Below are 53,682 nucleotides of genomic sequence, written 5' to 3'. Positions count from 1 at the left end.
GGGGCGCTGGTCGATGGTGAAGAGCAGCTGGCCCTTCTGCACGATCGCGCCGTCGGTGAAGTGGACGCCGGTGATCGCGCCCGAGACGCGCGGACGCACCTCGACTGCGCGGCTCGGCTCGAAGCGGCCGACATAATCGTCCCACTCGTTGACGTCGCGGACCAGCGGGCTGGCGACCGTCACCACCGGGGGCGGCGGCGCGGCCATCGCCGCGGGCGCGTCCTTGCTGGCGATGCTGAGCCCGGCGGCGACGAGCACCACCGGCAGCGCGACGAGGCTGCCGCGCTGCCACAACGGCATGCGGCGGAGGCGCTCCGAGACGCCCGGCTTGTTGTCGCCCGTCTCGGATTCGATGCGCGTGATCATGTTCATTGGAATCGCTTCCCCTGATTCAGGGCTGCCCGGCCGCGGCTGATGGAGGCGAGCAGCGTTTCATATTGCTCGGGCGTGAAGCCCGCTTCGTGGAAGGCGCGGATCTCGTGGCGCGGCACGGCATAGCCCTTGTGCCAGGCGAGCACGGAGACGCGGCGGAGCGCCTCGAGTTTCTGGTCCGCGAGTTTCGGATTGGACACCTCGCCCCCGAAGATCACGCCCAGCGCCACCGCGAGGCGGCCCGGCTTCTCCAGGCTCGAGAGCCGGTCGTGCTGCGCGATCGCGACGACCTGCCATTCGAGCGCGGAAAAGCCGCTGACCGGGAGAACATCGGCGGGCACCGCGATCGGGCTGCCCTGGAGCGCGGCGAAGTTGAGATATGCCATGATCGTCTCCTCCTGCTTGTTGCCCGGCGGAAGGCAAAAGCCTCCCCGTGCCGCGCGGAACCCGTTTCCGCCGGCATTTCCGGTCATCCCCAACCGGCACGAGACGAGGCTTTCGCGCAGACGCACGTGTCTGCGGCGCACCGTCCCGGTCCTGTCTAAATTCTGCGCTGCTGGAGTAATGGCTCGGGGTATCGGCCCCGTGTCGTCGCTTCGGCAGCTTCCCTCATTCTATACTGACTGGTATAGAAATCGTGCTGCGTTGCGTCAAGAGCATTTTTATACCGGCCGGTACTTTTTGTCGAGACGGGTGAGAAAAAACTTTCCGGGGCCCTCAAATCCCTCCCCGAGCTTGCCTCGGGGAGGGGGACCGCCGCCAAAGGCGGTGGTGGAGGGGCGGCGGTGAAACCGCCGTCTTCGACGGCGGCCCCTCCACCATTGCGGCGCAATGGTCCCCCTCCCCCAGCAAGCTGGGGGAGGAATTGAACAGCCTATTTGCTCGGCCAACAGGCCAGGCTGGTGTCGATCAGCGCCTTGAGATCGGCACAGGAAGTGCCGCCACCCGCCTGGAGCGCGATGCCCTGGAGCAGCGCGGTCAGATAGGCGGTGAGCCCGATCACATCGGTATCGGGGGGCAGATCGCCCTCGTCCTTGGCGCGCTCGAACCGATCGATCAGCCCCTGCTTCACGATCGCACCGCGCTTGAGCACCTCGGCGCGGATCGACTCCGCCTCGGCCCCGCAGGCCACCGAGTTGATCACGCCCATGCAACCCTTGGGATCGCACGAACTCATCTGCATCTCGAGCGCGCCGATCAGCAGCCGCTCGGCGACGCCGCGCGCGGTCGGCGCATCCAGCGCCTTGCCCATATAGTCGAGCTTCTCGCGCTGATAGAGGTCGAGCGTCTTCCTGAAGAGCGCTTCCTTGTTGCCGAACGCCGCGTAGAGGCTTGGCCGGGTGATGCCCATCGCCTCGGTGAGGTCACTCAGCGAAGCGCCTTCATAGCCCTTGCTCCAGAAGACGCGCAGCGCCGCGGTCAACGCCGAATCGGTGTCGAATTCGCGGGGTCGCCCCTTGGCGACGGCACAGGCGGTGATTTCCATAATGACCGGTACATAATGTTGATGGACCCAAAAGTCCAATGCCTTGCGGCGCCTCTGCGTTCCACCCCCGTTAACCACTGTATTTTCACGGGTGTGAACTTGCCGGTCAGTGGGATTACGCGCTGCATATGGTTAAATCCACTCGACTCACCAGTTGGCGAGGCCATGGGGCGACTCCAGCGCAAGTTGCCGGCACGTTACACTCGCATTTCCGCAGATCTGTCGAATTGACCGGCGAGATGATCGCGGGGCTCCCGCGCAGTTCTTGGACGGTCGTGGCATCGCGCCACCCGCGACAACGATACCCCCTACGCCGCCAGTGCCATTTATACGCTCGCCCAGTTTACACCAAAATGGAGTAATTTGAATGGATGGCCAGCGCCTGGTGCACATCATCGATGATGAGGACAGCGTCCGGAACTCGATCGGGTTCATGCTGCGGACGACGGGCTATGCCGTGCGCCTGTGGCCCTCGGGTGCGGCATTCCTTCGTGAGCTGCGCGGAATCGAGCCGGGCTGTATCCTGCTCGACATCCGCATGCCCGAGATCGACGGGCTGCAGGTGCAGCAGCAGATCAACGAACGCGGCGCCGCCATGCCCGTGATCGTCCTCACCGGGCATGGCGATGTGGCGATCGCCGTGAAGGCGATGCGCGGGGGCGCGATCGACTTTCTCGAAAAGCCGTTCGAGGCCGATCGGCTGCTCGGCGCGATCGACAAGGCCTTCGAGCGCATGCGCGAGTCGAACGGCACCTCGCGCACCGACGCGGCCCGCACCCAGCTCGCCAACCTCTCCGCCCGCGAGCGCGAGGTGCTGGAGGGGCTCGCGGCGGGCTTCCCCAACAAGACCATCGCCTATGATCTCGGCATCTCGCCACGGACGGTGGAAGTGCACCGCGCCAATCTGATGCAGAAGCTCGGTGCGCGCAGCCTCTCGGAAGCGCTGCGCGTCACCTTCATCGCCGAGATGGGCGAGATCCAGCGCCCATAGCCGTCAGAACCAGCCAGAGGTCTCGCCCAGCATCAGGATGCCCGCGGCGATGAACAGCACCGCGGCGATGCCGTGCACCAGCCGCAGCGGCACGCGCCTGAGCAGGGCGTTGCCGAGGAACACCGCCGGCACGTTGGCGAGCATCATGCCCAGGGTGGTGCCCGCGGTGACCGCCCACACATTGTGGAACTTCGCGCCCAGCGCCACCGTGGCGAGCTGGGTCTTGTCCCCCATCTCGACCAGGAAGAAGGCGATGGCGGTGGTGACGAAGGCACCGAAGCGGGCCGGCTTGTCCTCCAGATCGTCGATCTTGTCGGGGATCAGCGTCCACAGCCCCATGGCGATGAACGAGGCGGCGATCAGGTAGCGGAACCAGTTGCCCTGGAGCAGCGCGGCGGCTTCCGAGCCCACCAGGGCGGCGAGGAAATGATTGGCCAAGGTCGCGACCAGGATGCCGAGGATGATCGGCACCGGCTTCTTGAAGCGGGTGGCGAGCAGGATGGCGAGCAGCTGGGTCTTGTCGCCGATCTCGGCGAGCGCGACGAGCGCGGTGGAACTGAGCAGGGCTTCCAAGGGACATACTCCGGGCCGGACGGAGACGAAATCCAACGACATCGCATCTCCCCGCCCGGCAAGAGCGGAGATGCGACGCCATTGGTCTCGCCCGAACGGTGACCCGTCCCTCCCGCGCCATGGCCTCTCGGCCAAGTATGTTGACGCGGGAGCCCGCGCATCGGCGCGGCTGGCTACTCCCCAAATAGCGAGTTGCTGCCGAGGCAGCACATGCGGGGCCCTAGGGCAGGTACCCGCGGAAATCCAGCATTTTGTGGTTCAGCGCGCCAGGCTGAGCAGGGGATTCTCCGCCGCGGGCGCCGCGTCCGGCTCGCCGCGCAGCGAAGCGAGCAGCTCGCCGATCGAGCGTATCGGCGTCGAATCGAGGAAGCGGCTGCCCCAGTCGCGCGCCAGCGCCGCGGCATCGGCGCCCGTATCCGCCAGGATCGAGGGAAAGGCGATGCGCAGGCGCGGCCCGGCGAACAACTGCTCGGGCGAGGCCGTCACCGCCGATCCCAGCGGCCGCACGAACACAGCGCCGGCCACCTTCTCGACATAGGAAGCCGGCGAGAGCCGCGCCCACCAGGTCACCGCGAAGCAGCCGATGCCGTGCGCGACCAGGATCACCGGGCGCTCCGTCAGGCGCACTGCCTCGTCGAGCCGGGCAGCCCACAGATTGCGCCCGCCCCCGCCAAGCTCGATGATCTGCCCGGCATGCGCGAGCAGGTTGCGATCGGGACGGTCGGCGCGATCATAGATGGTCAGTGTCGGAAGCGACGGATCGAAGAGGCCATTCTCGGGCATTCGCTTATCTCCCTTTCCGGGCGGTAAGGCACGCTCAACGAGTCGCCAGCCTATTCCTACTCTGCCACTATGCAATCGCCCCTGCGCCAGGATGTTTTCCCGGCGCGCCGAAACAATCGCCCCCTCTGTGACTCTCCCGTGTCCGAATATTGCAGAAAGTTCATCTTACGGAGAACTGTCGGCCACCCGGGCGGGTGCAGTCTCGCCTCTCCACAAGCAGGAGAGTGCCAATGTTCAGGAAGTTGATGATCGCCGGAGCCTCGCTCGCGATGCTCGCCGCGGCGACGCCTTCGATTGCAGCGGCGCCGTGCCGCGATGCGCATGGCAAGTTCATGAAGTGCCCCACCAAGCCCGCGGCCATGCCCGCCAAGCCCGCGACCGCGGCCAAGCCTGCAGCCATGCCCGCCAAGCACACGGCCACGCCCGTCAAGGCGACTCACTGCAAGGATGCCAAGGGCAAGTTCGTGAAGTGCGGCACGGCGGGCGCCAAGCCGGCCTGACCCGTCCCCGGGCCTGGCCGCCTCCCTCTGGCCGGGCCCGGATCCTTTCCTACCAGCAACTCCGAAGCCGGCGGCAACCCGCCGGCTTCTCGTTCGTCAGCCCCACGCGCGCGCGATCCGGCTTCGTCGCAATAGGCACCATCTCGGTCGCTTAACGGAGGAAGCTGCCCCCCGCTCCCCGCAGCGTGCCCCCTGCGCCCGTGCTTCAATCGTGAAGACGGCGCAGCGAGCGGGCGGGCTGCCGGGCGACATCCTGGACGATCGGGTCGGCGAAATTTCCCAAGCGAAATGGCCAGAGCGCGATGCAGCCCCGCCGCGCGAGCGAAAGAGGGAGTGGTCCGCAACGCGAGAAGCCTGAGCGACAGGCTCTCGCCGCGGCCCACAAGCAAAAGGGCTGACAATGATAAATCGAACGAGGACCATGACTCGCCTGTTGCGAGGCTCGACGGCGCTTTGCGGCGCCCTGCTGATCGCCGTACCGGCCTTGGCGCAGGAAGCCGCCCCGGCCGCGGCACCCGCACAGGATATGGCCGCCGCCGCGCCGACCGCGGCCGCGCAGGAAGCGCCCGGCGACTCGATCGTCGTCACCGGCTCGCTGATCCGGCGCACCGACACCGAGACGCCGTCGCCGGTCACCGTGCTCTCGGCCGAGACGCTGGAGCAGCGCGGCCTGAACACTGTCACCGAAGCGGTGCAGCGCCTGTCGGCGGGCAATGCCGGCACGATCACCCAGGGCTGGAACGCGGGCGGCAATTTCGCCGCGGGCGCCAGCGCGATCTCGCTGCGCGGCCTCACCGTGCAGGCGACGCTGACGCTCTTCGACGGCCTGCGCATGGCGCCCTATCCGCTCGCGGACGACGGCCAGCGCAACTTCGTCGACATGAACACCATCCCGAACGCGATCATCGAGCGGATCGACGTGCTGAAGGACGGCGCCTCGTCGACCTATGGCGCCGATGCCGTCGCCGGCGTGATCAACGTGATCACCAAGAAGGAGATCAAGGGGCTCCACGCCAATGTCTCGGCCGGCATCTCGCAGCGCGGCGATGCGGGCGAGCGCCGTGCGGACCTGACCTGGGGCTATGGCGACCTGAACGAGCAGGGCTTCAACGTCTATGTCAGCGGCGAGTATATGAAGCAGGACCCGCTCTGGGCGCGCGACCGCGACTATCCGTTCAACACCAAGGACTGGAGCCGGATCTGCAACGCGGGCGGCGCCTGCATGCACAATCTGACCTGGAACGGCGTCAGCCCCGACGGGACCGTCAACGGCTTATCCTCCGTTCCCGGTGTCGCGCTGGTTCGTCCGGTTACGACTCCCGGCAGCGCCGTCGGCTCGGGACGCTATTCCTACGTCGCCACGTCGAACCCCTGCGGCCGCTGGACGCCGTACCAGCTCTCGGCCGCGCAGATCGCGCAGGCGACCACCGCGCCGGCAAGCGGCCTGGTCTGCCAGGGTGACCCGGCGGAATATCTGATGCTGCTACCGGACGTGGAGCGCTTCGGCGTGTCCACTCGCTTCACCGCCAATATCGGCGAATCGCACCAGCTCTACGCGCAGGCGAACTATTACAAGTCGAGCGTCGTCGGAACCGCGGTGCCGCACAGCCTGGCCGGCACGCCGCCGGATCCCAGCTCGGTGGGCACCTACAGCGTGATCCTGCCGATCTATGTCTGCGCTTCCGGCAGAGGCACGCCCAACGGGCTGAACACCGGCTGCAACGCCACCAACGGCGTGCTCAACCCGCAAAATCCCTATGCCGCGGCCGGCCAGACCGCGCAGCTCTTCTTCCGGACCGATCGCGCGCGCAGGGACGAGGCGATCTCGCGTGCGCTGCGCGGCACGATCGGCCTGTCCGGCCAGATCGCCGGCTTCGACTATTCGGCGAGCTTCGTCGCCGCCAACTCCAAGCTCACCCGCACCCAGTACAACTATGTGAAGGCGCAGCGGGTGATGGACGTGCTTGCGCGCGGCACGTTCAACTTCACCAACCCGTCGGCGAATCCGCAAAGCGTCTGGGATTATATCATGCCGGACAACACCACGGTGTCGAACTCGGACCTGTGGCAGGCGACCGCGAACCTGTCGCGGCATGTGCTCGACCTGCCGGGCGGCGGCGTCGATGCGGCGGGCGGCCTTGCCTATCGCTATGAATCGATCATCGCGCCGAGCGCCAATCCCGGCAACGAAACCAGCCCCTGGGACCGCTACTACAACATCAACGCGGTCGGCACCTCGGGCAGCCGCAAGGTCTTCTCGGCCTTTGGCGAAATCCAGGCGTCGGCGCTCGACAAGATCGAGCTCAACCTGTCGGGCCGCTACGATTCCTATTCCAGCGGGCAGAAGAATTTCTCGCCCAAGGTCGGTGCGAAGTTCACGCCGATCCGTGCTGTCGCGCTGCGCGGCACCTGGTCGAAGGGCTTCCGTATCCCGAGTTTCAACGAGGCCTATGGCACGCCGACCACCGGCTTCGTCTCGCGCGGCGGCGGCACGTTCTGCCAGACCTATGCGGCATTCTGCGCGGCGCATGGCAACAACGTCTATGCCACGCAGCAATTCTCGCTGGGCCTCACCAATGTGGGCAACCCCGCGCTACGGCCGGAGAAATCGGAAAATCTCACCGCCGGTCTGATCTTCGAGCCGATCCGCGGGCTGAGCTTCACGCTCGATTTCTGGCGGATCAAGGTCAAGGACCAGATCGTCGGCGTGAACAACACCGCGCCGGTGGTCGATGCCTATTATCGCAACAACGGCGTCGTGAACATTCCGGGCATTACCGTCCGCCCCGGCGTCATCGATCCGGCCAATCCGAACGCGCTGCCGCATATCGGCTCCATCCAGGCCCTCTATGCCAATGCCAACCGGCAGGTCGTCCAGGGCGTCGACGCCAGCCTCAATGCCAACCTGAAGCTGACCGAGGGCGTGCGCTGGATCAGTTCGTTCGAGGCATCCTACCTCGACAAGAACCATCTCACGCTGGTCGATCCGCTCACCGGCGAAACGCAGCCGCCGCAGCGCTATGAGGACACGCTCAGCCCGTGCAACAACACTTCATGCTCGGGCTCGCCGCGCTGGCGCGCCAGCTGGCAGAACACGCTGCAGTTCGGCGGCACCAGCGTGACGGCCACTGCCTATTACACGGCCGGCTATCACGTATCGCAGGTCGATCTGGGCGCCACGCCGTTCGACTGCCAGAGCGCGATCGAGAATGGCACACAGACCTATGACGATGATTCGCCGGTACAATGCCGTTCGAAGGACATCTGGAACGTCGATCTCACCATCCAGCACCGGATCAACGACAATTTCGCCCTGTCGCTGAACGTGCTCAACCTGCTCGACACCAAGCCGCCCTTCGATGCGGACGCTGCCTATGGCGGCTTCGGCTACAACCCGGCCTGGGCCGGCCCGAACATCATGGGCCGCTATTTCCGCGTCGGCGCGAAGATCAACTTCTAGAACTGCCGAAAGAGGCCAACTCCGGGGGAGCGGCATTGCCGTTCCCCCTTTTTCACCTTCAGCGCGAAGCCATGGCCGCGCTTTCCGCTAATGCGATTGACTCGCAATATACCATTCCCTAACGAGCCCGCCACACGGGTGTTTCAAAGGGGATCCGCGATGAAATCCTTCTTCCGCAGCGCGCTGCTCGCCGGCGCCATGCCCCTGTCCGTCCGGGCCGCGGAGCCGCGCGAGGAAGCGGATGGGGATGGGCGCCGCAACGAAGCCATCGGCACCCGCACGCTCCTTTTCGCATACTGATCCGGGACGCACGCATGGCGGGGGCAGCACGACAACGCGCCGGGTGGCGCTACCGCGCCAATGTCGCGGCGCGCGCTGCGGCGGGAACGGTCGGCGCCTATGCAGTCGCCGCCCTGTTCGCCGCGGCGCTGGCGCGCATGCTGCCGATGCCGAAGGTTGAGGCGATCATGCCGGCAACGCTGCTCGCTTTCCTCGTCGGGCCGGCAGTCACCCTCTGGGCGTTCCTCGCCCGTGGCCCCTGGCGCGCCTGGGCGGGAGTGATCCTGCTTGCCGCGCTCTTCGCCGCGATCGGCTGGCTCGCGGGCGCACCGGCATGAGCGCCGTCCGCGATGGCGCACGCCAGGTCATGGCGTGGCTGCACGGCTGGACCGGGCTGCTGCTCGGCTGGGTATTGTTCGTCATGTGCCTCGCCGGCACGCTCAGCGTGTTCAAGCCGGAGATCGGCCAGTGGATGCGCCCGGAGACTCGCGCCATCGCCGACCCTGCCGACGCCGTGCAGGCGGCGACCGACTGGCTGGCGCGGAACACCAACGGCTCGACCGGCTGGTACCTCACCGCCCCGAGCGCCCGGACCAACACGGTCGAGGCCGCCTATGACAGCGACGGCAACTTCGTCTATCGCGCGCTCGATCCGGCGAGCGGCGCCCCGGCCCCGCGCGAGACGCTGGGCGGCGAGTTCTTCTATCGCCTCCATTTCGAGCTGGAGCTGCCCTATCCCTGGGGGCGGCTGCTCGCCTCGATCGCGGCGATGGCCATGCTGGTCGCGCTGATCACCGGGATCATCGCGCATCGCCGCATCTTCAAGGACTATTTCACCTTCCGCCCGGCCAAGGGGCAGCGCTCCTGGCTCGACGGGCACAATGCGCTGGGCGTGCTGGCCACGCCCTTCCATCTGATGATCACCTTCACCGGGCTGGTCACGCTCGCCTCGCTCAACATGCCCTGGGCCATGTCCGCCACCTATGGCAAGGATCTGGCGGCGGTGTACCATGATCTTGCGCCCGGCGTGGCGGAACGGCCAAGGGCGAACGCGCCCGCGCCGCTGGCCCCGATCGCCCCGATGCTGCATGAGGCGCAGCGCCGGCTCGGCGGCACGATCGGCCGCGTCTATGTGATCAACCCGGGCGACAAGGCCGCAGTGGTCACCATATTCCGCTCGGATGCCGACCAGCTCGGCTTCACGCCGGCCGAGATCAGCTTCGACGGCGCCACTGGCAGGCCGCTCCGCGCCTGGCGGGAGAATCGCGGCGCGGTCCAGACCTATAATGTCGTCTACGGCCTCCACATGGCCCGCTTCGCCTCGATCGCGACTCGCTGGCTCTATTTCCTGGGTGGCGCGATGCTCACCCTGGCGATCGCGACGGGCCTGGTCCTGTGGATCGTCAAGCGCCGCGAGCGGGCGCCGCTCTCGCTCGGCAATCGCGTGCTCGAGCGATTGAACGCCGGCGTGCTGGCCGGGGTGCCGCTGGGCTGCGCCACCTATCTCCTCGCCAATCGCCTGTTGCCGCTCGGCCTTGCCGGCCGCGCCGAGCTGGAAATCTCGGCGGCGCTGTGGACCGCCGCCGCCGCGCTGGCGATCGGCGTCGCGCTGCCGCCGCGCTGGGCCTGGCCGCTGCTCATCGGCGCGACGGCGCTCGCCTGCGCGCTCGCGGCGCTCATCGGCCTTGCGATGAGCGTCATGTCGGCAGTGCTGCTCGCCGTCGCCGCCGCGCTTGCCCTGCTCGCCGCGAAACAGCTGGGCGGCCCGAAGCAGCGCCCGGAGCGCAGGCGGCGCACGGCATGACGATGGCGGTCGCCGGCCTGCTCTATCTCGGCATGTTCGCGCTCGCCGCCGGCATGTCGCGCCACGCCGATCCCCTGCTCGGGCCGCGGGCGAAGCACGCCGCGCTCCGACATCCGGCCCGCCATGGCTGGACGCTGGTCGCGCTCTCCTTCCTGGTCGCCTGCCTCGCGGGCGATGGCGGCCGCGCGCTGGTGCTGTGGTTAGGGCTGATCCCCTTTGTCAGCGCGATCATCCTGCTGGGGCTAACCTATCGCCCGGCCGTGCCGCGCGCCATGGTGCCCGTCGCGATGCTGATGGTGCTGCTCGCGCCCTTCACCTGGGCCGTGAACCCATGAACCGGAAATGGTCGAGATGGGTGGCAAGCGGTCCCCCGCTGGCTGCAGGAATCGTTCGTGAAATGCCAGATTTCAGGAAGCCGTTTTGCGATGGAGACGCTTCAGATCCGCCAAGGTTTGCGGCCATGTCGGAGATCCTAGCATCCTCGCGACAACCGATCGCGTAAAATTAGATATTGCTCATTAGATGTATCGGAAAATGCTTCATCCCGATCGGAAGGCAGATCAGCGTAAAATACCGCCTGAGGAAATTGACTCGCGGAGAAATCGTAGCGCTCGCCATCGATGATATTGTAAAAGTGCCACGCCCCATCGACTTCAGTTTTCACAATTTCGCCACCCAGCATGCCCTGAACTACAAGTGCCGTCACACTGCACTGTCCGCGCGCCGGGTTGTCGGATAGCCATTTACTCGACGTTTCGATGGACCATGCGCGTTCCAGCGCAGATTGAAGGGCAGCAAAATCAGACATCGGTACCGAGCTTAGCCATTCGGCCTGCCGCCGCCAACTTCCTCGCCATGTTCCAGCGCACCTCACTGCGCCCGTGGCTCCGCGCTAAGAGCACCACCTAGGCGAGCACGGCCTTGCCGCGCAGCAGCGCTCCGGCGATCTCGACGATCTCGACGGGATCGAACGGCTTGCCGATCGCCGGCACCTCGGCGAACCCTTCGGGCAGATGGTCGCGGCCATAGCCGCTGACAAAGGCGAAGGGCACGCCCCCAGCATCGAGCGCGGCCGCGATCGCCTCGACGCTGGCGCCCTGCAGATTCCCGTCGAGCAGCGCCCCGTCGATCCGCCCGTCGGCGATGATCGCCCGGGCATGCTCGGCGGTCGCCGCCGGGCCGATTACCTCGACTCCGGCATCGGCGAGGATCGCGCCGAGCTCGAGCGCGACCAGCGGCTCGTCCTCGATGATCGCGAAGCGCTTGCCGACGATCGATGCCGCCGCCGCGGCCGCGCCCCTGGCCCAGCCACCTTCCTCGCGAACCGGGCGATCCGCCGGCAGCTCGGCCGCACCGCCGGCATGCGGGAGAGTCAGGATCCAGCGCAGCCCTTCCGGCGCGAAGCTGGCCACCGCCGATCCGCCCTCCGCCTTGAGGCTGCGTTCGATCAGGGCCGTGCCGAAGCCGCGCCGGCTCGGCGCCGCCACCGCCGGGCCGCCGCTCTCGGCCCATTCGAGCTCAAGCATCGTTCCCCGCAGCCGCCATTCCAGCCGCACCCGCCCGGCCTCGTTCGAGAGCCCGCCATATTTGTTGGCATTGGTGCCGAGCTCGTGGAGCACCAGGGCGAGGTGCAGCGCCGGCTCGGGCGACAGCTCGATCTCGGGCCCGGCGAAGCTCAGGCGCTGGGGGTCGATCGTGCCCAGCTGGAGCTGCCCCTCGATCAGCTCGCGCAGCCTGGCGCCTTGCCAGGTGGTGGCGCTGAGCAGCGAATGGGCGCGGGCCAGCGCATGGATGCGGCCGATGAAGGTCGGCGCGAAATCGGAAGGGCCGGCCGAATGGCGCAATGTCTGCGTCGCGATCGCCTGGACCGAGGCGAGCGTGTTCTTCACCCGGTGGTTGAGCTCGCCGATCAGCAGCCGCTGCGTCGCCTCGGCGCGCTTGCGCTCGGTCACGTCGAGGATCTGGACGCTGACCGAGACCAGCCGGTCACCTTCGAACAGCGCCGAGCAATAGCATTCGCAGTCGAGCAGGGTCCCGCCCTTGTCGTTGGCGCGCAGCGTCTCGACGCGGCGCAGCTCGTGCCCCTCGACCATTTGCCCCAGTACCAGCTCGACCGCCGCGCCATTGGCGGGATCGAGCCAGTCGAGCTTCGCGGCGCGCCGGCCCAGCACTTCGCCCGCGCTCCAGCCGAACAGCCGCTCGGCACCGTTCGACCAGCCGATCACCCGGAGATCGGCATCGAACTCGACGATGGCGAGCGGGCTGTTGTCGCTATGCGCCTGGATCCGGCCGAGCGCCGCGGCCAGCTGGTCGCGCTGGCGGGCGATCTCGAGCCGCTGGCGCGCCAGCTCGACGAAGATGTCCACCTTGTTGCGCACGATCTGCGGGTCGACCGGCTTGAACAGATAGTCGACCGCGCCCGCCTCATATCCCCGGAACCGCCGCCGCTCGTCGGTCGCCACCGCCGTCACGAAGATGATCGGGATCCGGCGCGTCCGCTCCGTCCCGCGCATCAGCTCGGCGAGCTCATAGCCGTCCATCCCCGGCATCTGCACGTCGAGCAGGGCAAGCGCGACTTCGTGCCGGAGCAGCAGCTCGAGCGCCGCCGGGCCGGAGGGCGCCTTCAGGACTTCCACCCCGTCGCCGCGGAGCAGCGCGTCCATCGCGATCAGGTTCTTCTCGACATCGTCGACGACGAGGATCTTCACGGCTTCAGGCTGCGGCATGGTCGACCTCCACAGCTATCGGCAGGATGTTGCGCCGGTATATCTTCTCCTGCGACACGAAGTCGGCAAAGGCGTCGGCATGGGTGGAGAAGCGCAGATTCTCCTTCGCGCCCAGCCCCAGGAAGCCGCCGCGCACCAGGCTCTGCCCGAACAGGCCGAGCGCACGATCCTGCAGCGCCCGATCGAAATAGATCAGCACGTTGCGGCTCGACACGAGATGCGCCTCGGCAAAGACCTGATCGGTCGCGAGATTATGCTCGGCGAACACCGCCCGGGCGCGCAGGCTCTTGTCGAACACCGCCCGGCCATAGCCCGCGGTATAATGGTCGGAGAGCGATCCCCTGCCGCCCGATGCGCGGTGGTTCTCGGTGAACAGCGCGATGCGGTCGAGCGCATAGACGCCCGCCTCCGCCCGCTCCAGCGCGGCGGGGCTGATGTCGGTGCAATAGAAGATCGTCCGCTCCTCCAGCCCCTCCTCGCGGAACAGGATGGCGAGCGAGTAGAATTCCTCGCCATTGGCGCAGCCGGCGATCCACACCTTGAGCGACGGGAAAGTGCGCAGATGCGGCACCACCTGCTCGCGGAGCGCGCGGAAATAGGCGGGGTCGCGGAACATCTCGCTCACCTGGATGGTGAGATAGCCCATCAGCTCGGCGAACAGCGCCGGCTCGCGCAGCAGCCGGCCCTGCAGCTGCGACAGGGTGTCGCAGCCGAAGCGCGACTGCGCCCGCTCCAGCCGCCGCCGCAGCGAGCCGCGCGAATAGCCGCGAAAATCATGATGGTAGCGCCGCCAGATCGCCTCGAGCAGCAGCTCGAGCTCCAGCGCGTCCACCGGATCCGCGGCGTCGCTCATCGCGGCATCCACACCCGGACGAGGCTGAGCAGCTTGTCGACGTCGAGCGGCTTGGCGAGATAGTCGTTCGCACCCGCCGCGATGCAGTCCTGCTGGTCGCGCGCCATCGCCTTGGCGGTGAGCGCGATCACCGGCAGCCCGCGCCATTCCGGCCGCCCGCGAATCTCGCGGGTGGCGGCGATCCCGTCCATCTCGGGCATCATCACGTCCATCAGCACCAGCTCGACCGGGGCGCCCCCGCCTTGCGCCGCGTCGAGCGCCGCCAGCGCCTCGATCCCGTTGCGCGCGATCTGCACCTTCGCGCCATGCGGCTCGAAGATCGAAGTGAGCGCATAGACGTTGCGGATATCGTCCTCGACGACGAGGATGTGCCGCCCGTCCAGCGCGGCGTCGCGCTTCAGCGCCTGGCTGAGGATCGCCTGCTGCTGCTCGGGCAGGTCCGACACCACCTGGTGCAGGAACAGCGTCACTTCGTCGAGCAGCCGCTCGGGCGACTTCGCGCCCTTGACGATGATCGACTTGGAATAGCGCCGCAGCCGCAGCTCCTCGTCGGCCGAAAGGTCGCGCCCGGTATAGACGATCACCGGCGGGAAGCCGACGCTCTCGTCCAGGCTGAGCTGCTCGAGCAGGTCGAGCCCCGGCATGTCGGGCAGGTTGAGGTCGAGCACCATGCAGTCGAACGTCTCGTTGCCGAGCCGCTCCAGTGCCGCCGCGGCGCTATGCGCGTCGACGGTCTCGACATCGCGCGAGGCCAGCAGCAGCCGCACGCTCTCGGCCTGCTGCGCATCGTCCTCCACCACCAGCACCCGGCGCAGGCGGCGCGTCATATGCGCTTCCAGCCCCTCGAGCACGCCGACCAGCTGATCGCGCGGCACGGGCTTGAGCATATAGCCGATCGCGCCGCCGGCGAGCGCCACCTGGCTGTTGTCGTCGGCCGAGACGATGTGCACCGGGATGTGCCGCGTGCGCGGATCGCGCTTGATCCGGTCGAGCACCGACAGGCCGGTATGGTCGGGCAGCCCGATGTCGAGGATCACCGCATTGGGCAGATATTGCCGCGCCATCAGCGCGCCCTCGTCGGCGGTGCCCGCGATCAGGCAGTCGAACCCCAGCTCGTGCGCCAGCTCGTACAGGATGCGCGCGAAGGCGGGATCGTCCTCGACGACGAGCAGCACCCGGCTGTCCCCGCTGAGCTTCTCGCGATCATCGGCCAGTTCGGCGGCGCGCGGGGCACGCCTGGGCGCGGCCGCCGGGGCGGCTGCGGCGAGCAAAGGCGCCTCGGCCGGGCGCGCCGCCTCGACCAGTCCCGGATCATAGGCCTCGGGCAGCAGCAGCGTGAAGATGCTGCCCTTGCCGGCGCCGCTCTCCAGCCGGATCTCGCCGCCCAGCAGCCGCGCCAGCTCGCGCGAGATGGAGAGGCCCAGGCCCGTGCCGCCATATTTCCGGCTGATCGTGCCGTCCGCCTGGCGGAAGGCCTCGAAGATGATCTTCTGCTGGTCGGGCGCGATCCCCACGCCGGTGTCGCGCACCGCGAAGCTCAGCCGCCCGTCCGCCGCCCGGCCGACGCTCAGCGTCACTTCGCCCTTGCCGGTGAACTTCACTGCATTGGAGAGGAAGTTGCGGAGCACCTGCTCCAGCCGCTGCGGATCGGTCTCGATATCGCCGGGCGTGTCGGGCAGCGCCTCGCAGCGCAGCGCCAGCCCCTTGGCCTCCGCCGCCGGCGCGAAGCCCTGGCGGAGCTTCTCGAGCATCGGCGAGATCCGGATGCGGCGCGGCTGCAGCTCCAGCTTGCCCGCTTCGATCTTCGAGATGTCGAGCACGTCGTTGATCAGCGCGAGCAGATCGTTGCCCGACGTCTCGATCGTCTCCGCGTGCCGGATCTGCTCGCCGGTCATGTTGCCCGCGCGGTTCTCGGCGAGCAGCCGGGCCATGATCAGCAGCGAGTTGAGCGGCGTGCGCAGCTCGTGGCTCATATTGGCGAGGAATTCGGACTTGTAGCGGCTCGCCTGCTCCAGTTCGCGCGCCTGGCCGGCGAGCGAGGATTGCGCGCGCGCCAGGTCGTCGCGCTGCGCCTCCAGCGCCTGGGTCTGCTCCTCGAGCTGAGCGTTGCTTTCCTCCAGCTCGGCCTGCTGCACTTCCAGCCGCGCCTGTGATTCCTGGAGCGCGCGGGCCTGCGCCTCCAGTTCCTCGTTGCTCGATCGCAGTTCCTCGCCCTGCGCCTGCAGCTCCTCCGCCTGCGCCTGGGTCTCCTCGAGCAGTTCCTGGAGCTGCGCGCGATATTTGGCGGAGCGCACCGCGATGCCGAGCTGCTCCGCGATCCGCGCGAGCAGGTCCTGCGCCGCCGCCGGCATCGCGCCGCCGGCGAAGCCGAGCTCCACCACCGTATTGACCTGGCCGTCGATCCGGGCGGGCGCGATCAGCAGTTGCCCCGGCTTGGCCTGGCCGAGCGCCGAGCCGAAATAGAGATAGCCATCGGGCACGGGCGCCAGCGCGAAGCCTCGCCCGTCGGCGATCGCCTGGCCGAGCAGCCCGTCGCCCGGCGTCACGCGCTCGGGCACCGCGGCGCCGGCCGGCACGCCGTAGCTCGCCCGGCGCAGGAAGCCGTCGCCGTTGCGGATGAAGATCGCCCCCGCGGTCGCGCCCAGATATTCGGCGAGGAAGCGCAGCGCGTTCGCACCGAGCTGCTCGATCGCGAGGTCGCCGGCGATCGCCTGGCCCAGGCCGACCTGCCCGGCCTGAAGCCATTCCTCGCGGCGAACGGCCAGCCGGTTGCGGACGAACAGCACGCCGACGATGCCCAATGTCCAGGCGGTGAGCACGCCCAAGGTGCGATTGACTCGCGCGATGCTGGGGTCGACGCCGCTGCGGGCCAGCATGAAGCCGGTGATCGTCAGCACCGTCGCGACCAGCGCGACCGCGGCCGGCACCATCGGGCGCGGCGCCAGATAGGCGAAGACGATCGGCAGCAGGTAGATCACCCATACCGAGGTGCCGAGCGGCAGCTGGAGATCGGCGAGGAACGGCACCACGAGGAGAGCCGCGAGCACGCCATAGAGCAGCATTTCGTATTTCGCGCCGAACCGGTGGATCATCAAACCCCGTTCTCTAAGGCAAGCCCGAGAAATTACCGCCTTATTCCAACGGTATCCGGGGATCGCAACCAAGATCGGCGCCGAACGACACCGCCCGGCGCAACGTTCTGCACGCGGATTCGGTTCCGCGAAATGCGCAATTTACGGACAACGATCCGAATCGGGACGGCGATGGGTGGGACGCACGAGGCCCGACTTGGCGGGACGCCAAGCCGGCTGCGCTCTATCATGCTGGAACCAGGGGCGGCTGGTGGAGCTGAGGGGAATCGAACCCCTGACCTCTGCAGTGCGATTGCAGCGCTCTCCCATCTGAGCTACAGCCCCGCCGCCTGTCCCCGGGTGGCCCCGGGAGGCGCTCCATTAGCGGCGCTTTTTCCCCAATGCAACCGGCTTGAAACAAGCGCGGCAAAACGCTTCGCCGGCGCGGCGAACTGCACTGAAAAGCGGGGCTTTTTCCGGAACCATTGCCGGCGCTCGCCCGCTGAATCCACGCCGGCCAAGCCCCCGAAGACCGGCAGTGGAGAAGATTCCCATGAGCGACCGTTACTCCGATCCCCGCTATTTCGGCCCCGAAGACCAATATCAGGTGAGCGGCGCCCGCCGCGCCGGCGGCGAACATTATTCGAGCGCCCGCGAATATGCCGCGGCCGGCGAGCTCGGCCGAACGCGCGGTCATCGCGGCTATGGCCCCGGCGGCCCCGGCGGATATGGCAACGAATATCGCGGCGGCTGGGATCGCGGCGCCCGCGACCAGCGCGGCTGGGACGAGCCCCGTGCCTATCGCGGCCAGGATCCGGACCGCGGCTTCTTCGATCGCGCTGGCGACGAGGTCCGCTCCTGGTTCGGCGACCAGGAGGCCGAGCGCCGCCGCGAGGCGGACCTGCGCTACGATGCCCGCCAGGCGCGCTGGTCCTACGGCCCCGACGATCACTATGGCGGCTGGCGCCGCCAGCGCATCGCCGAACTCGACAGCGACTATGACGAATATCGCCGCGAGAACGCCCAGCGCTTCGAGAACGAGTTCAACAACTGGCGCACCGATCGCCAGGGCCAGCGCGACGGCCTGCGCCGGGTCGCCGAGCATATGGAAGTGGTCGGCTCGGACGGCAGCCATGTCGGCAAGGTCGACAAGGTGCGCGGCGATCGCATCGTCCTCACCCGGAACGACAGCGAGGCCGGCGGCCATCATCATTCGATCCCGTCGCGCTGGATCCACTCGGTCGACGACAAGGTGACGCTGCGCAAGACCGCCGACGAAGCGCATGCGGCCTGGCGGGACGAGGAACGCGCGGGCGCGCTGTTCGGCGAACGCGACGACCAGGACTGGCATCGCGACCGGAACCTCAACCGGAGCTTCTCCGGCACCTATTGATCCCCAGATTGGGAAAGTGAGCAGAACTGGGCCCGGGAAAACCTCCCGGGCCCTTCTTTCTCCGGCGCCGGCTCAGCCGGCCAGGCCGCCCCCCCCCCCCGGCTCAGCCGGCCAGGCCGATCCCCGGCTCAGCCGGCCAGGAACGCCGCCAGTGCCGTGCGGAATGCCTCGGGCTGGTCGAGCATGATGAAATGCCCGCTATCGGCCACGCCCTTCACGCTCACCTTGGGCGCGCCGGCATATTCACGCTTGTAGAGATCGAGCATCGGCGCCTCGCCGCCGCGCGCCGCCAGCCAGGGCACCAGCACGGTGATCGGCGTGGCGATGTCCTTCAAGCCGGGGCGCAGATCGGTCTGGAGATCCTCGAACATGGTCTGGGCGGAAACCCGCATGTCCGCCTTGGCCACCCAGGCCGCGACCTGCGCCTGCGATTCGGGCTTGGCCGCGTTCTGCCGCGCGATCGCCTGGCCCACCGCGTCGGGCAGCGGCTTGCCATGGAGGCCGGCCATCTGGGCACGCATCGCCTCGGCCTGGGGCTTGACCGATTCGACCGTCGAGCCCGGGAAGAAGGCCGAGCCGACGAACGGCATCGCGTCGACGATCAGCGCCTTGCCGACATCGCCGGGATGCGCCTTGGCCAGCATCAGCGTCAGCAGCCCGCCCATCGAATGGCCCACCACCGCGGCCCCCGCGATCCTGCGCTCCGCGACCAACTTGTGCAGCTCGGCGACCATGGCGGGGAGCAGTCCCTCGCCCAGATTGGCGCCCGGCGCGTCGCCGCCGAAGCCGTTGACCTGGACGAGATACACGGTGTGCGTCTTCGCCAGCTCGGGCGCCACGCCGTCCCACACCGCGCGCGGGCTCGACAGGCCGGGGATCAGGATCACCGGGCTGCCCTTGCCGATCACCTGCACCGAGAGATGGTCCATCTGGATCAGCTCGGCCGCTGCCGGCGCAGTCGCGGCATGCGCCGCGGGGACATGGAGAATGGCGGGGATGCTGGCAGTGGCAAGCAGGGCGAAGGCGATGCGCTTGATCATGACGGTCAATCCTTGCGGTTGGGGTTGGTGAAGATCTCTTCGATGGTCAAGCCGAACACGTCGGCGATCTTGAAGGCGAGCGGGAGCGAGGGGTCGTAGCGGCCGGTCTCGATCGCATTGACGCTCTGGCGCGAGACCTCGAGCCGCTCGGCCAGGTCCTGCTGGCTCCAGGCGCGCTCGGCCCGCAGCACGCGGAGGCGATTGATCATTCGCCGCCTCCGCGCATCGCCGCGAGCTTGTTGAAGCAACGGCCCACGCCCAGCCCGGCGAACCACAGGATCGCCGCATAATAGGCATAGACGTGCGGCACGAGTCCGAAATTCTCGAGAAAGCCCCAGGCCGTCGCGATGCTCAACGCGAAACCGGTGGCGACCAGCGCCTGGCGCGTCACCTGCACGCGCAGATATTCGTCCTGCTCCTCGACGAGATAGCGCCCGAGGACGAAGAACACGCCGATCACCGGCAGCGCGGGCAGCACGCCGGCGACATAGCCCAGCGGCCCGTGCAGCGGGCTGTTCCGCGCATGCATGACCACGCCGATCAGGATCAGCACATAGCTCATCATCAGCAGGATCACCGATTTCGTGTAGCGCCGCTGCGCCCGATTGCCGGCCATGATTGGCTTCCTTTGCAGTTTGTAAAGGTAGCTTTACCCAGCGAGTCGCGTAATGTCAACCATGCTTTCCATATGGGAAAGCCTGCAGGACTAGATGCTAATCGTGCTTTCCAGTCGACGTTTCGACATCGAGGTGCCAGCCCTCGAACTCGCGGATCATCGGCCTGCCGCACCCCTCGCACCAGGAACGGAAGGCGGTGCCGTCATTCCATGCACGGCTACGGCTGCGGTGATGTTTGCCGACAAGGCAATAGATTGGCTGCAGCAAGCGCATGTGCCGCCTCCCCGGAATCTCACGGGAATGGTGGCATTTCTACGCAAAAAGTCCATGTTTTTGCGCAAGTCTGCGAAAATATTACCGGTTTTTAATCCCCGAGCCGCGCCAGCATCTCCGCGGCGAGATGGCTGAGCGTGTCGTCGCGCGCGCCCATCACCACGATGCGATCGCCGGCGCGCGCCGCGGCGACGAGATGCGCCGCCGCGGCCGCGCGATCGGGAATGTGGAGCGCGTGGCGCCCGGTCGCCGCGACATCGGCGACGATGTCGGCGCTGGTCACCTCGCGGCTGGTGGTGCCGCCCTGGTAGACCGGGTCGGGCAGCACCAGCAGGTCCTCGCCGCCCAGCTTCTCGGCGAACATCGCGACGAGTTCGGCGCGCATCACCTTGAGCGGGCCATAGCCGTGCGGCTGGAACAGCAGGAGCAGCCTGCCCTCAAAGGCGTGCAGCGTGTCCAGTGTCGCGGCGATCTTGTCGGGATTGTGCCCGAAATCGTCGATCACGGCGATCCCGCCCGCCTCGCCGACCAGCTCGAAGCGCCGCTTGAGGCCCTGAAAGCCCTGGATCGCCTGGGCCGCCTCCGCCACGGCGATCCCCGCCGCCGACGCCGCGCCGATCGCCGCCAGCGCGTTGGAGACATTGTGCCGGCCGGGCACCTGCAGCGTCACCGGGATCGACGCCTCGCCCTCGCGCGCCAGCTCGAAGGTGATGCCGTAGCGCTGCTCGCGCAGGTTGATCGCGACCAGATCCGCCGGCGCGCCGATCGCGAAGGTGAGCAGCCGCGCGCGCGGCATCGTCGCCGCCAGCAGCGCGCCCTCGCCATTGTCGAGGTTGATCACCGCCTTGCCCGCCCGCGCGATGAACGCGCCGAACAGCTCGATCAGCTTGTCCATCGGCAAGTGATCCAGGCTGACATTGTTGAGCACCGCCACGCCCGGCCGATAGAGCGCGATCGAACCGTCGCTCTCGTCGACCTCGCTCACATAGGCCCCGCCCCCGCCGACCAGCGCGCTGGCGAAGGGCGCGTCGGGCGTGACGAAGTTCTTCATCACCGCGCCGTTCATCACCGTGGGATCACGGCCCAGCGCATGGAGGATCCAGCCGATCATGCCGGTGACGGTGGACTTGCCGCTGGTGCCCGCCACGCCGATCGAGAGCGGCGCGGCGTTGAACAGCCGGGCGTTGAGCTCCGCCCGCGTCATCCGCGCATTGCCCAGTTCGGCGGCGCGGCGCGCATCGGGCACGGTCTCCTCGATCGCGGCGGAGGCGACGACGATCTGCTCGGCCGAGCCGATCCCGCTGCCGTCCTGCGGGAACAGGGCGATGCCGCTGCGCGCCAGGAAATCGAACTTCGCGGGCAGCCGTGCCTGGTCGAGGCTGCGGTCCGACCCCGCCACCCTGGCGCCCTGTCCGGCCAGGATCATCGCCAGGGGCATCATGCCCGACCCGCCAATGCCCACGAAGAAGTAAGGTTTGCGATGCTCCATGGCCTCGCGCTATCGGCAATTCGAAGCGAAGGGGCAAGGCATGCGCATCGGAGTCGTCGCACCAGCAAGACCGGTCAGCCGCGAGGGATCGCTGCGCATGGCCGCGTTCATGGCGCTGACCTATCCGGGGCACGAGATCGTGTTCCATCCGCAATGCTATCTGCAGGCCGGCCATTTCGCCGGCACCGACGCGCAGCGCGCCGCCGCCTTTCTCGAATTCGCCAATGATCCGGCGTTCGACGCGATCTGGTTCGCGCGCGGCGGTTATGGCTCCAACCGCATTCTCGAAGCGGTGATGCCGAAGCTCGGACCAGCGGCGCACCACAAGACCTATGTCGGCTTCTCGGACATGGGGTTCCTGCTCGGCGCGCTCTATGCCCGGCGGATCGGCCGGGTGGCGCATGGCGCAATGGCCTCCAGCCTGGGCATGAACGATACCGGCGAGGGCGCCGGCTGGGTGCTCGGCTGGCTGATCGACGGCGACCGGCGCGGCTTCGAGCCGGGCCTTGCCGACGGGCGCCCCGCCGCCGCGTTCAATCTCGCCATCCTGGCCGCGCTGATCGGCACCAAATATCTGCCCGACCTTACCGATCACGTGCTCTATATCGAGGAAGTCGACGAGCCGCTCTACCGGATCGACCGGATGCTGTTCCAGATGGCGCACGCCACCCAGCTCAAGGGCATCGCCGGCGTGCGGCTGGGCGCGGTCACCGCAGTCAAGGACAATGGCGAGGCCGACGGCAATTACAGCTTCGGCGAGACGATCGACGAGATGATCCTGCGCTGGTGCGGGGAAATGGGCGTCCCCTATCTCGGCCGCGCCGAGATCGGCCATGTCGAGCTGAACCGGGTCGTGCCGTTCGGACTGGTGTAGGGGGCTGCGGCGCAATCGGCGAGCACGGTCATCCCCCCGCTACTCACTCTGCCCTCCCCGCTTTCCCGCTCTTCCCCGCCTTCCCGTCATCCCCGCCTTGCGCCGGGATCCCGCTGCTTCTTGCGCCGTCGAGATAGCGCGCGCCCGGCTCAAGACCGGGTGACGAAGCAAGAATATGAGTCCCCCAACCTAGCCCCGCTTGCGCGCCCATAGATGGAACATGCCCGCGAAGAGATGCGGGAAATCCGCCTCCAGCCGGTCCCACAGCATCAGGTCATGCCGGTCCGCCGCCGTTCCGAAACGCGCGGCGAAGCGCGTCTGCGCCTCGGGCGGAGCGTCGAGCAGCAGCAGCTCGAAGCCCGCCGCCGCGAGCATCGCCCCGATCGCGGGCAGGCGATAGCGATGCTCGCGGACATGGAAACACAAGTCGCGGCAACCGCTCAGCGTGTAGAAATCGTCGCTCTCGCGCAGGCGCGCCAGCGGCCGCTCGTGCGGCAGGGAAAGCACATGCGCGCGAAAGGCCCGGATTCCCGCCGCGCTCGCGTCCCAGCCATGCTCGGCGATCGCGCGGCGCGCCTCGGCCACCCGGGCCCGCGCCCGCTCGCTGTAGAGCGCGACGCGCAACACGCCGCCCGGCACGAGCGCATCCGCAAGCGCGGCCAGCCCCTGCTCGGGCCGCTCCATGTGGTGGAGCACTCCGGTGCAGCTCACCATGGCGAAACGCTCGCCGAGCCCGGCCATGTCGAGGATGTCGCCCCGGACGAAGCGCACATTCTCCACGCCCAGCACGCCGGCCATGCGCTGGCCATGGGCCAGGCTCGCGGCACTCAGGTCGAGCGCGGTGATCGACAGCGACGGGTCCATCCGCGCCAGGTCGATCGGCTCGAACCCGGTGCCGCAACCCGCGACCAGCACGGCGAGCGGCTCGGCCTGCGGGGCACCCAGCGCGGCGAGATGCCCGGCCACCGCGGCATGCGGCCGCGCCGGCGGCACGCGCCAGCGGGGATAGGGATTGGCTTCATACTGGGCGCGCACCGCCCGCGAGATCGCGTCTCCGGGAACGCCGAGCGACGGCATCGCTTCGGCCAGTGTCCGCTCCTCGGCGATCTCGGCGACGGCGGCGGGAGGAACGCCCAGCGCTTCCCCGCCCCAGGCATATTCGCTCGCAAAGGCCTGTATCGCCAAGGCCGCGCGCAACCCGTCCGGCAGCACCTGCCCGGCGAGCCAGGCCAGCCGCGCCTCCATCGCCGGATCGACATTGATGCAGCGGGTCAGGAACGCGGCCCACAACGGGTCCTCCGCCACCACCGGCTCGGGATATTTGACCAGCAGCATGCGTGCCGCCGTCCGCGCCAGCATTTGCGGATCGACCGAGCCGGCGCACAGGCAGGTTGCCAGGTCCGCTTCGAGCTGCGGCGGCCAGCCGGTGAGCGACAGCCGGGCGAGGAGATCGGCATAGGCCGGCGCCACGCCTTCGATGTCCAGCGCGAGCGCACGGCTCAGCATCGGCAAGGCCTGGCCATATTGGCCCTGCCGCGCCGCCTCCGCCGCCATGCCCAGCAGTTGCGCGGCTTCAGGATGCAATGCGGCCCACCCGCACCAGCGTCCCGTCCGGGTCGCTCACTGCGAACTCATAGCAGCCCCAGGGCTTGAGGCTCGGCCCTTCCTTCTCGATGATCAGCTCGCGCACGCGCTCCGCCACCCCGTCGACATCGTCGGTGTAGAGATAGATGCCGAACGGATTGTGCCCGGGCACCAGCCAGCCGAGCACTGCCTTGTTGAGATGCAGATGCCAGCCCCTGCCGTCCTCGAGGATCTTGTAGTCACCATAGTCGCTCACGAGCCGGAAGCCGAGCCGTTCGTAAAAGGCCAGGCTCGCGCCAAGGTCGTTGCAGGGCAGAATGGTGGCGACGCGGTGGTCTTCGGACATCTGACTATTTCCCGGCAAGGGCGCGGAGCCCCATCTAGCGCGAACGCCGTCCTTGCCCTATAGCCATCCATATGCAGCGTAAGCGTGCCTTTGCCACGACTACTACCGTCCCGGTTTACCGGGAAGGGTTCGGCGCGCGCATCTTCCGCTAACGCTTGTCGAGCACCTCACCCGGACGGGTGAGGTCGCGCCTTCCTCCCTCGTTCGGCCAGTCACGGGGCGCCCGAGGGACGACGATGCGATATTATCTGGACAGCGAATTCAACGGCAATGGCGGGCAATTGCTCAGCATTGCCCTGGTGCGCGCCGACGGCGCGGAATTCTACGAAGTGCTGCACGCGCACGAATTGATCGTGCCTTGGGTGAAGGCAAATGTGATGCCCGTCCTGGAGCGGCAGCCGATCGACCGTGCCACGGTGGTGAAGAAGCTGCAGAAATTCCTGCGCAAGGATCCCGGCCCGCACAGCTTCATCGCGGACTGGCCCGAGGATATCGCGCATTTCTGCAGGCTGCTGGTGCGCAATCATGGCAAGCGCAACGATCCGCTACGCTTCCGCTGCCTGTTGCTCGACCTGCCGGGGTTCGACACCGCGCATGCCAGCGCCGCACCCCATAACGCCCTGTCGGATGCCCGGAGCCTGCGCGATCATGTAGAGGCCGGCCTTGCGCCTGGCGGCGAGGGCCTGTCGCCCGAGGACCTCGCCTTGTTGCACGGCAGCTGAGCAGCTCGATCCGACCTTGCCTATATCATGCCCGGGCGGGCATAAGCCGCCCGCCTCGATTTCAACCCTGCAAGTGAAAGCCCATCATGTCCGAGATGTTCCGCATAACGCTGCCCGACGGTTCCGTCCGCGAGGTAGCCCCGGGGACTACCCCGGCGGACATCGCCGCCGCGATCGGCCCGGGCCTGGCCAAGGCGGCGCTCGCCGCGCGCGTCGATGGCGAGCTGCGCGACATCGGCCGCCCGTTCGAGGGCGACGCCCAGCTGGCGCTCGTCACGGCGAAGGACGAGAAGGACGCGCTCGAGCTCGCCCGCCACGATTATGCGCATATCCTTGCCGAGGCGGTGCAGAACCTGTTCCCCGGCACGCAGATCACCTTCGGCCCGGCGACCGACGACGGCTTCTATTACGACTTCGCGCCCAAGGATCGCCCCTTCACCGAGGAGGACCTGCCCGCGATCGAGGCCGAGATGCGCAGGATCATCGCCGCCGACGCGCCGCTGATCCGCGAGGTCTGGTCACGCCAGCAGCTCATCGACCGCTGGACGAAGCAGGGCGAGACTTTCAAGGCCGAATGGGCACAGGAGCTGCCCGAAGGCGAGGAACTGACGGTGTACCGGGCCGGCAAGGACGAGGACGCCTGGCTCGACATGTGCCGCGGCCCGCACCTCGCCTCCACCGGCAAGGTCGATCCCAATGCGTTCAAGCTGACGCGCGTCTCGGGTGCCTATTGGCGCGGCGACCAGAAGAACGCGATGCTCTCGCGCATCTACGGCACGGGCTGGCTCAACAAGAAGCAGCTCGACGAGCACATGATGCGCCTGGAGGAAGCCGCCAAGCGCGACCATCGCAAGCTCGGCCAGGAGATGGACCTGTTCCACCTCCAGCAGGAAGCGCATGGCTCGGTATTCTGGCACCCGCACGGCTTCACCATCTGGCGGGCGCTCGAAGCCTATATGCGCCGGGCGATCGACGGTGCCGGCTATAACGAAGTGAAGACGCCGCAGGTGATGGACGCGCGCCAATGGGAGCAGTCCGGCCATTGGGGCAAGTATCGCGAGAACATGTTCGTCATCCCGGACGAGGTGCCGAACGTCGACGACGAGGGCCCGATCGTCTCCGATGCCGCCGACTGGATGGCGCTCAAGCCGATGAACTGCCCGGCGCACGTGCTGATCTTCCGCCAGGGCATCAAATCGTATCGCGAGCTGCCGATCCGGCTCTACGAAAACGGCTGCTGCCACCGCAACGAGCCGCATGGCGCGCTGCACGGGCTGATGCGCGTCCGCCAGTTCACCCAGGACGACGCGCACATCTTCTGCCGCGAGGACCAGATCGTCGAGGAGGTGCAGGCATTCTGCCGCCTCGCCGACCGCATCTATCGCGACTTCGGCTTCAAATACTCGATCAAGCTCGCGCTGCGCCCGGACAAGCGCTTCGGCACCGAGGAGATGTGGGACAAGGCCGAGGCGGAGCTGCGCGACGCCGTGGTGCGCGCTGGCCTGGCGACCGAGGAATATGGCTGGGAAGAGCTGCCCGGCGAAGGCGCCTTCTATGCGCCGAAGCTCGAATGGCACCTGACCGACGCGATCGGCCGCACCTGGCAGGTCGGCACGATCCAGTCGGACCGGGTCCTGCCCGAGCGCCTCGACGCGTCCTATGTCGGCGAGGATGGCGAGCGCCACCGCCCGGTGATGCTCCACCGCGCGATCTTCGGTTCGTACGAGCGTTTCATCGGCATCCTGATCGAGCATTTCGCCGGCAAGCTGCCGCCCTGGCTGGCCCCCACCCAGGCAGTGGTGGCGACGATCGTCTCGGACGCCGACGACTATGCACACGACGTGACCCGGAAGCTCCAGGCGGCCGGCATCCGCGTCGTGAGCGACCTGCGCAACGAGAAGATCAACTACAAGGTGCGCGAGCATTCGGTCGCCAAGGTCCCGAACCTGCTGGTGGTCGGCAAGCGCGAGGCCGAGGAAGGCACGGTGGCGCTGCGCGTGCTGGGCAGCCAGGGCCAGCAGATGCTGAGCCTGGACGAAGTGGTGGCGAAGCTGGTGGCCGAGGCGACTCCGCCCGACCTCGGATGAACCCGGCCGGCACCCGGCGAGCCAATTGGGTCCTGTTCGCCGCGGCCGTCACCGGTGCACTGGCGGCTGCGTTCATCCTGTTCGGCTTCCTGGCGCTCGGCGAATGCCTGCCGCGCGACGGCGGTGCCGCGATGCAGGCATGCGACGCCGCGAAGCAGCGCGAGTTCTGGCTCTATCCCGCGCTCGTGATCGTGTCGCTCGCGGCCACGGCGAGGCTTCATGCGGCCCGGCCGGTCCAGGGGCTGGCATTGGCAGCCGTCAGCCCGCTTCTCGGCATGATCCTGCTCGTGTCGATCGAAAGGCTGGTCGCCGGATGAACCCGGCCACGCTCGCGATCTACGCGGCCGCCGCACTGGCGGAGATAGCGGGCTGCTTCGCCTTCTGGGGCGTGCTGCGGCTGGACAAGCCGGCCTGGTGGCTCATCCCCGGCGGCGCCTCGCTCGCCCTGTTCGCCTGGCTGCTCACCCTGAGCAGCGCGGACGCGGCCGGGCGCGCCTATGCCGCCTATGGCGGGATCTACATCCTGGCCTCGCTCGGCTGGCTGGTGCTGGTCGAGCGGGTGCCGCCCACCCGCTGGGACCTGGCCGGCGCGGCGCTGGCGGTGCTCGGCTGCATGGTCATCCTGTGGGGGCGCCGCTGATGGCCCATATCCGCCTCGGCACCGCAGCGGACGTGCCGCGCGCGCTGGCGATCTGGCGCGCCGCGGTGGACGCGACGCACGGCTTCCTCTCGCCCGAGCATCGCGCCGAGATCGACACGATCGTCGCCGAGCAGTTCCTGCCCGTCGCCCCGCTCTGGCTGGTCGAGGACGATACCGGCAGGGTGCAGGGCTTCCTCGCCATGGACGGCGCGATGATCGACGCGCTGTTCGTCGATCCCGCCGCCCATGGCCGCGGTTTCGGCACCGCGCTGGTCGATCATGCGCTCGCGCTCTCGCCGGACGCGCTGGTCGATGCCAACGAGCAGGCGGACAATGCCCTGCCCTTCTATCTCGCCCGGGGTTTCGAAGTGATCGGCCGTTCGGAGAGCGATCCGCATGGCCGGCCCTATCCGATCATCCATCTGCGCCATGCCGGGGCGCCGGCCTGACCAGGCACAGGCGCACGGGGACCTGCGCCCCGAGCAGCAGGCCCCGCGCGCGCAGCCAGGCGAGCGGCGCCGGTTCGTGCCACTCGAAGTTCGCCTCACGCAGCACCTGCCCGCCCGTGCACGGCACCTTGCCGAGCGTGAGCCGATCGCGGCGCGGCGCCTCCTCCGCCAGCGGCAGGGCGCCGGCGCCGGGGACCAGCGCGAAGGTCCGCCGCGTCCATTCGTCGGTGGCGAGGCTTCCCGGCGGTGCCGCCGCGATCCAGGCCGAGGCGGCAACCCGCGCCGATGCGAGGTCGGGTTGGTCATAGGCCATCAGCAGCGCGCGGCCGGCGAGCAGGGCGAAGAGCGCCGCGACGATCAGCCGGCCGCCGTCGCGCCAGGCCCGCGCCCCGAGCACGCCCAGCGTCGCCGCCGCCGCCGCATAGGCGAAGGGAAACATGCGCGGCTTGGGATCGACCGCCAGCCCATAGGTGAGCAGCACGAAATGGAGCAGCGCCGCGGCCGCGATCAGGCGCAGCCACCGGTCGTGCCGCCAGACCCCGGCCCGCGCCACCGCGAGCGCCAGCGCGCCGCACAGCGTCAGCCCGCATAGCGGATCGGCGAGCAGGTTGAGCAGCGGGTCCACCGTCCAATGGACATGGATGCCCATGCTGCGCCGCCAGTTGCGGATGAAGTCGAGGTTGAGCAGCGGGCTGCGGCTGGTGTCCACGCCCGCCGCCAGTTCGGTGGTGGGGATGCGGCCATGGTGGAGCGACAGTTTCCAGCCATATAGCGGGTCGCCGGTCGCCATCGCATAGCCAAGTGCCTCGCTGCCGAGCAGCGCCGCGGCCGCAGCAGCGAAGGGCAACGCGAGCCGCCGCCGGTCCGGCGCCAGCATCAGCCAGCCCAGGCCGAGCAGCGGCAGCAGCGCCAGGCTGCTCATCCGCGTCATCACGGCCAGCGCCAGCATCGCGCCCGCCACCGCCGCCCAGCGCGCTTCGTTCCGCTCGAGCGCGATCTGGATCGCGAGCAGGCAGGCCATGGTCCAGGCGAACTCCGGCTGGTCGACCAGCGGCTGGAGCGCGTTGAGCGGGAACAGCGGCGTCAGTGCCAGCGCCGAGCCCGCCAGTGTCGCCGCCGCGGCGCCGAAGCGGCGCTCGACATTGCCGACGAACAACAGCAGCCCCGCCATGGTGTAGAGCAGCGGCACCAGCCCCACCGTCCAGGGCCGCTCGCCGAACAAGGCCAGCACGGCGCCCATCGGCGCCACCAGCGGAAATCGCGCCGCCCAATGCGTGTCGGGAAGACAGACGCCGTGTCGGGCCGCGCACTGCGCCGCTTCGAGATAATACCAGTCGTCGCCGCCCCCGCCGACATAGAAGCGTGGAAACAACAGCACGACCCCGAGCAGCAGCACGAGCGGCGGCGCCCAGGCGGGCATGCGCCACCCGGTTCCGCTCGAATCGATCGCGGCGATGCGCGCCATGTTCTGCCCTTTCGGCCGTCTTCATGGCCCGGCCGGTCCTAAGTCATCGCTAAAACCGGGCTTGCGGGCGGCGGCTTTACACCCGATATCTGCGGTTACCGGGCCACAGTGCGCGGAATTTCGGCGGAAATGCAGGCATCGGGCTACCGGAGCGCCGCATCCTGCGTTATTGAGCCGCCCAAACCCTGAGTCCGCAACAACAGGAGCAAGTCGTATACGTCCGCCCATGAATCGCCGCTCGATGGTGGCACCGCCGATGAACGGTCCGCGGTTTAACGAATTCATTCAATCGCCCAAGGTCCGCGTGATCGACCATGAGGGCGAGAATCTCGGCGTGATGTACACGCGCGAGGCGATGGAACAGGCCCAGGAACTCGGGCTCGACCTGGTCGAGGTGTCCCCCAATGCGGACCCGCCCGTCGCCAAGTTCCTCGATGTCGGCAAGTTCAAGTACGAGGCGCAGAAAAAGGCGAACCTCGCCCGGAAGAGCCAGAAGACGCAGGAGATCAAGGAGATCAAGATGCGTCCGAACATCGACGATCATGATTATGATACGAAGATGAAGGCGGTCCACAAGTTCATCGGCGAAGGCGACAAGGTGAAGATCACTCTGCGCTTCCGCGGCCGCGAGCTTTCGCACGGCCAGCTCGGCATGAACCTGCTCAAGCGGGTCCAGGAGGATTGCGCCGAGGATGCCAAGGTCGAATCCTATCCGCGCATGGAAGGCCGCCAGATGCTGATGGTGCTGGCGCCCAAGTGACGCGATACGGCGCTCTGGCGGCGGCACTGCTGCTGCCGGGCGCCGCTTCCGCCCAGACGATCCAGGCCCCGCTCGCCACTGCCCATGCCGACGAGCCGATGGCGGTGCCGGCGGGCTATGCGCGGGTCTGGTCCGACGAGTTCGATGGCAAGCGCCTCGACCCCCGCAAATGGGCCTATGACACCAGCCGCAACAAGGCAGGCTGGTGGAACAACGAGCTGCAATATTACGCCGCGAACCGCCGGGAGAATGTCCGCCTCGAGCACGGCAAGCTCGTCATCGAAGCGCGCAGGGAACGGCTGAGCGGCCGCACCGATTATGGCGGCCAGGACTATAGCTCGGGCAAGATCCAGACCCGCGGCCTCGCCGACTGGACCAATGGCTTCATCGAGGTCCGGGCGAAGCTCGCCTGCGGCAAGGGGCTGTGGCCGGCGATCTGGATGCTCGGCAGCGACGAGAAGGCCGGCTGGCCGGGCCTGGGCGAGATCGACATCATGGAGCATGTCGGCTGGGATCCCGGCCGCGTCCATGGCTCGATCCACACCAAGGCATACAACCACGTCGCCAAGACGCAGAAGACCGCCCAGGCGATGGTGCCGGACGCCTGCACCGCCTTCCACGATTACCAGCTCGACTGGAACCAGGACCGCATGCTGATCGGCGTCGACGGCCGCGCGTTTCTGCGCTTCGACAACGACCGCAAGGGCAATCCCGACACCTGGCCCTTTGCCGGCCCGCAATATCTGATCCTCAACGTCGCGGTCGGCGGCTGGGGCGGCGACAAGGGGATCGACGCGGATGCGTTCCCGTCGCGCATGGAAGTGGATCATGTGCGGGTGTGGCAGAAGCGGCGGGACTAGGTTGAGAACCCAAACCAGTATCTGATTTTCTACCGTCATCCCGGCCTTGCGCCGGGATCCTTCTTCTTCTTCCGTCAGCAAGGCAGCGGGACCCCGGCGCAAGGCCGGGGTGACGAAGGAGGAACATGAGTCCTCAACCTAGCGGCTGCCCGGGAGAAGGCGCTGGCGGAAGCTCCAGTCGCCGCCGCCATCGCCTGAGATCCCGCCCCCGGAATCAGGTCCGGGTCGCCGGGATGACGAATCTGGAAATCGCCAACCCGGCCGAAGCTCAGGCCACGGGCGGTTCCCACAGCTCGATCGGATTGCCCTCGGGGTCGTGGATGCGGGCGAAGCGGCCGGTTTCCGGCGTGTCCCATTCGTCCTTGGTGATGATCTCGATCCCGCGCGCGTTGAGCTGCTCGAGCAGGCTGTCGAGATCGCGCACGCGGAAGTTGAGCATGCAGCTCTTGTCCGACGCGAAATAGTCGGTCGTCGCCTTGAACGGCTCGAACACCACCGGGCCGGGCTCCGGATGCCAGAACCACGGGCTGGTCTGGCCGCTCTGGTCGCCCCCGAAGCCGCCGCCCACGTTCAGCACCTCGCCATACCAGGCCTTGAGCCCCTCGGGATCCCGCGCCCGGAAGAAGAAGCCCCCCAGTCCGATCACCGGCATCGTCGATCTCCTTCCCTCAGGCGGCCTCGGCCACCGTTCCATCGCCCGCGGCAGCCTCGAGCAGGCGGCGCTCGATCGTCTTCAACCGGCCGCCACTCTCGATCTTATCGCCGATCAGGTCGGTCAGATAGAAGGTATCGACCGCGCGCTCGCCATAAGTGGCGACATGCGCCGAATGGATCGTCACCTTCGACTGGAACAGCGCATAGGCAAGGTGAAACAACAGGGCCGGCCGGTCGCGCGCATTGATCTCGACCACGGTGAAGCGGTTCGAGGCATTGTTGTCGATCAGCACGTTCGGCTCGATCGCGAAGGCCTCCGCGCGCGGCCGGACCAGCGGCTTGGCCTTGAGCCGATCCTGGAGCTTGGCGCGGTTGGCCAGCGCGTCGGCGATCGTCGCCTTGATCCGGTTGAGCCGCGCCTCTTCGTCGAAGGGGCGCCCCAGCGGGTCCTGGATCAGGAAATTGTCGAGCGCCATGCCGTCCCGCGTGGTGTGGATGCGCGCGTCGATGATGTTGCCGCCCGCGACATGGATCGCGCCGGCGATGCGATAGAACAGGCCGGGATGGTCGGCGGCATAGACCGTCACCAGCGTCGCGCCGCGCTCGGGATAGACCTGCGCCTCGACCGAGAGCTGGGCGTCGCCCGCCGCGTCGATCTGGCGGGCGTTGCGCTCGAGCACGTCCGCCGGCTCGGCGATCCAGTAGCTCTCGGTCATCCGCTTCCGGAATGCGGCCATTCGCGGCTCGTCCCAGCGGAGCAGCTGAGCCAGCTCCTCCTGCTTGGCGGCGATCCGCTCGGTCCGCCCGCGTTGCTTGTGACCGAGACGGAGCACCTCCTCGGTGGCGTCGTAGAGATCGGCGAGCAGCTGGCGCTTCCAGCCGTTCCACACGCCGGGGCCCACCGCGCGAATGTCGACGATGGTGAGCAGCAGCAGCATGCGCAGCCGCTCGGGGCTCTGCACATGGCCGGCAAAGTCGAGGATCGTCTTGAAGTCGCTCAGGTCACGCTTGAAGGCGGTGGCGGACATGATCAGGTGCCAGCGCACCAGCCATGCCACCGTCTCGGTCTCGGCCGGGCTCATCCCCAGGCGCGGGCAGAACCGCCCGGCGACTTCGGCGCCCAGGATCGAATGGTCGCCGCCGCGCCCCTTGGCGATGTCGTGCAGCAGCACCGCGACATAGAGCGCGCGGCGCTGGGCGATCTGCTTGAAGATGCTGGTCCCGAGCGGATGGTCGTCCTTGAGCTCGCCCTTCTCGATCTGGTTGAGCAGCCCGATCGCCCGGATCGAATGCTCGTCCACCGTGTAGTGATGGTACATGTCGAACTGCATCTGCGCGACGACCCGGCCGAAATCGGGCACGAAACGGCCGAACACGCCCGCCTCGTTCATCCAGCGCAGCACCGTCTCCGGGTTGCGCGGCGAAGTCAGCACGTCGAGGAACAGGGCGTTGGCGCGGGGATCGTCGCGAACATCGTCGACCAGCTTGGCGTCGCGCGCGGCGGCGCGCATCGCCAGCGGGTGGACCTCCAGATTGTGCAGGTCGGCGAGCTGGAACAGCTCGATCAGCCGAACCGGGTCTTCGCGGAAGAAATCGTCGCGCGGCAGGGCGAGCCGGCCACGGTCGAGCGTGAAGCCCTTGAGCTTGCGGGGGCGGCGCCACAATGTCGGGAAGCCGAAACGGCTGCCGCGCGCCGCGAACTTCTCGTCCAGATGGGCCAGGAACACGCCGGTCAGGTCACCCACCACCTTCGCCTGGAGGAAGTAGAAGCGCATGAACCGCTCGACCTTCGACATGCCGGGCCGGTCCGCATAGCGCATCCGCTCGGCGATCTCGCGCTGGACGTCGAAAGTCAGCCGGTCCTCGGCGCGGCCGGTGATCAGGTGGAGGTGGCAGCGCACCGCCCATAGGAAATTCTCGGCCCGGCGGAACTGGCGGAACTCCAGCTTGGTGAGCAGCCCCTTCTCGACCAGCTCGGCCGGCTCGCGGACATTATAGGCGTATTTCCCGATCCAGAAGAGCGTGTGCAGGTCGCGCAGGCCGCCCTTGCCCTCCTTGACATTGGGCTCGACGACATAGCGGCTGTCGCCCATCCGCTTGTGCCGCGCCTCGCGCTCGGCGAGCTTCTCGGCGATGAAGGTGCGCGCGGTATCGGCCTGGACCTCCGCCTTGAAGCGCGCCGCGGCCTCGTCGTAGAGCGCGGTGTCGCCCCATATATAGCGCGCCTCGAGCAGGGCGGTGCGCACCGTCACATCGGCCTTGGACTGGCGCACCATCTCGTCGAGCGATCGCGACGAATGCCCCACCTTCAGCTGCATGTCCCACAGCGAATAGAGCATCGATTCGATCACCTGCTCGCACCAGCCGGTGACTTTCCAGGGCGCGAGGAAGCCGATGTCGATGTCCGAATGCGGCGCCATCTCGCCGCGGCCGTAGCCGCCCACCGCGATCAGCACCATGCGCTCGGCGGCGCTGGGATTGGGGTTGGGGTGCAGCCGCTCCGTGGTGAAATCCCAGAGCAGGCGCAGGAGCTGGTCGATCAGGAAGGCGCCCGCCGCCGCGATCTCGTGCCCCCGCGAGGGATGCTCGGCAAGGCGGGCGGCGATCTCGGCCCGCCCGGCATCGAGCGCCGCCTTGAGCTCCTTCGTCCCCGCCGCGCGCAGCTTCGCCCCGTCCCTGGCCTGCAGCGCGTGGAGCCGCTCGGCAACGCCGCGCCGGTCGATCAGCGCACGGCGATTGGGGACATTGTCGAAGCGGCTGGACATGTGGGGGAGATAGAGGCTCGCGGCGCGCGCGTCATCCACTCAGTTCCTCCCCGAGCTTGTCTCGGGGAGGGGGACCATGCGCAGCATGGTGGAGGGGCGGTGGACGAAGTCCGCCGGCTGCGCCGGCGCCCCCACCACCACCGCCTTCGGCGGCGGTCCCCCTCCCCCAGGCAAGCTGGGGGAGGAATTGCAGAATCAGCCGACAAAGGCGCGTTCCAGCACGAAGCTGCCGGGGTTCGCGTTCGAGCCCTCCGTGAAGCCATGGCCCTCGAGCATGTGCGCGAAATCCTTGATCATCGCGTTCGAGCCGCAGAGCATGATGCGATCAGTCTCGGGATTGAGCGCACGATCGCCCAGCACCGGTGGCTGGAACAGCCAGCCATTCTCGATCAGCTGGCCGATCCGCCCCGTGGTGCGGAACGGCTCGCGGGTGACGGTGGCGATATAGTGGAACTGGAGCAGCGCCTGGTCCGCCACCAGCGGATCGCCCGCCAGCTGCGCGGTCAGCTCGTCATGATAGGCAAGGTCGCTCACCCGGCGCGTCGAGTGGACGATCACCACCTGGCTGAACCGGTCATAGATGTCGGGATCGCGCGCCAGGCTCAGGAACGGCGCCAGGCCGGTGCCGGTGGCGAGCATGAAGAGCCGCTTGCCGGGCAGCAGCGCGTCGGCGACGAGCGTGCCGGTCGGCTTCTTGCCGAGATATACTTGGTCGCCCGGGCGGACGAGCTGCAGGCGCGACGTGAGCGGACCGTCCTCCACCTTGATCGAGAGGAACTCGATCTCGTCCGACCAGGTCGGGCTGGCGATCGAATAGGCGCGCATCAGCGGCTTGCCGTCCACTTCGAGCCCGATCATCACGAACTCGCCCGCGCGGAAGCGGAAGCTTGCCGGGCGCTCGATCGCGAAGCTGAACAAATGCTCATTCCAATGCTTCACCCAGCGGACGGCGCACGTCTGGAACGCGGCATGCTCTGGAAGGACGATCGGCGGACGGGCATGCATGTTCACGGGATAGGTCTCTCTAACTTCACTTCAGCGCCCGACTGCGACGGCAATCCGCGCCACCGCTACGGATAGCGGGAGGCGCGCCTCGGGCTTCACGATCTGCTCGATGATGGCATCGACGCGCGGCTGCGCGCCGGCGCGTGCTAGCGCATGCAGCGAAAGGAGCAAGGCCTCGTCGTCGCCTATTTCCGCCGCGAAGGGCGGTTTGAAGCGAAGTTGGGACAATGATTCGCGCTCGAGCAGCAGCATCGACATATTGAGGTCGGGGAGCATCTCCGCAAGCCCCTGCCCCAGCAGCGCCGGCCCCAGCGCCGAGCAGGGGCAACGCCCGGCACGCACGCTCGCCACCCATTGCCGCATCGAGGAGAGCAGCAATCGGTCGATCGGCGAGACCTCGGCGATGGAGCGATCCAGGAACTGGTACAAAGGCGATCCCCATGCCCCGGGGGGAATCCGGGCACGCGAATCGCCTTAGCGTTTATTGCGAATGATTAGCAATAGCGTAGTTTTTATTCGACCCGCGAAAGCCTGGCTATCTCCGCGGTCAGCGCATCGATCTTCGCGTGCAGGCTGTCGATCTGCACTTCCGTGCGCAGATTGGTCTCATAGTCGAGCCGTGCCTCGAGCCGGTCCTTCGCCGCCTGGCGGTTTTGGCTCATCATGATGATCGGGGCCTGCAGCGCGGCGAGCATCGACAGCATCAGGTTGAGGAAGATGAAGGGAAAGGGATCAAAGGCATGCGCGCCGAGCAGCGCCGTGTTCAGCAGCGCCCAGGCGCCGAGGAACAGGCCGAAGCCGATGATGAAGCTCCACGAGCCGCCCACCGCGGCGACCCGGTCGGCCAGCTTCTCGCCAAAGGTCAGCCGCGCGTCGAACAACGCGTTCGGATCGCGCCCGACGCCCAGGCGGCGGAGATCCGACAGGAAACGGATGGCTGCGTTCATATTACACCTCACTGCCGACCGGCCGCCCTTCCCGATTTCTCGGGGGCCGGTGCGCGAGGTGAGCGGATCAGCTCAGCGCGGCGGCCCTGGGCGGCACGGTCGATCGACTATGATCGTTGCTGGACATGACCCCATTCTCGGAGTTGTGGCGGTTGCGGGCGCACGACTGTGCGTCCAACGCCGAGATGGCGGTGCCATCCCGCGATTTCAAATGAAAAAAGCCGTCATGTTCGCATCGGCGAATCCGCGACCCGTTCCTTCCGGATGCTTAAGCAGTTGCTGGGCACCCCATCCGGGTGCGATGACGGATATGTCTGAGCAACACGGATTGGAAAGTCACGATGCTTCGGGGATGGGCCGATCTCTTGCCGCCGGATGGAAGGTTCCGGGCCTTCGGGCCGGGACCCCGGCGCGCGATCGCCGCCATCGCGATCGCGGCATGAACGAACTGCCGGCCGGTCTGACCGCCGAGCAGGTCGAGGTGCTGCGCCTCGTCCAGCAGAACCTGTCCTCCAAGGAAATTGCCCGCCTGCTCGGGATCTCCAAATCGGCCATCGACCAGCGGCTCGACCGCGCGCGCCAGGTGCTCGGCGCCTCCTCGCGGCGCGAGGCCGCGCGCATCTTCGCCGGGCTCGAGCCGGGATATGACCGAATCACACGTGACCCGGCGGCGCTTGTCTATCCGGCCCCGGCCACTGCATTTCCGTCGGCGGCGGACAGGAACGACATGCCCGTCCAGCGGGTCCAGGCGACGCGGAGCGCGTTCGACATGGAGCCCGGGGCCGGACATGTCAGCCTGCGCCAGCTGTTGAAGGGGGTACGGCCAAATGATCTCAGTACCGCACAGCGGTTCATCCTCACGCTGCTGGTCGCCATCGGCGTGCCGATGCTGCTCGGCGGGTTGAGCATGCTGCTCTACGGCGTCGTCGCCATAGGCCGCCTCTTCCTCCGCTAGCTCTCGCCAAAACCCAATGTCGCAACAACCTGCGCCGGCCCTGCCGCGCGGGGAAAGGAAAACGCATGTCCAATCTCCCGCATCTCGACGCCATCACCATCGTGGCCAAGGCCACCATCGCCGGCGAGCAGGCCTCGGACGCCGCATTGCGCAACCTGGCGGACCTGGTGAGCGCGACCACGACGCAGGCCGAGGCGATCCGGCTTCCGCCCCATGCCACCCAGCCCACGCTCGACCATCTCCGCACCGCGATGATCGCCGCCTTCGACAGCCGCCGCGCGGTGGTCATGGCCCATCAGGAGCTCGGCGCGCTCGCGCAGCGGCTCGGCGCGTCGCCGGAATCCTTCGGCGACCTCTGGCCGTGCCCGCGTTTCCCGACCGGCACCACCGAGCAGGCGCCCCGCCTGCGCGCGGCCGCCTAACGGCTTGACCGCGCCCCATGGGACGGGCAGCCGTCCGTCCCATGTGGCACGTCGCAGTCTTTCTGATCCTGCTCGTCGCGAGCGTCGGCTATGCTTTCTGGCGTGGCGGCTCGCCCGAGAGGATCGGGGCGGCGGTCCTGCTGGGCGGCACGCTGGCATCGTTCTTCGCCGTGTCCGGCGCGCACGCGCGCTGGCTCAATCTGGAAACGGGCCTGCTGATCGTCGATGCGGCGATGCTGGCCGCGATTCTGATCCTACTCGTCCGGGCTAACCGATTATGGCCGATTCCCATGGCCGCGTTGCTGATCGTTCAGGTCGCGGGACACTTCCTGAAGACCCTCGACCCGCACATCTATCCGTTCCTCTATTGGCTCACGAGCAGCCTGTGGAGCTATCTGGTCACGGCCATCCTGATCGTGGCGACGCACAATCATCGCCGGCGCCTGAAGAAATTCGGGCAGGACATCTCGTGGAACGCCTCATCGCGCCGTTCCTCGGCGAGCGATCGGGCAATCTCGCGCGAACCCTGATCGCCGCGCACGGCTCGCTCGCCGCGGTGCTGAGCGCGGACGAAGCGCTGCTCGGCGAGGAACTGGACGGGGACGATCGCGCCGCCGCACTGCTCGCGACCGCGCGCGAGATCCATCTGTTCCTGCTGCGCGAACGCATCCGGGACCGCGAGATCGTCGGCAACTATGCCGACCTCGTCGCCTATCTGCGCGCGGACCTGACCTACAAGCGCACCGAACAGGTTCGCGTGCTCTATCTCAGCTCGGCGAACCGCCTGCTCCGCGACGAGATGGTCAGCGAAGGCTGCCTCGACGAAGCGCCCCTCTATGTGCGGGACATCCTCCGCCGCGCCCTTCAGGTGGGCGCGGGCGCGATCATCGTGGTCCACAATCACCCGTCAGGGGACGCAACGCCCAGCAAGGCCGATATCGACATCACCCGGCAATTGATCGAGGCAGGCAAGACGCTCGGCGTCGTCGTCCACGATCACCTAGTCGTTGCTGGCAGCGGGGTCGTCAGCATGCGGAATCTGGGACTCATCTAAGCCCCAGATCCAGCGATCCTGCCGCACCCGGCGCGGCGCCTGGGCGATCAGGTCGTGCCCGTGCTGGAGGTAGGTCGCAGCGATGTCGAGCCCCGCTTCGTCGCAGATCTCGATGGCCTCGGCGGCCAGGCGCAGGGCGCGGGCGCGCGCATCTTCGTTCGGCATGCGAGGAAAGTATAGTCGTGCGGACGCAGGGTAAAGGACGCGCCCCCACAATCGCTACCGTTACGGATGCATCCCCGCGCTCAGTCCGCCTTCTTCGCGACGCCGACCAGCGCCGGGCGGAGCAGCCGGTCGCGGATCATATAGCCCGACTGGATCTCCTGCACGATCGTGCCCGGCTCCGCCTCGGCGCTCGGCACTTCCATCATCGCCTGGTGACGATTGGGATCGAGCGCCTCGCCCAGCGCGACGATCTTCGAGATGCCATGGCGCGCGAAGACCGAATCGAGCTCGCGGCCGGTCGCCTCCAGGCCGGTCACCAGCCCCTTGAACTTCTCGTCGTCCTTGAGCTCGGCGGGAATCGCGGCAAGCGCGCGCGAAAGATTGTCGGCCACCGACAGCACGTCGCGCGCGAAGCCGGTCGCGGCATAGATCTTGGCGTCCTGCGCCTCCTTCTCGGCACGGCGGCGGACATTCTGCGTCTCGGCCTGGGCATACATCACCGCCGACTTCGCCTCGGCGAGCTGCGCCTCGAGCTCCGCCACGCGGTCCTGCTCGGCCACGGGCGCAGCCTCCGCGGTTTCCGCGCGCAGCGTCGTGTCGTCCGTGTCCGTCACCTTCGATTCTTCGGTCATATTTCCCTGTTCAGGTCAGCAATCGGGCCAATGTGGCCGCCGTGAAATCCACCATGGGGACGACTCGCGCATAGTTCAACCGCGTCGGGCCGATCACCCCCACCACGCCCACCACCCGCCCGTCCAGCGCGCGCACCGGCTTGGCGATCACCGACGAGCCGGACAAGGCGAACAGCTTGTTCTCCGATCCGATGAAGATGCGCGTCGCTTCGCCCTCCCGGGCCGAATCGAGCAGGCGGGCGATTTCCTCCTGCCCTTCGAGCTCATCGAGCAGGCGGCTGACCTTGTCGAGGTCCTCCGTCGCGGCGGTATCGATCAGCCGGGCCTGGCCGCGCACGATCAGCACCGGACGGCGGCCGCCATCCTCGCTCCACACCGCCAGCCCGCGCGCCACCAGCGCCGCCGCCGCACTGTCGAGCGCCGCGCGCTGCTGGCCGAGCTCATGCTCCACCCTGGCCCGCGCCTGGCTGAGCGTGAGCCCGCCAAAGGTGCCGGTGAGATAATTCGCCGCGCGCTGCAGCGCCGCCGGGTCCATGCCGGGCAGCTCGACCACTCGATTCTCGACCGAGCCGTCCTCGCCCACCAGCACCGCCAGCGCGCGGTCATGGCTCAGGGGCACGAAGCCGAACTGGCGGAGCACCGGCTCGGCCTTGGGCACCAGCACGAGCCCCGCACAGGCCGACAGGCCGGAGAGCGCGGCGGTGGTGTTGGCCAGCGCCTCCTCCACCGGCCCGCGCTCGGCGGCGTTGCGCTCGATCGCGGCGCGCTCCTCGACCGAGGGCTCGTTCGCCTGCATCATGCCGTCGACGAACAGGCGCAGACCCGTCTCGGTGGGCATGCGGCCGGCGCTGGTATGCGGCGCCGCGAGCAGGCCCAGTTCCTCCAGGTCCTGCATCACGTTGCGAATCGAGGCGGGCGAAAGGTTGAGCCCCGAGATTTGCGCGATCGTGCGCGAGCCGACCGGCGCGCCGGTGTCGATATAGGACTCGACCACCATGCGGAACACGTCGCGGGCGCGGTCGGTCAGCTCATGGATCGGCGGGGTGATCATGTTCCCGATCTAGGGGCAGCCGCCCCCCGGCTTCAAGGCCGTTCGCCGATCAGCGCCTGGATCGGCAATGCCTCCACCGCCTCGCCCAGCGCCTGGCCGAGCGCACGGTTCCTCTCCGTCCGGCAGCCATAATAGAAATAGAGCCCCTGGCTGTCGCCGATCGCTCGGGTCCAGGTGACGTCGACGCTGGGCATGTCGGTCGCCGCCGGCTCGCAATTCTTCTCGCCCGGCGCGTAGCGCACCTGCCCGCTCTCCGGCCGATACGGCGCCAGCCTGGCGGCAAAGGCATCATATTGCGCGCGGCTGAGCCTGAACGCCCGCTCGCCGGTCACCGCGGTGAAGCGCCGGCCCTCGAACACGCCCGTGCCGTCGGGGCGCACGGTGACGACGTAGATCGGGCAGCGGCCGAAACAGGCGCCGGTCTCGTAGCGGATCGAATCGCCTTCGATCGCCACCGGCCGGCCCGGCCCGCCGCTGGGCGCTACGCAGCCCGCCAGCCCCAGCGTGCCCAGTCCCATGATCAACAGCCTGCGCATTCCCGGTTCCTCCACGGATCACCCGCCGAGACTGGCGCGTTCCCACCGTTACGTCTACGTGCCGCTGCGAACCTTGCAGGAGACTGAAGCAGATGCGCCCTTCCGGCCGCGCCCCCGACGAGATGCGTGCGATCACGATCGAGCCCCATTTCACCCGCCATGCCGAGGGTTCGGTGCTGATCAGCTTCGGCGACACGCGCGTGCTCGTCACCGCCAGCGTCGAGGAGCGGCTGCCACCCTGGCTGAAGGGCAAGGGCGAAGGCTGGGTCACCGCCGAATATGGCATGCTTCCCCGCGCCACCCATACGCGCGGCCAGCGCGAGGCGGCCAAGGGCAAGCAGTCCGGCCGCACGCAGGAGATCCAGCGCCTGATCGGCCGCAGCCTTCGCGCCGTGACGGATCTCAAGCTGCTCGGCGAGCGCCAGATCACGCTCGATTGCGACGTGATCCAGGCCGATGGCGGCACCCGCACCGCCGCGATCTCGGGCGCCTTCGTCGCGCTGCGCATCGCAGTGAACAAGCTGATGGCCCAGGGCCTGATCAAGGAAGACCCGATCACTGCCCAGGTCGCAGCGGTCTCCTGCGGCATCTACAAGGGCACCCCGGTGCTCGACCTCGATTATGACGAGGACAGCGCGGCCGATGCCGACGCCAATTTCGTCCTGCTCTCCAACGGCAACATCGCCGAGGCGCAGGCGACCGCCGAAGGCGCGACCTATGACGAGGAAGGGCTGCTCCGCCTGCTCCGCCTCGCGCGAATCGGCTGCAACCAGATCTTCGACGCGCAGCGGAAGGCAATCGGATGACCGGCGAAGGCGAGACTTCCAGGGACGTCGGCCCCCAGGCCATCCGCACGCTGAAGCCGGGCAGGCTGGTGATCGCCAGCCACAATGCCGGCAAGGTGCGCGAGATCCGCGAGCTGCTGGGCCCCTATGGGATCGAGCCGGTCTCGGCGGCCGAGCTGGACCTGCCCGAACCCGAGGAGACCGGCACCACTTTCGTCGCCAATGCCGAGCTCAAGGCGCTGCAGGCGGCAGACCTGTCGGGCCTGCCCGCGCTCGCCGATGATTCGGGGCTGTGCGTCGAGGCGTTGAACAACGAGCCCGGCATCTTCTCCGCGCGCTGGGCGGGGGAGAGCAAGGACTTCGGCTTCGCGATGCGGCGAGTGGAGGAACGGCTCGCGGCGCTGCCGCCCGAGACCAGCCGCGATGCGCATTTCGTCTGCGCCCTCGCCCTTGCCTGGCCCGACGGGCATGTCGAATGGTTCGAGGGCCGAGTCGACGGCACGCTCGTCTGGCCGCCGCGCGGCGATCAGGGCTTCGGCTATGATCCGATGTTCGTACCCGTCGGCCATGCGCAGAGCTTTGGCGAGATGGAGCCTGCGGCCAAGCACGCGATGAGCCATCGCGCCGATGCCTTCCGCCAGCTCGTTGCCGCGGTGCTCGGCCAGGAAAGGTGATTCGCGCCGCGTTAAGGATTTATTTCCCGCAACCTCGAACCCAAAGTTAAGTTATGACCCTTGCAATTAGAGCCAAGCGAGGGGTCGCAGAAATGGGTTCGTTCCGCCAGCTGGCGACGATGATACGACACGTCCACGAGACGCATGTCCACGGCATCACCGAAGAGGATGGGGAAGAAGTCGCGCTCGCGCAGGCCGAGGCCGATACCGGCCAGCCCGGATTCGTCGATGCCGGGCAGGTCACCGAAACCGAGGATCTGCAAGCCTGACCGCCCGGGGGAGCCTGCTCTCCCGGGCCATTTTCCTATTCTGCGAAAGGCCCCCGGGGCCAGGTCCCTTGGGGGCGGTGGTGGACAGGGCTGGATTCGAACCAGCGTACGCTTGCACGGGCAGATTTACAGTCTGCTGCCTTTAACCACTCGGCCACCTGTCCATGGCGCCGTTCGGCGAGAGGGGGCCCATTGCCGAAGCCCCGCGTCCCTGTCAACGCCTTGCGCGCAACCTTTGTGCGGCATAGCGTCCGCCGTTTCCATGCAGGGGCCCCCAATGCGCCGACTTTCCTTCGCCATCGCCACGCTGCTCGCCGCGACCGCCACGGCACCGCTCGCCACCGCCAAGGGCCCGGACGGCCCGAGCGCGCCGGTCGACCAGATCGTCGACCAGGGCACCCGCCATAGCGAAGTGATGCGCATCGCCCAGTATCTCACCGACGTGATCGGCGGCCGCCTCACCAATTCGCCCGGCATGCGCCAGGCCGAGGACTGGACCCAGGCCAAGTTCCGCGAATGGGGCCTGGTCAATGTCCACAAGGAAGGTTTCGAGTTCGGCCGCGGCTGGTCCGCCAGGAATGCCAGCGTGAAGATGGTCGCCCCGCGCCCGCTCTCCCTGATCGCCGCGCCGCTCGCCTGGACGCCCGGCACCGGCGGCCCGATCACCGGCCAGGTGGTGCTCGCCCCGATGGCCGACGAAGCCGCGCTCGACCAGTACAAGGGCAAGCTCAAGGGCAAGATCGTGCTGATAACGGAGCCGACGGACATCGCCGACGCGACCGTTCCGGACTTCCGCCGCTATGGAGACGCCGATCTCGACAAGGCCGACACGTTCGAGCTGCCGAGCGGCCCTTCCGCTGCCACGCGCCGGCCGCGCGGCCCCTCGCGCCAGATTTTCCTCGCCAAGCGCGACGCCTTCCTGAAGGCCGAGGGCGCGATTGCATACGCGACGATGTCGTCGCGCAACGGCAAGCTGATCCATGGCCAGAACAGCCAGTTCCGGGTCGGCGCCACGCCGCCGCTCCCCGGCTTCGAGATCGCCGCCGAGGATTATCGCCGCCTCGTCCGCCTGGCCAAGATGGGCGCGACACCCAGCCTCGAGCTGAACAGCGACGTCACTTATGACGACAGCGACACCAAGGCCTACAACATCATGGCGGACATTCCCGGCACCGATGCCAAGGCGGGCTATGTGATGGCCGGCGCACACATGGACAGCTGGGCGATGGGCGATGGCGCGGCGGACAATGCCGCGGGCGTATCGATGGTGATGGAGGCCGCGCGCATCATCAAGACCCTGGGCGTCAGGACGAAGCGCGCGATCCGCTTCGTGCTATGGTCGGGCGAGGAGCAGGGCCTGCTCGGCTCGATGGCCTATATCGAGGGCCATGTCGCCACCCGCACGATCGACCCGACGCTGACCGGCCCCGCGCGCTACGCAGCCTGGGGCAAGTCCTATCCGATCAAGCCGGGCCCGGACCATGCGAAGCTCGCCGCCTATTTCAACCTCGACAACGGCTCGGGCAAGATCCGCGGCATCTATACCCAGGGCAACACCGCGGTGGTGCCGATCTTCCGCGACTGGCTGGCGCCGTTCAGCTCGTTCGGGGCCACCAAGGTGGCGACCGCCCTCACCGACAGCACGGATCACGTGTTCTTCGACGTGGTGGGCATCCCGGCGTTCCAGTTCATCCAGGATCCGCTCGACTATGCCTCGACGGTCCACCACACCGATGTCGACACCTTCGATCACCTGAAGCCCGAGGACATGCGCCAGGGCGCGATCATCCTCGCCGCCTTCCTGATCAATGCGGCCAACACGCCCGATCCGCTGCCGCGCGTGCCGCTGGCGACCCAGCCCAAGACATTGGACGAATTCTACCCGGCACCGGGAGCGAAGTAATGGCCAAGCGTGGACACCGGCCGAGCCAGGCATCGTCGAACCGCCCCCGATTCTACGGGCGGCACGCGGTGCTGGCGGCACTCGACAATCCCGAGCGCGTGGTACGCAAGATCTGGGGCACGCACGAAGCGCTGGCCGGGCTCGACATCCCGTCGACGATTCCGATCACTTTCGCCAATGCCGCCGATCTCGGCCGGCTGGTGCCGAACGACGCGCCGCATCAGGGCCTGGTCGCCGAAGTCGATCCGTTGGAGGAGATGTGGCTGGGCGACCTGCTCGCCCAGGGCGCCGGCGACAATCGCCCGCTGCTCGTGCTCGACCAGGTGACCGATCCGCACAATGTCGGCGCGATCCTGCGCTCGGCGGCAGCGTTCGACGCGCTCGGCATCGTCACGCAGGACCGGCATGCCCCGTCGGAGACGGGCACGCTCGCCCGCGCGGCCGCCGGCACGCTGGAAGCGGTGCCCTGGTGCCGCGTGGTGAACCTGGCCCGCGCGCTCGAGGAGATCGCCGAGGCGGGCTATTGGCGGATCGGACTGACCGGCCATGCCAAGGGCACGCTGGCCGAGGTGATGGGCGATCAGCGCAAGATCGCCCTGGTGCTCGGCGCCGAGGGCGAGGGCATGCGCCAGAACACCGAGGCGCATTGCGACGAACTCGCGAAGCTGCCGATCTCGGACAAGGTCGAGAGCCTGAACGTGTCGAACGCGGCGGCGATCGCGCTCTACGCGGTGACGGTGCGCGAATAGCCGGCAAGCAACTTTCTTTCCGTCATCCCCGCGCAGCCGGGGATGACGAAGAAAGAGATGCGGGAAAGCCCCGGCCCGATCAGTCCTCTTCGGCGATCCGCACGCGCAGCCCGTCGAGCTCGGGTCCGAACGGGATCTGGCACGACAGCCGCGAAGTCGCGTCGCGGTCGCCCGCGCTGTCGAGCAGATCATCCTCGTCCATGCTCATCTTCGGCAGTTTGGCCGCAAATTCCGGATCGACATGCACATGGCAGGTCGCGCAGGAACAGCAACCGCCGCACAAAGCGAGCAGCTCGTCAAAGCCGTTCTCGCGGATCACTTCCATCACGCTCAGGCCCGCTTCCCCCATGACCTCGCGCTCTTCACCACTCCTGGTCACGACGATAAGCTTGGGCATGAGATTCTCCTGTTCCGGCCCCGTCCATGCCGCCGAAAACGGCGCTTCGCAAGGCGGGCGCGCATGGGCCTGACCGCCGACCAGCTCAAGGCATCGCTCGATGCGCTGGCGGCGCGCGAGCCGCTGATCGCCGCCGCGATCGGGCGGGTGGGCTATCCCCCGCCCCGCATCCGCGACCGCGGCTACGAGACGCTGCTGCGCACGATCGTGGGCCAGCAGGTGAGCGTTGCCGCCGCGCAATCGATCTGGAACAAGATGGCGGCGCAGCTGGGGGCGCTCACCGATCCCGGCAACATCGCGCGCGCCAGCGACGAGGACCTGCGCGCCGCCGGCCTCTCGCGCCAGAAAATCGCCTATGCGCGCAGCCTGGCCGAGGAAGTGACCAGCGGCCGGCTCGACTTCGCGCACCTGGCCGAGGACGACGAGGAAGCCATCGCCCAGCTCGTCCGGATCAAGGGTATCGGCCGCTGGTCCGCCGAGATCTACCTGCTGTTCGCCGAGGGGCGCCCCGATATCTGGCCCGCCGGAGACCTGGCGGTGCAGATCGAGGTCGGCCGGATCATGGGCCACCCCGAACGGCCGAGCGAGAAGCTGACCCGGGAAATCGCCGAAGCCTGGCGCCCCCATCGCGGTGCGGCGGCAGTGCTGGCCTGGCACCACTATAATTCGGATATGGAAGTGATCTGAGGGCTTCCCAAGCCTGGTTGGAGGAAGACTCCTAGTCGGCCCCCAGCCCCACCGCGATCGCGCCCAGCGGCCCCGCCATCGTGCCCAGCCCCGGCGTCCCCAACCGCGCCTCGATCTCCTCCGCCCATTCGGCCAGCGCGCCATAGCCGCCCAGGCTCTCGACCAGCCGCGCGCGCAGCTTCGGGAACAGATAGGGCCGTGCGGCCGTCACGCCGCCGCCGATCGCGATCCGCTCGGGCGCGGCGGTGACGACGAGATTGTGGAGCATGCCGGCCAGGTCGTGGACGAACAGATCCCATGCGGGCGCGTCGTCGGGCAACTGGTCGCCCGGCATGCCAAAGCGCTCGGCAAGCGCCGGGCCGGCGATCAGCCCTTCCAGGCAATCGCCATGGAAGCGGCACCAGCCCGGATAGGCATCGCCCGGCGCACGCGGCAACCGCATATGCCCCGCCTCGCCATGCGCCCAGCCCATCACCGGCCTGCCGCCGGTCACCAGGCCCACCCCCACGCCAGTGCCGATGGTGATATAGGCATGCGCCGCCATGCCCTGCGCCGCCCCCCAGCGCCCCTCGGCAAGCGCGGCGCCGTTGACGTCGGTCTGGAAGCCGATCGGCTTGCCATAGCGCGCCGTCAGGCGGCCGATCAGGTCGGTACCGCTCCATCCGGGCTTGGTCGTCGCAGTGATCGCGCCGTAATCGGCACGCGCCGGATCGAGCCCCACCGGCCCGAAGCTCGCCACGCCGATCGCGTCGAAGGTCCAGCGATCGAGCACTCCCTCGATCGCCGCCAGCGTCGCCTGCGGATCGGTGGTGGGCACGGTCACCCGGTCGCGCACATCGTCCGGCCCGGTCGCCAGCAACGCCACGCATTTGGTGCCGCCCAGTTCGATGCCCGCGATCAGTCTCAGCTCAGTCATGGCGCCCGTTAACCCGGTTCGGCGTGACAAAAAAGAGGCCACCCGCAGGCGGCCCGCCATCCCCTGAAGGACGGCTCGGCAGTGGCGGCCGGTGAAAGGCCGGCCGCCACTCCCCCTTTGCCGTGAGGCCCTAGAACCGGCCCCGCAGCCCGACCATGACCTGACGGCCCGGATCGTAGAGCGTGAAGGCGGCATTGCTGAACTGGAAGTAGCTGCGCTGTTTCGATTTGGTGAGGTTGATCACGTCGAGCGTCAGTTCCGGCCCCCATTTCAGGTCGAGCACCTTGGCGAAGTCGATGCTCGCCGACATGTCGTATTGCTGATAGTCGTTCGAATAGAGCCGGGCGAGCGCGATGCCGTTCTGGTTCGCGTCCGACGAGACCGAGCCGCGCTGGAAGGTGGTCGACAGGCGGATGTTGATGCCGCCCTGCTCATAATAGCCGGTGATGTTGTAGGTCACCGGCGACACACCCACCGCGACCGCCGGGGCGGCGCCCGAGCCGGTCTGGTCGATCAGCGTCAGGTTCGCGTTGAACCCGAACCCGTTCAGCCCGATCTTGCCGAGCAGGAAGTCGAGCGGCTGCACCCAGTTCACTTCGAGGCCGTTGACCTTAAGCGTGCCGGTCGCATTCACCTGCTGGTTCAGCACCACGGTCGCGCTGGTCGGGCCGCCGCGCGAATTGATCGCGGCCTGCTGGGTGGGGGTCAGCGTGTCGAAGGTGACGCCGTACGCGCCCAGCGCCGAGAAGGGCACCGTCACCGTGCCGGTGGTGGTGAAGCCGGTCACCGCCTTGCGGAAGGCAGTGAAGCCGACATAGCCTTCCTTGCCGGTATAATATTCGAAGCCCAGATCGATATTGGTCGAGAGATAGGGCTGGAGCGACGGATTGCCGACCGAGCCGACATCGGCCGAGGGGCTCGAGAAGTTGAGGCCCGGCAGCATCGTGTTCGGGTTGGGCCGGGTCATCGTCCGCGATGCCGCGGCGCGGACCACCGCCGCATCGCCGATATGGAAGGCCCCGCTGACCGAAGGCAGCCAGTTCGTGTAGCTCGTATCGGTGTAGACGAAATTGGTGATGTTCGGATAACAGCTGCCGTCGCGCGGATTGCCGGTGCCGGGGCAGGCAGCGGGCAGCGGGCCGGGGCCGTCCGGGTCCTGCGAGTTGCGCGGATCCGAGATCGAGACGCGGCCGCCGATCGTCTGATCGGTATGCACATAGCGGACGCCGGCATTGTAGTTGAGGTGATTGTCGCCCAGCTGCAGATCGCCATTCACTTCGGCATAGGCGCCGATCACCTTCTCGCGGACATAGCCGCCGCTGGCCCCGGTGTTCGACGAGCCCGCTTCGGGCGCGGCATTGTGGAAGGCGTCATAGTTGGATGCCGCCTTGAACGCGTTCCAGTCCACCGTGACGAAACCCGCCGATGTCGGGCGCAGCAGACCGGCAAGCTGCGAATTCGAGATCAGCGAGCCGCCATAGGTCACCCCGCCGCTCGCGCCGGAGGAATAGCCGGTGCCATAGGCGGGATAGGTGGGATAGCCCGCCGGTGCCGCGCCGGGCTGGACCAGCCCGTTGCACGGCGGCTGCGTGTTGGGCGAGGGCAGGAACACGCTGGGGCGATTGCCGCACACCGCGTTCTGCCAGGCCTGGCTGTTGTCATAGGCGTTGATGCGCCGCGACGTGTCGTCATAGGCGGCGCCTACCTTGAGGTTGAACGCACTGTCGCCCCAGGTCAGGTTGCCGCGAATGCCCTTGGTCTCGGTCTGGCGCTTCTCGTCCTGGATGTTCACGCGCCCGCCCGGCCAGGCGAAGTTGGCGGGATTGTTCAGGTCGATGTTCGTCGAGATCGTAGGCACGTCGCCGCTGCTATTGTCATAGTTCACGACCACGCCCGAATTGGGGGCGCTGAGCACCACCACGCTCGGCGATTCGCGGTGGAAGCTGGACCAGGTGTAGTTCGCCGCGACGTCGAACTTCAGCTTGTCGGCGATCTCCCAGTCGAAGCCGGGGTTGACGCCCCAGAACTTGGTCTTCTCGATGAAGGGGCGATATTCGAGGAACCATTGGGCGTTGGCATAGGTGCCCTTGGTGACCACGCAGCCCTGGGTGCAGTCCGAACGGTCATATTGCGTGTTGAGCGGGATCGCGGCGCCGTTGCGACCGACCCAGTTCATGTCGACGCGCTCGAGCTGGTTGTCCTTCCAGCCAAACATGCCGTCGACATAGGCATGGAAGCGCTCGCCCTTATACTCCAGGCTGGCGATCGCGTTGATCCGGTCCTTGGTGCCTTCCTCGAACATCCTGCGGCCCAGGCGCGGGATGATGCCGTTGTCGATCTGCGAGATCGTCGCCCCGGGATTGCGCGCGAGCAGGAAGGCCTGGTCGATCGTGGCACCGGTGGGCAGGCCCGCGCCCGAATTGGCGGGCACCGTCCCGGGGATCGTCCAATTGCCGCCGCCGGTGGGATTGCAGCCGCTGGTCGCGCCGCACTGGGCAGCGGACAGGTTCGGGTTGGTCCAGCCGATCGTCTCGAAGCCGGTGGTGCGCACCTTGTTGTGCACGCCGGCAACGCCGAGCAGGATGCCGAAATCGCCCATCGTGGTGCTGCCCAGCAGCGAGCCGCGATAGCCCCAATCCTTCGAGTTGGTGTTCTTGGTCAGCTGCGCGCCATAAGTGATGCGAGTGCCCGAGCGGTCGAACGGCCGCGCGCTGCGCATGTTGACCGTGCCGGCGGCACCGCCTTCCACCTGGTCGGCGATGCCGCTCTTGTTCACCGTCAGCGACGTGAACAGCTCGGTCGGAAACATGTCGAGATCGACTTCGCGGTTGGTGTTCTGCGAGTCGGTCCGGCCGGTCGAGGCGACCGCCACCGGGGCGCCGTTCAGCAGCACGCGCGTGAAATTGGTGCCGAGGCCGCGGATCGTGACGTTGAGGCCCTCGCCCGTCACTTCGCGGGCGATGGTCACGCCGGGAATGCGGTTGAAGCTCTCGGCGATGTTGGTGTCGGGGAACTTGCCGATGTCCTCGGCGAAGATCGAATCGGTGAAGCCCACCGAGTTCTTCTTCGCGTTGGTCGAGCTCTGCAGCGATGCGCGATATCCGGTGACGACGATCGACTGCTCCGTTTCCGGGACGCTCTGGTCCTGGGCGGCGGCGGGCGTGTCGCCGGGCTGGGTCTGGGCAAGCGCGGGCCAGGCCGTGCCGGCAAGCAACGCGGCGCCGATCATTCCCAGACGGCGCGCAGTGAAACGAGGCGCAACTCGAGCGTGCATATTCCCCTCCTGTGAAGGCCTCTTCCCGGGCCATTGAGCCAATCGCGCGGATCGCGATGTTAGCGGTCACATTTGGCTATGCCGCGCCTGCGATGCTGTCAACTCATACATTTGCATCGATCTAGATCGGCGCGAGAACAATCACTTATCGGATCAAGGCAAGGGAATTGCCGCATTGCACCATATTGTATGAGTTTTTTGACACCGTTGCCAGCGCCCGACTCAGGCCGATTTTCGCCGCGCCGGCATTGCGGCGACGGCTCCCGCACCACATCTGCGGAGCCTCTCCCTCTCGCTCCCAGGGGAATCCCATGCGCTACAACCGGCTCGGCCGCTCCGGCCTGATCGTCTCGGAACTCTGCCTCGGCACCATGACCTTCGGCGGCGACGAGGGCATATGGGGCCGGATCGGCCAGCTGCAGCAGGAAGAAGCCGACGGACTGGTCAAGGCCGCGCTGGATGCCGGCATCAATTTCTTCGACACGGCGAACATCTATGCCGAGGGTCGTTCGGAGCGGATCCTGGGCCAGGCGCTCCGGAACCTGGGCGTCGCGCGCGATGAAGTGGTGGTCGCCACCAAGGTGGTCGGCCGCATGCACGACGGACCCAACGGCGCCGGCGCGTCGCGCGGGCACATCCTGACCCAGGTCGAGCAGAGCCTCGAGCGGCTCGGCACCGGCCATATCGATCTCTACCAGATCCACGGCTTCGACGCGGCGACGCCGATCGAGGAGACGCTCCTGGCCCTCGACAGCCTCGTGCGGCGCGGGACGGTCCGGTACATCGGCCTCTCCAACTGGGCGGCCTGGCAAGTGATGAAGGCGGTCGGCATCGCGGCGGCCCGCGACTATGCCCCGATCGCCTCGCTCCAGGCCTATTACACGATCGCCGGGCGCGACCTGGAGCGCGAGGTGATTCCGATGCTCGAATCCGAGGGCGTGGGCCTGATGGTGTGGAGCCCGCTCGCCGGCGGCTTCCTGTCGGGGAAATATACGCGCGAGGGCGACGGCGACGGCCGCCGCGCCGGCTTCGACTTCCCGCCGGTGGACAAGGCGCGCGGCTATGACGTGGTCGACGTGCTGCGCGAACTGGCCGAAGCCAAGGGCCGCTCGGTCGCCCAGCTGGCGCTGGCCTGGCTGCTCCATCAACGCGCGGTCTCCAGCGTCATCATCGGCGCCAAGCGGCCCGAGCAACTGGCCGACAATCTCGCCGCGGTGGACGTAGAGTTCACGCCCGAGGAGCGCGCCCGGCTCGATGCGGTGAGCAAGCTGCCGGCGGAATATCCCGGCTGGATGCTCGAGCGCCAGGGCGGCTATCGCGGCGGCCCGTCGCCGCGGCGCTGAGCCTCAGTCGCCACGACGCCAGCCTTGCTATCGGCATCCCCGCGCCGGCGGGGACGCCGGCAGGGAAACTGCCGCCTCCGCCGACCTCAGTCGAACACCAGGGTCAGCGACTCCGCGAACGCCCCGTTCTTCGCCAGCCGCCCCGCCCCACCCGGCGCCCTCCGAAGATTCGGACGCTTCAACAAGGGCTTGAGCATGAGGTGCAGCGTCGCGCGGTTGATGTGGCGGCCGAAGCACTGGTGCAGATCATAGCCGAAGTGAATATAGTCGCTCGCCGGGCGGTGCGGATCGAAGCGGGCAGGATCGGTCAGCCGGCGCGGATCCATCATGGCCGAGGCAAAGGCGGCGAGCACCGTGTCGCCCGCCTTCACCACAGTCTCATGGGCCGTGCCACGCGCAATCACGCCATCGGCCAGCACGATGCGCGGCAGCCCCGGCGCGAGCGGATCGAAGCGCATCGCCTCCTGGACATAGCCCCAGAGCAAATCATCGTCCCCTGCCCGCGCCGCTGCCTGCGCCGCCGCCAATTCCCTCGGCCGGCGCAGCAGCTGCTCCATCGCCTGCGGCACGACCATCGGCGGCTGGGGCGGGCCGCCGACGATGAAGCCCATCAGATTGGTGCGAATCTCCACATCGGAAAAGCCCGGCACGCCGCGCTTCTGCTGGGCGAGACAGCGGGACAGCACATCGTCCTTGCCCGGCGCCGCCTTCCGCCGGACGATCTCCTTGTCGATATGCGCGCGCAGCGCCGGAGCGATCTGGTGGACCTCCGCGCGCAGCGCCGGATCGCCCTTGGGATCGGCGAACTGGAACTCGAACAGCCGCGTGCCCCACACCCGCAGATCGCCCCCGGCCGGATCGGGCACGCCGAAATAATCGCCGAGCACGCTGAAGGTCACGCGCCGGACCAGCGTGTCCACCACTTCGATCCGCCCCGGCGCCGCCGCGATGATCGCCTCGGCCATCGCCTCCGCCTTCTGCGCCAGCCCGGGCAGGTCGCCG

57 protein-coding genes, 2 tRNA genes and 1 riboswitch (2 of these 60 running past the window's edge) are annotated in these 53,682 nt (G+C 67.8%); of the genes, 27 read left to right on the top strand and 32 right to left on the bottom strand.

Annotated features, from left to right (window positions below):
* The 3 genes from ACIQCS_RS00535 to ACIQCS_RS00525 form a co-directional block, all read right to left on the bottom strand.
* Nucleotides 1-372: the beginning of an efflux RND transporter periplasmic adaptor subunit gene (locus ACIQCS_RS00535; RefSeq protein WP_345850395.1), read on the bottom strand. It extends 903 nt beyond the left edge of the window; only the first 372 of its 1,275 coding nucleotides appear in the window; it begins with the start codon at nt 370-372; its stop codon lies off the left edge, out of view.
* The gene (locus tag ACIQCS_RS00530) at nt 369-758 is read right to left on the bottom strand and encodes a hypothetical protein (protein ID WP_280279339.1); all 390 of its coding nucleotides are present in this window, start codon (nt 756-758) and stop codon (nt 369-371) included. The genes ACIQCS_RS00535 and ACIQCS_RS00530 overlap by 4 nt, the downstream gene beginning before the upstream one ends.
* A gap of 488 nt (nt 759-1,246) precedes the next feature.
* Entirely contained in the window at nt 1,247-1,858 is a 612-nt protein-coding gene (locus ACIQCS_RS00525) for a TetR/AcrR family transcriptional regulator (RefSeq protein WP_345850394.1), read from the bottom strand.
* 367 nt (nt 1,859-2,225) lie between these two features.
* Here ACIQCS_RS00525 and ACIQCS_RS00520 point away from each other — a divergent pair, with 367 nt between their 5' ends.
* Entirely contained in the window at nt 2,226-2,849 is a 624-nt protein-coding gene (locus ACIQCS_RS00520) for a response regulator (protein ID WP_345850393.1), read from the top strand.
* Nucleotides 2,850-2,852: 3 nt separating this feature from the next.
* On the opposite strand, the gene ACIQCS_RS00515 is transcribed toward ACIQCS_RS00520, so the two are convergent.
* Complete coding sequence (locus ACIQCS_RS00515) at nt 2,853-3,422, bottom strand: TMEM165/GDT1 family protein (RefSeq protein ID WP_345850391.1); 570 nt, start codon at nt 3,420-3,422, stop codon at nt 2,853-2,855.
* 12 nt (nt 3,423-3,434) lie between these two features.
* Nucleotides 3,435-3,617, bottom strand: a riboswitch (yybP-ykoY riboswitch).
* A gap of 63 nt (nt 3,618-3,680) precedes the next feature.
* The gene (locus tag ACIQCS_RS00510) at nt 3,681-4,205 is read right to left on the bottom strand and encodes an alpha/beta hydrolase (protein ID WP_345850390.1); all 525 of its coding nucleotides are present in this window, start codon (nt 4,203-4,205) and stop codon (nt 3,681-3,683) included.
* 230 nt (nt 4,206-4,435) lie between these two features.
* On the opposite strand from ACIQCS_RS00510, the gene ACIQCS_RS00505 reads away from it, so the two are divergent.
* From ACIQCS_RS00505 to ACIQCS_RS00480, 6 genes are all read left to right on the top strand, one after another.
* Nucleotides 4,436-4,705, top strand: a complete 270-nt coding sequence (locus tag ACIQCS_RS00505; RefSeq protein ID WP_345850389.1) for a hypothetical protein — start codon at nt 4,436-4,438, stop codon at nt 4,703-4,705.
* Between the two features lie 421 nt (nt 4,706-5,126).
* Nucleotides 5,127-8,165, top strand: a complete 3,039-nt coding sequence (locus tag ACIQCS_RS00500) for a TonB-dependent receptor domain-containing protein (protein WP_401529776.1) — start codon at nt 5,127-5,129, stop codon at nt 8,163-8,165.
* Nucleotides 8,166-8,324: 159 nt separating this feature from the next.
* Nucleotides 8,325-8,465: a hypothetical protein gene (locus ACIQCS_RS00495; protein WP_345850387.1), complete on the top strand. Its 141-nt coding sequence runs from the start codon at nt 8,325-8,327 to the stop codon at nt 8,463-8,465.
* Nucleotides 8,466-8,479: 14 nt separating this feature from the next.
* Nucleotides 8,480-8,782 carry a DUF3649 domain-containing protein gene (locus tag ACIQCS_RS00490; RefSeq protein WP_345850386.1) on the top strand — a complete coding sequence of 101 codons (303 nt, stop codon included), beginning with the start codon at nt 8,480-8,482 and terminating at the stop codon, nt 8,780-8,782.
* The gene (locus tag ACIQCS_RS00485; protein ID WP_345850385.1) at nt 8,779-10,248 is read left to right on the top strand and encodes a PepSY-associated TM helix domain-containing protein; all 1,470 of its coding nucleotides are present in this window, start codon (nt 8,779-8,781) and stop codon (nt 10,246-10,248) included. Before ACIQCS_RS00490 ends, ACIQCS_RS00485 begins: the two co-directional genes overlap by 4 nt.
* Nucleotides 10,245-10,583: a DUF3325 family protein gene (locus ACIQCS_RS00480; protein WP_345850383.1), complete on the top strand. Its 339-nt coding sequence runs from the start codon at nt 10,245-10,247 to the stop codon at nt 10,581-10,583. The genes ACIQCS_RS00485 and ACIQCS_RS00480 overlap by 4 nt, the downstream gene beginning before the upstream one ends.
* 137 nt (nt 10,584-10,720) lie before the next feature.
* Here ACIQCS_RS00480 and ACIQCS_RS00475 read toward each other — a convergent pair whose 3' ends face one another.
* The 5 genes from ACIQCS_RS00475 to ACIQCS_RS00455 form a co-directional block, all read right to left on the bottom strand.
* Complete coding sequence (locus ACIQCS_RS00475) at nt 10,721-11,056, bottom strand: hypothetical protein (RefSeq protein WP_345850382.1); 336 nt, start codon at nt 11,054-11,056, stop codon at nt 10,721-10,723.
* 97 nt (nt 11,057-11,153) lie between these two features.
* A complete protein-coding gene (locus ACIQCS_RS00470; RefSeq protein WP_345850381.1) occupies nt 11,154-12,974 on the bottom strand; it encodes a response regulator in 1,821 nt (606 codons plus the stop codon).
* On the bottom strand, nt 12,961-13,827 hold the full coding sequence (locus ACIQCS_RS00465) for a CheR family methyltransferase (RefSeq protein ID WP_401529771.1): 867 nt from the start codon (nt 13,825-13,827) through the stop codon (nt 12,961-12,963). Before ACIQCS_RS00465 ends, ACIQCS_RS00470 begins: the two co-directional genes overlap by 14 nt.
* Nucleotides 13,824-16,919: a response regulator gene (locus ACIQCS_RS00460; RefSeq protein ID WP_345850379.1), complete on the bottom strand. Its 3,096-nt coding sequence runs from the start codon at nt 16,917-16,919 to the stop codon at nt 13,824-13,826. Before ACIQCS_RS00460 ends, ACIQCS_RS00465 begins: the two co-directional genes overlap by 4 nt.
* Nucleotides 16,920-17,167: 248 nt before the next feature.
* Nucleotides 17,168-17,243: transfer RNA gene (locus ACIQCS_RS00455), tRNA-Ala, on the bottom strand.
* A gap of 208 nt (nt 17,244-17,451) precedes the next feature.
* On the opposite strand from ACIQCS_RS00455, the gene ACIQCS_RS00450 reads away from it, so the two are divergent.
* Nucleotides 17,452-18,291: a DUF2171 domain-containing protein gene (locus ACIQCS_RS00450; RefSeq protein WP_345850378.1), complete on the top strand. Its 840-nt coding sequence runs from the start codon at nt 17,452-17,454 to the stop codon at nt 18,289-18,291.
* A gap of 128 nt (nt 18,292-18,419) precedes the next feature.
* Here ACIQCS_RS00450 and ACIQCS_RS00445 read toward each other — a convergent pair whose 3' ends face one another.
* The 5 genes from ACIQCS_RS00445 to ACIQCS_RS00425 form a co-directional block, all read right to left on the bottom strand.
* Nucleotides 18,420-19,331 (bottom strand): alpha/beta hydrolase, encoded by a 912-nt coding sequence (locus ACIQCS_RS00445; RefSeq protein WP_345850377.1) that lies wholly within the window; start codon nt 19,329-19,331, stop codon nt 18,420-18,422.
* Between the two features lie 5 nt (nt 19,332-19,336).
* On the bottom strand, nt 19,337-19,540 hold the full coding sequence (locus ACIQCS_RS00440; protein WP_280279355.1) for a helix-turn-helix transcriptional regulator: 204 nt from the start codon (nt 19,538-19,540) through the stop codon (nt 19,337-19,339).
* Entirely contained in the window at nt 19,537-19,947 is a 411-nt protein-coding gene (locus tag ACIQCS_RS00435) for a hypothetical protein (protein ID WP_345850375.1), read from the bottom strand. The genes ACIQCS_RS00440 and ACIQCS_RS00435 overlap by 4 nt, the downstream gene beginning before the upstream one ends.
* Before the next feature lie 97 nt (nt 19,948-20,044).
* Entirely contained in the window at nt 20,045-20,221 is a 177-nt protein-coding gene (locus ACIQCS_RS00430) for a hypothetical protein (RefSeq protein WP_345850374.1), read from the bottom strand.
* Nucleotides 20,222-20,312: 91 nt separating this feature from the next.
* Nucleotides 20,313-21,710: a glutamate ligase domain-containing protein gene (locus ACIQCS_RS00425; RefSeq protein WP_345850373.1), complete on the bottom strand. Its 1,398-nt coding sequence runs from the start codon at nt 21,708-21,710 to the stop codon at nt 20,313-20,315.
* Between the two features lie 40 nt (nt 21,711-21,750).
* Here ACIQCS_RS00425 and ACIQCS_RS00420 point away from each other — a divergent pair, with 40 nt between their 5' ends.
* Nucleotides 21,751-22,584 carry an LD-carboxypeptidase gene (locus tag ACIQCS_RS00420; RefSeq protein ID WP_280279358.1) on the top strand — a complete coding sequence of 278 codons (834 nt, stop codon included), beginning with the start codon at nt 21,751-21,753 and terminating at the stop codon, nt 22,582-22,584.
* A gap of 189 nt (nt 22,585-22,773) precedes the next feature.
* Here the strand turns inward: ACIQCS_RS00420 and ACIQCS_RS00415 are convergent, their stop codons facing one another.
* A complete protein-coding gene (locus ACIQCS_RS00415; RefSeq protein WP_345850372.1) occupies nt 22,774-24,168 on the bottom strand; it encodes a class I SAM-dependent methyltransferase in 1,395 nt (464 codons plus the stop codon).
* Nucleotides 24,158-24,514 carry a VOC family protein gene (locus ACIQCS_RS00410; protein ID WP_280279360.1) on the bottom strand — a complete coding sequence of 119 codons (357 nt, stop codon included), beginning with the start codon at nt 24,512-24,514 and terminating at the stop codon, nt 24,158-24,160. The genes ACIQCS_RS00415 and ACIQCS_RS00410 overlap by 11 nt, the downstream gene beginning before the upstream one ends.
* A 236-nt stretch (nt 24,515-24,750) precedes the next feature.
* Between ACIQCS_RS00410 and ACIQCS_RS00405 the strand changes: the two genes are divergently transcribed.
* The 5 genes from ACIQCS_RS00405 to ACIQCS_RS00385 all read left to right on the top strand — a co-directional run bounded on the left by ACIQCS_RS00405 (nt 24,751) and on the right by ACIQCS_RS00385 (nt 28,412).
* The gene (locus ACIQCS_RS00405; RefSeq protein ID WP_345850371.1) at nt 24,751-25,236 is read left to right on the top strand and encodes a hypothetical protein; all 486 of its coding nucleotides are present in this window, start codon (nt 24,751-24,753) and stop codon (nt 25,234-25,236) included.
* A gap of 86 nt (nt 25,237-25,322) precedes the next feature.
* Nucleotides 25,323-27,323, top strand: a complete 2,001-nt coding sequence (thrS, locus tag ACIQCS_RS00400) for a threonine--tRNA ligase (protein WP_345850370.1) — start codon at nt 25,323-25,325, stop codon at nt 27,321-27,323.
* The gene (locus ACIQCS_RS00395) at nt 27,320-27,640 is read left to right on the top strand and encodes a hypothetical protein (RefSeq protein ID WP_345850369.1); all 321 of its coding nucleotides are present in this window, start codon (nt 27,320-27,322) and stop codon (nt 27,638-27,640) included. Before thrS ends, ACIQCS_RS00395 begins: the two co-directional genes overlap by 4 nt.
* Nucleotides 27,637-27,963: a YnfA family protein gene (locus ACIQCS_RS00390; protein WP_345850368.1), complete on the top strand. Its 327-nt coding sequence runs from the start codon at nt 27,637-27,639 to the stop codon at nt 27,961-27,963. The genes ACIQCS_RS00395 and ACIQCS_RS00390 overlap by 4 nt, the downstream gene beginning before the upstream one ends.
* Nucleotides 27,963-28,412 (top strand): acetyltransferase, encoded by a 450-nt coding sequence (locus ACIQCS_RS00385; protein ID WP_345850366.1) that lies wholly within the window; start codon nt 27,963-27,965, stop codon nt 28,410-28,412. The genes ACIQCS_RS00390 and ACIQCS_RS00385 overlap by 1 nt, the downstream gene beginning before the upstream one ends.
* Here ACIQCS_RS00385 and ACIQCS_RS00380 read toward each other — a convergent pair.
* On the bottom strand, nt 28,378-29,877 hold the full coding sequence (locus ACIQCS_RS00380) for a glycosyltransferase family 39 protein (protein WP_345850365.1): 1,500 nt from the start codon (nt 29,875-29,877) through the stop codon (nt 28,378-28,380). The genes ACIQCS_RS00385 and ACIQCS_RS00380 overlap by 35 nt on opposite strands.
* A gap of 226 nt (nt 29,878-30,103) precedes the next feature.
* On the opposite strand from ACIQCS_RS00380, the gene infC reads away from it, so the two are divergent.
* Entirely contained in the window at nt 30,104-30,637 is a 534-nt protein-coding gene (gene infC / locus ACIQCS_RS00375; RefSeq protein ID WP_345850364.1) for a translation initiation factor IF-3, read from the top strand.
* Nucleotides 30,634-31,497, top strand: a complete 864-nt coding sequence (locus ACIQCS_RS00370) for a glycoside hydrolase family 16 protein (protein ID WP_345850363.1) — start codon at nt 30,634-30,636, stop codon at nt 31,495-31,497. Before infC ends, ACIQCS_RS00370 begins: the two co-directional genes overlap by 4 nt.
* A gap of 268 nt (nt 31,498-31,765) precedes the next feature.
* Here ACIQCS_RS00370 and ACIQCS_RS00365 read toward each other — a convergent pair whose 3' ends face one another.
* From ACIQCS_RS00365 to ACIQCS_RS00345, 5 genes are all read right to left on the bottom strand, one after another.
* Nucleotides 31,766-32,149: a VOC family protein gene (locus ACIQCS_RS00365; RefSeq protein WP_345850362.1), complete on the bottom strand. Its 384-nt coding sequence runs from the start codon at nt 32,147-32,149 to the stop codon at nt 31,766-31,768.
* 16 nt (nt 32,150-32,165) lie between these two features.
* Nucleotides 32,166-34,916, bottom strand: coding sequence for a [protein-PII] uridylyltransferase (locus tag ACIQCS_RS00360; protein ID WP_345850361.1), 2,751 nt, complete (start codon nt 34,914-34,916; stop codon nt 32,166-32,168).
* Nucleotides 34,917-35,111: 195 nt separating this feature from the next.
* Nucleotides 35,112-35,921 (bottom strand): ferredoxin--NADP reductase, encoded by an 810-nt coding sequence (locus ACIQCS_RS00355; RefSeq protein WP_345850360.1) that lies wholly within the window; start codon nt 35,919-35,921, stop codon nt 35,112-35,114.
* A 30-nt stretch (nt 35,922-35,951) separates the two neighbouring features.
* Nucleotides 35,952-36,350, bottom strand: coding sequence for a hypothetical protein (locus ACIQCS_RS00350; protein WP_280279369.1), 399 nt, complete (start codon nt 36,348-36,350; stop codon nt 35,952-35,954).
* 83 nt (nt 36,351-36,433) lie between these two features.
* A complete protein-coding gene (locus ACIQCS_RS00345; protein ID WP_345850358.1) occupies nt 36,434-36,868 on the bottom strand; it encodes a DUF1003 domain-containing protein in 435 nt (144 codons plus the stop codon).
* Between the two features lie 439 nt (nt 36,869-37,307).
* Here ACIQCS_RS00345 and ACIQCS_RS00340 point away from each other — a divergent pair, with 439 nt between their 5' ends.
* From ACIQCS_RS00340 to ACIQCS_RS00325, 4 genes are all read left to right on the top strand, one after another.
* Complete coding sequence (locus tag ACIQCS_RS00340) at nt 37,308-37,823, top strand: helix-turn-helix transcriptional regulator (RefSeq protein WP_345850357.1); 516 nt, start codon at nt 37,308-37,310, stop codon at nt 37,821-37,823.
* Between the two features lie 65 nt (nt 37,824-37,888).
* Nucleotides 37,889-38,245: a hypothetical protein gene (locus tag ACIQCS_RS00335; RefSeq protein WP_345850355.1), complete on the top strand. Its 357-nt coding sequence runs from the start codon at nt 37,889-37,891 to the stop codon at nt 38,243-38,245.
* A gap of 41 nt (nt 38,246-38,286) precedes the next feature.
* Nucleotides 38,287-38,775, top strand: coding sequence for a hypothetical protein (locus tag ACIQCS_RS00330; protein ID WP_345850353.1), 489 nt, complete (start codon nt 38,287-38,289; stop codon nt 38,773-38,775).
* Nucleotides 38,715-39,299, top strand: a complete 585-nt coding sequence (locus ACIQCS_RS00325) for a RadC family protein (protein ID WP_280279374.1) — start codon at nt 38,715-38,717, stop codon at nt 39,297-39,299. The genes ACIQCS_RS00330 and ACIQCS_RS00325 overlap by 61 nt, the downstream gene beginning before the upstream one ends.
* Here the strand turns inward: ACIQCS_RS00325 and ACIQCS_RS00320 are convergent.
* The 4 genes from ACIQCS_RS00320 to ACIQCS_RS00305 all read right to left on the bottom strand — a co-directional run bounded on the left by ACIQCS_RS00320 (nt 39,246) and on the right by ACIQCS_RS00305 (nt 41,683).
* Nucleotides 39,246-39,464: a hypothetical protein gene (locus ACIQCS_RS00320; protein WP_345850350.1), complete on the bottom strand. Its 219-nt coding sequence runs from the start codon at nt 39,462-39,464 to the stop codon at nt 39,246-39,248. The two genes, ACIQCS_RS00325 and ACIQCS_RS00320, sit on opposite strands and share 54 nt — an antisense overlap.
* 80 nt (nt 39,465-39,544) lie before the next feature.
* Entirely contained in the window at nt 39,545-40,096 is a 552-nt protein-coding gene (gene grpE / locus ACIQCS_RS00315; RefSeq protein ID WP_345850349.1) for a nucleotide exchange factor GrpE, read from the bottom strand.
* Nucleotides 40,097-40,106: 10 nt separating this feature from the next.
* Nucleotides 40,107-41,147 (bottom strand): heat-inducible transcriptional repressor HrcA, encoded by a 1,041-nt coding sequence (gene hrcA, locus ACIQCS_RS00310; protein ID WP_345850348.1) that lies wholly within the window; start codon nt 41,145-41,147, stop codon nt 40,107-40,109.
* Nucleotides 41,148-41,179: 32 nt separating this feature from the next.
* Nucleotides 41,180-41,683 carry a DUF6438 domain-containing protein gene (locus ACIQCS_RS00305; RefSeq protein ID WP_345850347.1) on the bottom strand — a complete coding sequence of 168 codons (504 nt, stop codon included), beginning with the start codon at nt 41,681-41,683 and terminating at the stop codon, nt 41,180-41,182.
* Nucleotides 41,684-41,775: 92 nt separating this feature from the next.
* Here ACIQCS_RS00305 and rph point away from each other — a divergent pair, with 92 nt between their 5' ends.
* The 3 genes from rph (at nt 41,776) to ACIQCS_RS00290 (ending at nt 43,411) form a co-directional block, all read left to right on the top strand.
* Nucleotides 41,776-42,489, top strand: a complete 714-nt coding sequence (rph, locus tag ACIQCS_RS00300) for a ribonuclease PH (protein ID WP_345850346.1) — start codon at nt 41,776-41,778, stop codon at nt 42,487-42,489.
* Nucleotides 42,486-43,142 (top strand): RdgB/HAM1 family non-canonical purine NTP pyrophosphatase, encoded by a 657-nt coding sequence (rdgB, locus tag ACIQCS_RS00295; protein WP_345850345.1) that lies wholly within the window; start codon nt 42,486-42,488, stop codon nt 43,140-43,142. Before rph ends, rdgB begins: the two co-directional genes overlap by 4 nt.
* 92 nt (nt 43,143-43,234) lie before the next feature.
* Nucleotides 43,235-43,411, top strand: coding sequence for a hypothetical protein (locus ACIQCS_RS00290; RefSeq protein ID WP_345850344.1), 177 nt, complete (start codon nt 43,235-43,237; stop codon nt 43,409-43,411).
* Nucleotides 43,412-43,489: 78 nt separating this feature from the next.
* Here the strand turns inward: ACIQCS_RS00290 and ACIQCS_RS00285 are convergent.
* Nucleotides 43,490-43,575: transfer RNA gene (locus ACIQCS_RS00285), tRNA-Tyr, on the bottom strand.
* A gap of 113 nt (nt 43,576-43,688) precedes the next feature.
* On the opposite strand from ACIQCS_RS00285, the gene ACIQCS_RS00280 reads away from it, so the two are divergent.
* Together ACIQCS_RS00280 and rlmB are read left to right on the top strand one after the other, a co-directional pair.
* Nucleotides 43,689-45,314: a M20/M25/M40 family metallo-hydrolase gene (locus tag ACIQCS_RS00280; protein WP_345850343.1), complete on the top strand. Its 1,626-nt coding sequence runs from the start codon at nt 43,689-43,691 to the stop codon at nt 45,312-45,314.
* Nucleotides 45,314-46,063 carry a 23S rRNA (guanosine(2251)-2'-O)-methyltransferase RlmB gene (gene rlmB / locus ACIQCS_RS00275; protein WP_345850342.1) on the top strand — a complete coding sequence of 250 codons (750 nt, stop codon included), beginning with the start codon at nt 45,314-45,316 and terminating at the stop codon, nt 46,061-46,063. Before ACIQCS_RS00280 ends, rlmB begins: the two co-directional genes overlap by 1 nt.
* A 79-nt stretch (nt 46,064-46,142) precedes the next feature.
* Here the strand turns inward: rlmB and ACIQCS_RS00270 are convergent, their stop codons facing one another.
* Entirely contained in the window at nt 46,143-46,460 is a 318-nt protein-coding gene (locus ACIQCS_RS00270) for a 2Fe-2S iron-sulfur cluster-binding protein (RefSeq protein ID WP_086130962.1), read from the bottom strand.
* 63 nt (nt 46,461-46,523) lie between these two features.
* Here ACIQCS_RS00270 and ACIQCS_RS00265 point away from each other — a divergent pair, with 63 nt between their 5' ends.
* A complete protein-coding gene (locus ACIQCS_RS00265) occupies nt 46,524-47,147 on the top strand; it encodes a DNA-3-methyladenine glycosylase 2 family protein (protein WP_345850341.1) in 624 nt (207 codons plus the stop codon).
* 31 nt (nt 47,148-47,178) lie between these two features.
* On the opposite strand, the gene ACIQCS_RS00260 is transcribed toward ACIQCS_RS00265, so the two are convergent.
* Together ACIQCS_RS00260 and ACIQCS_RS00255 are read right to left on the bottom strand one after the other, a co-directional pair.
* Entirely contained in the window at nt 47,179-48,063 is an 885-nt protein-coding gene (locus ACIQCS_RS00260) for an ROK family protein (RefSeq protein WP_345850340.1), read from the bottom strand.
* Nucleotides 48,064-48,193: 130 nt separating this feature from the next.
* Nucleotides 48,194-51,337 (bottom strand): TonB-dependent receptor, encoded by a 3,144-nt coding sequence (locus ACIQCS_RS00255; RefSeq protein WP_345850338.1) that lies wholly within the window; start codon nt 51,335-51,337, stop codon nt 48,194-48,196.
* Nucleotides 51,338-51,648: 311 nt separating this feature from the next.
* Between ACIQCS_RS00255 and ACIQCS_RS00250 the strand changes: the two genes are divergently transcribed.
* On the top strand, nt 51,649-52,680 hold the full coding sequence (locus ACIQCS_RS00250; protein ID WP_345850337.1) for an aldo/keto reductase: 1,032 nt from the start codon (nt 51,649-51,651) through the stop codon (nt 52,678-52,680).
* A gap of 86 nt (nt 52,681-52,766) precedes the next feature.
* On the opposite strand, the gene ACIQCS_RS00245 is transcribed toward ACIQCS_RS00250, so the two are convergent.
* Nucleotides 52,767-53,682, bottom strand: the 3' portion of a protein-coding gene (locus tag ACIQCS_RS00245; RefSeq protein ID WP_345850336.1) for a cytochrome P450. The gene runs 320 nt beyond the window's last position; 916 of the gene's 1,236 nt are visible here — the last part of the coding sequence; its start codon lies beyond the right edge, outside the window; the stop codon is at nt 52,767-52,769.

Source organism: Sphingomonas sp. NPDC092440 (genome assembly GCF_044754985.1).
Lineage (GTDB): Bacteria > Pseudomonadota > Alphaproteobacteria > Sphingomonadales > Sphingomonadaceae > Sphingomonas.
Note: the sequence above shows the minus strand (reverse complement) of the source record. Positions and strands in the feature narration are given on the sequence as shown.

What these genes read in the sequence shown, in the direction of transcription:
- ACIQCS_RS00280 (WP_345850343.1), top strand. Translation starts at nt 43,689, where the DNA reads ATGCGCCGACTTTCCTTCGCCATCGCCACGCTGCTCGCCGCGACCGCC.
- ACIQCS_RS00445 (WP_345850377.1), bottom strand. Translation starts at nt 19,331, where the DNA reads ATGATCAAGCGCATCGCCTTCGCCCTGCTTGCCACTGCCAGCATCCCC.
- ACIQCS_RS00340 (WP_345850357.1), top strand. Translation starts at nt 37,308, where the DNA reads ATGAACGAACTGCCGGCCGGTCTGACCGCCGAGCAGGTCGAGGTGCTG.
- ACIQCS_RS00345 (WP_345850358.1), bottom strand. Translation starts at nt 36,868, where the DNA reads ATGAACGCAGCCATCCGTTTCCTGTCGGATCTCCGCCGCCTGGGCGTC.
- ACIQCS_RS00470 (WP_345850381.1), bottom strand. Translation starts at nt 12,974, where the DNA reads ATGCCGCAGCCTGAAGCCGTGAAGATCCTCGTCGTCGACGATGTCGAG.
- rdgB (WP_345850345.1), top strand. Translation starts at nt 42,486, where the DNA reads ATGACCGGCGAAGGCGAGACTTCCAGGGACGTCGGCCCCCAGGCCATC.
- ACIQCS_RS00475 (WP_345850382.1), bottom strand. Translation starts at nt 11,056, where the DNA reads ATGTCTGATTTTGCTGCCCTTCAATCTGCGCTGGAACGCGCATGGTCC.
- ACIQCS_RS00490 (WP_345850386.1), top strand. Translation starts at nt 8,480, where the DNA reads ATGGCGGGGGCAGCACGACAACGCGCCGGGTGGCGCTACCGCGCCAAT.
- ACIQCS_RS00430 (WP_345850374.1), bottom strand. Translation starts at nt 20,221, where the DNA reads ATGCGCTTGCTGCAGCCAATCTATTGCCTTGTCGGCAAACATCACCGC.
- ACIQCS_RS00495 (WP_345850387.1), top strand. Translation starts at nt 8,325, where the DNA reads ATGAAATCCTTCTTCCGCAGCGCGCTGCTCGCCGGCGCCATGCCCCTG.
- ACIQCS_RS00530 (WP_280279339.1), bottom strand. Translation starts at nt 758, where the DNA reads ATGGCATATCTCAACTTCGCCGCGCTCCAGGGCAGCCCGATCGCGGTG.
- ACIQCS_RS00335 (WP_345850355.1), top strand. Translation starts at nt 37,889, where the DNA reads ATGTCCAATCTCCCGCATCTCGACGCCATCACCATCGTGGCCAAGGCC.
- ACIQCS_RS00395 (WP_345850369.1), top strand. Translation starts at nt 27,320, where the DNA reads ATGAACCCGGCCGGCACCCGGCGAGCCAATTGGGTCCTGTTCGCCGCG.
- ACIQCS_RS00255 (WP_345850338.1), bottom strand. Translation starts at nt 51,337, where the DNA reads ATGCACGCTCGAGTTGCGCCTCGTTTCACTGCGCGCCGTCTGGGAATG.
- ACIQCS_RS00265 (WP_345850341.1), top strand. Translation starts at nt 46,524, where the DNA reads ATGGGCCTGACCGCCGACCAGCTCAAGGCATCGCTCGATGCGCTGGCG.
- ACIQCS_RS00460 (WP_345850379.1), bottom strand. Translation starts at nt 16,919, where the DNA reads ATGATCCACCGGTTCGGCGCGAAATACGAAATGCTGCTCTATGGCGTG.
- ACIQCS_RS00380 (WP_345850365.1), bottom strand. Translation starts at nt 29,877, where the DNA reads ATGGCGCGCATCGCCGCGATCGATTCGAGCGGAACCGGGTGGCGCATG.
- ACIQCS_RS00505 (WP_345850389.1), top strand. Translation starts at nt 4,436, where the DNA reads ATGTTCAGGAAGTTGATGATCGCCGGAGCCTCGCTCGCGATGCTCGCC.
- ACIQCS_RS00290 (WP_345850344.1), top strand. Translation starts at nt 43,235, where the DNA reads ATGGGTTCGTTCCGCCAGCTGGCGACGATGATACGACACGTCCACGAG.
- ACIQCS_RS00305 (WP_345850347.1), bottom strand. Translation starts at nt 41,683, where the DNA reads ATGCGCAGGCTGTTGATCATGGGACTGGGCACGCTGGGGCTGGCGGGC.
- ACIQCS_RS00385 (WP_345850366.1), top strand. Translation starts at nt 27,963, where the DNA reads ATGGCCCATATCCGCCTCGGCACCGCAGCGGACGTGCCGCGCGCGCTG.
- ACIQCS_RS00480 (WP_345850383.1), top strand. Translation starts at nt 10,245, where the DNA reads ATGACGATGGCGGTCGCCGGCCTGCTCTATCTCGGCATGTTCGCGCTC.
- ACIQCS_RS00450 (WP_345850378.1), top strand. Translation starts at nt 17,452, where the DNA reads ATGAGCGACCGTTACTCCGATCCCCGCTATTTCGGCCCCGAAGACCAA.
- ACIQCS_RS00260 (WP_345850340.1), bottom strand. Translation starts at nt 48,063, where the DNA reads ATGACTGAGCTGAGACTGATCGCGGGCATCGAACTGGGCGGCACCAAA.
- thrS (WP_345850370.1), top strand. Translation starts at nt 25,323, where the DNA reads ATGTCCGAGATGTTCCGCATAACGCTGCCCGACGGTTCCGTCCGCGAG.
- hrcA (WP_345850348.1), bottom strand. Translation starts at nt 41,147, where the DNA reads ATGATCACCCCGCCGATCCATGAGCTGACCGACCGCGCCCGCGACGTG.
- ACIQCS_RS00435 (WP_345850375.1), bottom strand. Translation starts at nt 19,947, where the DNA reads ATGGCCGGCAATCGGGCGCAGCGGCGCTACACGAAATCGGTGATCCTG.
- ACIQCS_RS00525 (WP_345850394.1), bottom strand. Translation starts at nt 1,858, where the DNA reads ATGGAAATCACCGCCTGTGCCGTCGCCAAGGGGCGACCCCGCGAATTC.
- ACIQCS_RS00365 (WP_345850362.1), bottom strand. Translation starts at nt 32,149, where the DNA reads ATGCCGGTGATCGGACTGGGGGGCTTCTTCTTCCGGGCGCGGGATCCC.
- ACIQCS_RS00270 (WP_086130962.1), bottom strand. Translation starts at nt 46,460, where the DNA reads ATGCCCAAGCTTATCGTCGTGACCAGGAGTGGTGAAGAGCGCGAGGTC.
- ACIQCS_RS00390 (WP_345850368.1), top strand. Translation starts at nt 27,637, where the DNA reads ATGAACCCGGCCACGCTCGCGATCTACGCGGCCGCCGCACTGGCGGAG.
- ACIQCS_RS00465 (WP_401529771.1), bottom strand. Translation starts at nt 13,827, where the DNA reads ATGAGCGACGCCGCGGATCCGGTGGACGCGCTGGAGCTCGAGCTGCTG.
- ACIQCS_RS00425 (WP_345850373.1), bottom strand. Translation starts at nt 21,710, where the DNA reads ATGGAGCATCGCAAACCTTACTTCTTCGTGGGCATTGGCGGGTCGGGC.
- ACIQCS_RS00520 (WP_345850393.1), top strand. Translation starts at nt 2,226, where the DNA reads ATGGATGGCCAGCGCCTGGTGCACATCATCGATGATGAGGACAGCGTC.
- ACIQCS_RS00485 (WP_345850385.1), top strand. Translation starts at nt 8,779, where the DNA reads ATGAGCGCCGTCCGCGATGGCGCACGCCAGGTCATGGCGTGGCTGCAC.
- ACIQCS_RS00250 (WP_345850337.1), top strand. Translation starts at nt 51,649, where the DNA reads ATGCGCTACAACCGGCTCGGCCGCTCCGGCCTGATCGTCTCGGAACTC.
- rlmB (WP_345850342.1), top strand. Translation starts at nt 45,314, where the DNA reads ATGGCCAAGCGTGGACACCGGCCGAGCCAGGCATCGTCGAACCGCCCC.
- ACIQCS_RS00500 (WP_401529776.1), top strand. Translation starts at nt 5,127, where the DNA reads ATGACTCGCCTGTTGCGAGGCTCGACGGCGCTTTGCGGCGCCCTGCTG.
- ACIQCS_RS00440 (WP_280279355.1), bottom strand. Translation starts at nt 19,540, where the DNA reads ATGATCAATCGCCTCCGCGTGCTGCGGGCCGAGCGCGCCTGGAGCCAG.
- ACIQCS_RS00420 (WP_280279358.1), top strand. Translation starts at nt 21,751, where the DNA reads ATGCGCATCGGAGTCGTCGCACCAGCAAGACCGGTCAGCCGCGAGGGA.
- ACIQCS_RS00330 (WP_345850353.1), top strand. Translation starts at nt 38,287, where the DNA reads ATGTGGCACGTCGCAGTCTTTCTGATCCTGCTCGTCGCGAGCGTCGGC.
- ACIQCS_RS00320 (WP_345850350.1), bottom strand. Translation starts at nt 39,464, where the DNA reads ATGCCGAACGAAGATGCGCGCGCCCGCGCCCTGCGCCTGGCCGCCGAG.
- infC (WP_345850364.1), top strand. Translation starts at nt 30,104, where the DNA reads ATGAATCGCCGCTCGATGGTGGCACCGCCGATGAACGGTCCGCGGTTT.
- ACIQCS_RS00410 (WP_280279360.1), bottom strand. Translation starts at nt 24,514, where the DNA reads ATGTCCGAAGACCACCGCGTCGCCACCATTCTGCCCTGCAACGACCTT.
- ACIQCS_RS00510 (WP_345850390.1), bottom strand. Translation starts at nt 4,205, where the DNA reads ATGCCCGAGAATGGCCTCTTCGATCCGTCGCTTCCGACACTGACCATC.
- rph (WP_345850346.1), top strand. Translation starts at nt 41,776, where the DNA reads ATGCGCCCTTCCGGCCGCGCCCCCGACGAGATGCGTGCGATCACGATC.
- ACIQCS_RS00405 (WP_345850371.1), top strand. Translation starts at nt 24,751, where the DNA reads ATGCGATATTATCTGGACAGCGAATTCAACGGCAATGGCGGGCAATTG.
- ACIQCS_RS00360 (WP_345850361.1), bottom strand. Translation starts at nt 34,916, where the DNA reads ATGTCCAGCCGCTTCGACAATGTCCCCAATCGCCGTGCGCTGATCGAC.
- grpE (WP_345850349.1), bottom strand. Translation starts at nt 40,096, where the DNA reads ATGACCGAAGAATCGAAGGTGACGGACACGGACGACACGACGCTGCGC.
- ACIQCS_RS00355 (WP_345850360.1), bottom strand. Translation starts at nt 35,921, where the DNA reads ATGCATGCCCGTCCGCCGATCGTCCTTCCAGAGCATGCCGCGTTCCAG.